General features: G+C 53.2%; 59 protein-coding genes and 5 tRNA genes (2 of these 64 only partly in view). 35 read left to right on the forward strand and 29 right to left on the reverse strand.

The genetic code is table 11. The features are described from left to right. The 3 genes from AC0IXH_RS09100 to AC0IXH_RS09110 all read left to right on the forward strand — a co-directional run. Positions 1–97 carry the 3' portion of a DUF2116 family Zn-ribbon domain-containing protein gene (locus AC0IXH_RS09100; RefSeq protein WP_013201604.1) on the forward strand. It extends 116 nt beyond the left edge of the window, so only the last 97 of its 213 coding nucleotides appear in the window; its start codon lies off the left edge, out of view; its stop codon occupies positions 95–97. A 628-nt stretch (positions 98–725) separates the two neighbouring features. Then, on the forward strand, positions 726–1,175 hold the full coding sequence (locus AC0IXH_RS09105; RefSeq protein WP_013201603.1) for an STM2901 family protein: 450 nt from the start codon (positions 726–728) through the stop codon (positions 1,173–1,175). Then, positions 1,169–1,495, forward strand: coding sequence for a DUF1493 family protein (locus AC0IXH_RS09110; protein ID WP_105759289.1), 327 nt, complete (start codon positions 1,169–1,171; stop codon positions 1,493–1,495). Before AC0IXH_RS09105 ends, AC0IXH_RS09110 begins: the two co-directional genes overlap by 7 nt. Before the next feature lie 19 nt (positions 1,496–1,514). Here the strand turns inward: AC0IXH_RS09110 and AC0IXH_RS09115 are convergent, their stop codons facing one another. The 7 genes from AC0IXH_RS09115 to uvrY all read right to left on the reverse strand — a co-directional run bounded on the left by AC0IXH_RS09115 (position 1,515) and on the right by uvrY (position 5,828). Beyond that, positions 1,515–2,000: an Hcp family type VI secretion system effector gene (locus tag AC0IXH_RS09115; RefSeq protein WP_346594915.1), complete on the reverse strand. Its 486-nt coding sequence runs from the start codon at positions 1,998–2,000 to the stop codon at positions 1,515–1,517. Positions 2,001–2,278: 278 nt separating this feature from the next. Further along, a tRNA-Leu gene (locus tag AC0IXH_RS09120) sits at positions 2,279–2,364 on the reverse strand. A 12-nt stretch (positions 2,365–2,376) separates the two neighbouring features. Beyond that, positions 2,377–2,450: transfer RNA gene (locus AC0IXH_RS09125), tRNA-Cys, on the reverse strand. Between the two features lie 41 nt (positions 2,451–2,491). Continuing rightward, positions 2,492–2,567, reverse strand: a tRNA-Gly gene (locus AC0IXH_RS09130). 156 nt (positions 2,568–2,723) lie between these two features. Next, entirely contained in the window at positions 2,724–3,272 is a 549-nt protein-coding gene (gene pgsA / locus AC0IXH_RS09135) for a CDP-diacylglycerol--glycerol-3-phosphate 3-phosphatidyltransferase (RefSeq protein WP_013201601.1), read from the reverse strand. 71 nt (positions 3,273–3,343) lie between these two features. Further along, positions 3,344–5,176, reverse strand: a complete 1,833-nt coding sequence (gene uvrC, locus AC0IXH_RS09140) for an excinuclease ABC subunit UvrC (protein WP_013201600.1) — start codon at positions 5,174–5,176, stop codon at positions 3,344–3,346. Further along, positions 5,169–5,828, reverse strand: coding sequence for a UvrY/SirA/GacA family response regulator transcription factor (gene uvrY, locus AC0IXH_RS09145; RefSeq protein WP_013201599.1), 660 nt, complete (start codon positions 5,826–5,828; stop codon positions 5,169–5,171). The genes uvrC and uvrY overlap by 8 nt, the downstream gene beginning before the upstream one ends. A 240-nt stretch (positions 5,829–6,068) precedes the next feature. On the opposite strand from uvrY, the gene AC0IXH_RS09150 reads away from it, so the two are divergent. Both AC0IXH_RS09150 and AC0IXH_RS09155 read left to right on the forward strand, forming a co-directional pair. Beyond that, entirely contained in the window at positions 6,069–6,293 is a 225-nt protein-coding gene (locus tag AC0IXH_RS09150) for a DUF2594 family protein (protein WP_013201598.1), read from the forward strand. A gap of 81 nt (positions 6,294–6,374) precedes the next feature. Next, complete coding sequence (locus AC0IXH_RS09155) at positions 6,375–6,713, forward strand: GlpM family protein (protein ID WP_013201597.1); 339 nt, start codon at positions 6,375–6,377, stop codon at positions 6,711–6,713. Here the strand turns inward: AC0IXH_RS09155 and AC0IXH_RS09160 are convergent. Then, positions 6,710–7,336: an acyl-homoserine-lactone synthase gene (locus AC0IXH_RS09160; protein ID WP_013201596.1), complete on the reverse strand. Its 627-nt coding sequence runs from the start codon at positions 7,334–7,336 to the stop codon at positions 6,710–6,712. The genes AC0IXH_RS09155 and AC0IXH_RS09160 overlap by 4 nt on opposite strands. Before the next feature lie 128 nt (positions 7,337–7,464). After that, positions 7,465–8,187 carry a transcriptional regulator SdiA gene (sdiA, locus tag AC0IXH_RS09165; RefSeq protein ID WP_013201595.1) on the reverse strand — a complete coding sequence of 241 codons (723 nt, stop codon included), beginning with the start codon at positions 8,185–8,187 and terminating at the stop codon, positions 7,465–7,467. 696 nt (positions 8,188–8,883) lie between these two features. Between sdiA and AC0IXH_RS09170 the strand changes: the two genes are divergently transcribed. Continuing rightward, a complete protein-coding gene (locus tag AC0IXH_RS09170) occupies positions 8,884–9,549 on the forward strand; it encodes a DUF4396 domain-containing protein (protein WP_013201594.1) in 666 nt (221 codons plus the stop codon). Here AC0IXH_RS09170 and AC0IXH_RS09175 read toward each other — a convergent pair. Next, positions 9,546–10,244 (reverse strand): extensin-like domain-containing protein, encoded by a 699-nt coding sequence (locus tag AC0IXH_RS09175; protein WP_013201593.1) that lies wholly within the window; start codon positions 10,242–10,244, stop codon positions 9,546–9,548. The genes AC0IXH_RS09170 and AC0IXH_RS09175 overlap by 4 nt on opposite strands. A 206-nt stretch (positions 10,245–10,450) precedes the next feature. Between AC0IXH_RS09175 and cycA the strand changes: the two genes are divergently transcribed. Continuing rightward, positions 10,451–11,845, forward strand: a complete 1,395-nt coding sequence (gene cycA / locus AC0IXH_RS09180) for a D-serine/D-alanine/glycine transporter (protein WP_013201592.1) — start codon at positions 10,451–10,453, stop codon at positions 11,843–11,845. Between the two features lie 35 nt (positions 11,846–11,880). Here cycA and rutR read toward each other — a convergent pair whose 3' ends face one another. Next, the gene (rutR, locus tag AC0IXH_RS09185; protein WP_013201591.1) at positions 11,881–12,546 is read right to left on the reverse strand and encodes an HTH-type transcriptional regulator RutR; all 666 of its coding nucleotides are present in this window, start codon (positions 12,544–12,546) and stop codon (positions 11,881–11,883) included. 279 nt (positions 12,547–12,825) lie between these two features. Here rutR and rutA point away from each other — a divergent pair, with 279 nt between their 5' ends. The 7 genes from rutA to rutG are packed head-to-tail and all read left to right on the forward strand — an operon-like array spanning position 12,826 to position 18,395. Beyond that, entirely contained in the window at positions 12,826–13,917 is a 1,092-nt protein-coding gene (rutA, locus tag AC0IXH_RS09190; protein WP_013201590.1) for a pyrimidine utilization protein A, read from the forward strand. Further along, a complete protein-coding gene (gene rutB / locus AC0IXH_RS09195; protein ID WP_013201589.1) occupies positions 13,917–14,663 on the forward strand; it encodes a pyrimidine utilization protein B in 747 nt (248 codons plus the stop codon). The genes rutA and rutB overlap by 1 nt, the downstream gene beginning before the upstream one ends. A gap of 26 nt (positions 14,664–14,689) precedes the next feature. Beyond that, positions 14,690–15,076, forward strand: coding sequence for a pyrimidine utilization protein C (gene rutC, locus AC0IXH_RS09200; protein ID WP_013201588.1), 387 nt, complete (start codon positions 14,690–14,692; stop codon positions 15,074–15,076). A gap of 11 nt (positions 15,077–15,087) precedes the next feature. Further along, the gene (gene rutD, locus AC0IXH_RS09205) at positions 15,088–15,909 is read left to right on the forward strand and encodes a pyrimidine utilization protein D (RefSeq protein WP_346566075.1); all 822 of its coding nucleotides are present in this window, start codon (positions 15,088–15,090) and stop codon (positions 15,907–15,909) included. Continuing rightward, positions 15,894–16,484: a malonic semialdehyde reductase gene (locus tag AC0IXH_RS09210; RefSeq protein WP_346566074.1), complete on the forward strand. Its 591-nt coding sequence runs from the start codon at positions 15,894–15,896 to the stop codon at positions 16,482–16,484. Before rutD ends, AC0IXH_RS09210 begins: the two co-directional genes overlap by 16 nt. Before the next feature lie 10 nt (positions 16,485–16,494). Further along, on the forward strand, positions 16,495–17,019 hold the full coding sequence (gene rutF / locus AC0IXH_RS09215; protein WP_013201585.1) for an NADH-dependent FMN reductase RutF: 525 nt from the start codon (positions 16,495–16,497) through the stop codon (positions 17,017–17,019). 47 nt (positions 17,020–17,066) lie between these two features. Then, complete coding sequence (gene rutG / locus AC0IXH_RS09220) at positions 17,067–18,395, forward strand: pyrimidine utilization transport protein G (RefSeq protein WP_013201584.1); 1,329 nt, start codon at positions 17,067–17,069, stop codon at positions 18,393–18,395. Here the strand turns inward: rutG and AC0IXH_RS09225 are convergent. Both AC0IXH_RS09225 and AC0IXH_RS09230 read right to left on the reverse strand, forming a co-directional pair. Next, positions 18,392–19,318, reverse strand: a complete 927-nt coding sequence (locus AC0IXH_RS09225) for a DMT family transporter (RefSeq protein WP_013201583.1) — start codon at positions 19,316–19,318, stop codon at positions 18,392–18,394. The two genes, rutG and AC0IXH_RS09225, sit on opposite strands and share 4 nt — an antisense overlap. A 103-nt stretch (positions 19,319–19,421) precedes the next feature. Further along, positions 19,422–19,610: a con-10 family general stress protein gene (locus AC0IXH_RS09230; RefSeq protein WP_071822109.1), complete on the reverse strand. Its 189-nt coding sequence runs from the start codon at positions 19,608–19,610 to the stop codon at positions 19,422–19,424. Between the two features lie 363 nt (positions 19,611–19,973). Between AC0IXH_RS09230 and wrbA the strand changes: the two genes are divergently transcribed. The 3 genes from wrbA (at position 19,974) to AC0IXH_RS09245 (ending at position 22,369) form a co-directional block, all read left to right on the forward strand. Further along, a complete protein-coding gene (gene wrbA, locus AC0IXH_RS09235) occupies positions 19,974–20,573 on the forward strand; it encodes an NAD(P)H:quinone oxidoreductase (protein WP_013201582.1) in 600 nt (199 codons plus the stop codon). A 19-nt stretch (positions 20,574–20,592) separates the two neighbouring features. After that, positions 20,593–20,823, forward strand: coding sequence for a YccJ family protein (locus AC0IXH_RS09240; RefSeq protein ID WP_013201581.1), 231 nt, complete (start codon positions 20,593–20,595; stop codon positions 20,821–20,823). A 172-nt stretch (positions 20,824–20,995) separates the two neighbouring features. Continuing rightward, positions 20,996–22,369: an NAD-dependent succinate-semialdehyde dehydrogenase gene (locus tag AC0IXH_RS09245; protein WP_471720350.1), complete on the forward strand. Its 1,374-nt coding sequence runs from the start codon at positions 20,996–20,998 to the stop codon at positions 22,367–22,369. Positions 22,370–22,442: 73 nt separating this feature from the next. Here AC0IXH_RS09245 and agp read toward each other — a convergent pair whose 3' ends face one another. The 3 genes from agp to AC0IXH_RS09260 form a co-directional block, all read right to left on the reverse strand. Beyond that, the gene (gene agp / locus AC0IXH_RS09250) at positions 22,443–24,065 is read right to left on the reverse strand and encodes a bifunctional glucose-1-phosphatase/inositol phosphatase (protein ID WP_346594918.1); all 1,623 of its coding nucleotides are present in this window, start codon (positions 24,063–24,065) and stop codon (positions 22,443–22,445) included. 304 nt (positions 24,066–24,369) lie between these two features. Further along, positions 24,370–24,457: transfer RNA gene (locus AC0IXH_RS09255), tRNA-Ser, on the reverse strand. A 225-nt stretch (positions 24,458–24,682) separates the two neighbouring features. After that, positions 24,683–24,770 (reverse strand) — tRNA-Ser (locus AC0IXH_RS09260). A gap of 217 nt (positions 24,771–24,987) precedes the next feature. On the opposite strand from AC0IXH_RS09260, the gene yccA reads away from it, so the two are divergent. Further along, the gene (gene yccA / locus AC0IXH_RS09265; protein WP_013201578.1) at positions 24,988–25,647 is read left to right on the forward strand and encodes an FtsH protease modulator YccA; all 660 of its coding nucleotides are present in this window, start codon (positions 24,988–24,990) and stop codon (positions 25,645–25,647) included. 149 nt (positions 25,648–25,796) lie between these two features. Continuing rightward, positions 25,797–26,123, forward strand: a complete 327-nt coding sequence (gene tusE / locus AC0IXH_RS09270; protein WP_053145730.1) for a sulfurtransferase TusE — start codon at positions 25,797–25,799, stop codon at positions 26,121–26,123. A 3-nt stretch (positions 26,124–26,126) separates the two neighbouring features. Here the strand turns inward: tusE and yccX are convergent, their stop codons facing one another. Continuing rightward, a complete protein-coding gene (gene yccX, locus AC0IXH_RS09275) occupies positions 26,127–26,405 on the reverse strand; it encodes an acylphosphatase (RefSeq protein WP_013201576.1) in 279 nt (92 codons plus the stop codon). 89 nt (positions 26,406–26,494) lie between these two features. On the opposite strand from yccX, the gene rlmI reads away from it, so the two are divergent. Together rlmI and hspQ are read left to right on the forward strand one after the other, a co-directional pair. Further along, the gene (rlmI, locus tag AC0IXH_RS09280; protein WP_346566067.1) at positions 26,495–27,685 is read left to right on the forward strand and encodes a 23S rRNA (cytosine(1962)-C(5))-methyltransferase RlmI; all 1,191 of its coding nucleotides are present in this window, start codon (positions 26,495–26,497) and stop codon (positions 27,683–27,685) included. 61 nt (positions 27,686–27,746) lie between these two features. After that, positions 27,747–28,067, forward strand: a complete 321-nt coding sequence (hspQ, locus tag AC0IXH_RS09285) for a heat shock protein HspQ (RefSeq protein ID WP_013201574.1) — start codon at positions 27,747–27,749, stop codon at positions 28,065–28,067. Positions 28,068–28,096: 29 nt separating this feature from the next. Here the strand turns inward: hspQ and AC0IXH_RS09290 are convergent, their stop codons facing one another. Then, positions 28,097–28,513: a CoA-binding protein gene (locus tag AC0IXH_RS09290; protein WP_013201573.1), complete on the reverse strand. Its 417-nt coding sequence runs from the start codon at positions 28,511–28,513 to the stop codon at positions 28,097–28,099. Positions 28,514–28,700: 187 nt separating this feature from the next. Between AC0IXH_RS09290 and AC0IXH_RS09295 the strand changes: the two genes are divergently transcribed. Together AC0IXH_RS09295 and mgsA are read left to right on the forward strand one after the other, a co-directional pair. Next, complete coding sequence (locus AC0IXH_RS09295; RefSeq protein WP_471720351.1) at positions 28,701–29,342, forward strand: YccT family protein; 642 nt, start codon at positions 28,701–28,703, stop codon at positions 29,340–29,342. An 83-nt stretch (positions 29,343–29,425) separates the two neighbouring features. Further along, on the forward strand, positions 29,426–29,884 hold the full coding sequence (gene mgsA, locus AC0IXH_RS09300; protein WP_013201571.1) for a methylglyoxal synthase: 459 nt from the start codon (positions 29,426–29,428) through the stop codon (positions 29,882–29,884). Positions 29,885–29,921: 37 nt separating this feature from the next. Here mgsA and helD read toward each other — a convergent pair whose 3' ends face one another. Beyond that, the gene (gene helD / locus AC0IXH_RS09305) at positions 29,922–31,976 is read right to left on the reverse strand and encodes a DNA helicase IV (RefSeq protein ID WP_471720352.1); all 2,055 of its coding nucleotides are present in this window, start codon (positions 31,974–31,976) and stop codon (positions 29,922–29,924) included. Positions 31,977–32,109: 133 nt separating this feature from the next. Between helD and AC0IXH_RS09310 the strand changes: the two genes are divergently transcribed. Both AC0IXH_RS09310 and yccS read left to right on the forward strand, forming a co-directional pair. After that, positions 32,110–32,556, forward strand: a complete 447-nt coding sequence (locus tag AC0IXH_RS09310; RefSeq protein WP_013201569.1) for a YccF domain-containing protein — start codon at positions 32,110–32,112, stop codon at positions 32,554–32,556. Positions 32,557–32,562: 6 nt separating this feature from the next. Then, complete coding sequence (gene yccS, locus AC0IXH_RS09315; protein WP_134823839.1) at positions 32,563–34,701, forward strand: YccS family putative transporter; 2,139 nt, start codon at positions 32,563–32,565, stop codon at positions 34,699–34,701. On the opposite strand, the gene AC0IXH_RS09320 is transcribed toward yccS, so the two are convergent. Next, entirely contained in the window at positions 34,698–35,327 is a 630-nt protein-coding gene (locus AC0IXH_RS09320; RefSeq protein WP_013201567.1) for a TfoX/Sxy family DNA transformation protein, read from the reverse strand. The two genes, yccS and AC0IXH_RS09320, sit on opposite strands and share 4 nt — an antisense overlap. Positions 35,328–35,538: 211 nt before the next feature. On the opposite strand from AC0IXH_RS09320, the gene sulA reads away from it, so the two are divergent. Both sulA and ompA read left to right on the forward strand, forming a co-directional pair. Then, positions 35,539–36,048, forward strand: coding sequence for an SOS-induced cell division inhibitor SulA (gene sulA, locus AC0IXH_RS09325; protein WP_265911965.1), 510 nt, complete (start codon positions 35,539–35,541; stop codon positions 36,046–36,048). A 347-nt stretch (positions 36,049–36,395) separates the two neighbouring features. Continuing rightward, the gene (gene ompA / locus AC0IXH_RS09330; RefSeq protein ID WP_013201565.1) at positions 36,396–37,469 is read left to right on the forward strand and encodes a porin OmpA; all 1,074 of its coding nucleotides are present in this window, start codon (positions 36,396–36,398) and stop codon (positions 37,467–37,469) included. A 93-nt stretch (positions 37,470–37,562) separates the two neighbouring features. Here the strand turns inward: ompA and matP are convergent, their stop codons facing one another. Continuing rightward, positions 37,563–38,018: a macrodomain Ter protein MatP gene (gene matP, locus AC0IXH_RS09335; RefSeq protein ID WP_013201564.1), complete on the reverse strand. Its 456-nt coding sequence runs from the start codon at positions 38,016–38,018 to the stop codon at positions 37,563–37,565. A gap of 185 nt (positions 38,019–38,203) precedes the next feature. On the opposite strand from matP, the gene AC0IXH_RS09340 reads away from it, so the two are divergent. Together AC0IXH_RS09340 and fabA are read left to right on the forward strand one after the other, a co-directional pair. Continuing rightward, on the forward strand, positions 38,204–39,958 hold the full coding sequence (locus tag AC0IXH_RS09340; protein WP_013201563.1) for an AAA family ATPase: 1,755 nt from the start codon (positions 38,204–38,206) through the stop codon (positions 39,956–39,958). Between the two features lie 68 nt (positions 39,959–40,026). Continuing rightward, on the forward strand, positions 40,027–40,545 hold the full coding sequence (gene fabA / locus AC0IXH_RS09345; RefSeq protein ID WP_013201562.1) for a bifunctional 3-hydroxydecanoyl-ACP dehydratase/trans-2-decenoyl-ACP isomerase: 519 nt from the start codon (positions 40,027–40,029) through the stop codon (positions 40,543–40,545). A gap of 69 nt (positions 40,546–40,614) precedes the next feature. Here the strand turns inward: fabA and rmf are convergent, their stop codons facing one another. The 6 genes from rmf to rlmKL form a co-directional block, all read right to left on the reverse strand. Next, a complete protein-coding gene (rmf, locus tag AC0IXH_RS09350) occupies positions 40,615–40,782 on the reverse strand; it encodes a ribosome modulation factor (protein ID WP_071822140.1) in 168 nt (55 codons plus the stop codon). A gap of 281 nt (positions 40,783–41,063) precedes the next feature. Next, positions 41,064–41,630, reverse strand: a complete 567-nt coding sequence (gene pqiC, locus AC0IXH_RS09355) for a membrane integrity-associated transporter subunit PqiC (RefSeq protein ID WP_013201561.1) — start codon at positions 41,628–41,630, stop codon at positions 41,064–41,066. After that, positions 41,630–43,270, reverse strand: a complete 1,641-nt coding sequence (gene pqiB / locus AC0IXH_RS09360; protein WP_041691957.1) for an intermembrane transport protein PqiB — start codon at positions 43,268–43,270, stop codon at positions 41,630–41,632. The genes pqiC and pqiB overlap by 1 nt, the downstream gene beginning before the upstream one ends. Further along, entirely contained in the window at positions 43,257–44,531 is a 1,275-nt protein-coding gene (pqiA, locus tag AC0IXH_RS09365) for a membrane integrity-associated transporter subunit PqiA (RefSeq protein WP_471720353.1), read from the reverse strand. Before pqiA ends, pqiB begins: the two co-directional genes overlap by 14 nt. Positions 44,532–44,552: 21 nt before the next feature. Further along, entirely contained in the window at positions 44,553–46,460 is a 1,908-nt protein-coding gene (locus AC0IXH_RS09370; RefSeq protein ID WP_013201558.1) for an ABC transporter ATP-binding protein, read from the reverse strand. A 6-nt stretch (positions 46,461–46,466) separates the two neighbouring features. Then, positions 46,467–48,584: a bifunctional 23S rRNA (guanine(2069)-N(7))-methyltransferase RlmK/23S rRNA (guanine(2445)-N(2))-methyltransferase RlmL gene (gene rlmKL, locus AC0IXH_RS09375; RefSeq protein WP_471720354.1), complete on the reverse strand. Its 2,118-nt coding sequence runs from the start codon at positions 48,582–48,584 to the stop codon at positions 46,467–46,469. Between the two features lie 146 nt (positions 48,585–48,730). On the opposite strand from rlmKL, the gene AC0IXH_RS09380 reads away from it, so the two are divergent. Next, a complete protein-coding gene (locus AC0IXH_RS09380; protein WP_346594924.1) occupies positions 48,731–49,843 on the forward strand; it encodes a YcbX family protein in 1,113 nt (370 codons plus the stop codon). Positions 49,844–49,845: 2 nt separating this feature from the next. On the opposite strand, the gene AC0IXH_RS09385 is transcribed toward AC0IXH_RS09380, so the two are convergent. Further along, complete coding sequence (locus AC0IXH_RS09385) at positions 49,846–50,388, reverse strand: cell division protein ZapC (protein WP_013201555.1); 543 nt, start codon at positions 50,386–50,388, stop codon at positions 49,846–49,848. A gap of 174 nt (positions 50,389–50,562) precedes the next feature. Further along, positions 50,563–51,573 (reverse strand): quinone-dependent dihydroorotate dehydrogenase, encoded by a 1,011-nt coding sequence (gene pyrD / locus AC0IXH_RS09390; RefSeq protein ID WP_013201554.1) that lies wholly within the window; start codon positions 51,571–51,573, stop codon positions 50,563–50,565. A gap of 375 nt (positions 51,574–51,948) precedes the next feature. Between pyrD and ssuE the strand changes: the two genes are divergently transcribed. The 5 genes in view from ssuE to ssuB are tightly spaced (at most 14 nt apart) and all read left to right on the forward strand, a layout consistent with a single transcriptional unit that may run on beyond the window. Continuing rightward, positions 51,949–52,500: an NADPH-dependent FMN reductase gene (ssuE, locus tag AC0IXH_RS09395; RefSeq protein ID WP_013201553.1), complete on the forward strand. Its 552-nt coding sequence runs from the start codon at positions 51,949–51,951 to the stop codon at positions 52,498–52,500. Between the two features lie 10 nt (positions 52,501–52,510). Beyond that, entirely contained in the window at positions 52,511–53,467 is a 957-nt protein-coding gene (locus AC0IXH_RS09400) for a sulfonate ABC transporter substrate-binding protein (protein ID WP_013201552.1), read from the forward strand. A gap of 14 nt (positions 53,468–53,481) precedes the next feature. Beyond that, positions 53,482–54,627 (forward strand): FMNH2-dependent alkanesulfonate monooxygenase, encoded by a 1,146-nt coding sequence (gene ssuD, locus AC0IXH_RS09405; RefSeq protein WP_013201551.1) that lies wholly within the window; start codon positions 53,482–53,484, stop codon positions 54,625–54,627. Positions 54,628–54,635: 8 nt separating this feature from the next. Beyond that, positions 54,636–55,427: an aliphatic sulfonate ABC transporter permease SsuC gene (gene ssuC / locus AC0IXH_RS09410; protein WP_013201550.1), complete on the forward strand. Its 792-nt coding sequence runs from the start codon at positions 54,636–54,638 to the stop codon at positions 55,425–55,427. Then, positions 55,424–55,945, forward strand: the 5' portion of a protein-coding gene (gene ssuB / locus AC0IXH_RS09415; protein ID WP_013201549.1) for an aliphatic sulfonates ABC transporter ATP-binding protein. Its footprint extends 267 nt past the window's final position; only the first 522 of its 789 coding nucleotides appear in the window; its start codon is at positions 55,424–55,426; the stop codon falls past the right edge of the window. The genes ssuC and ssuB overlap by 4 nt, the downstream gene beginning before the upstream one ends.

The raw sequence follows: 55,945 nt of genomic DNA on the forward strand, positions 1-55,945 counted from the left end.
ATCGGTAGTGCCCAACAGCGCGTTCTGCTCCGCTGACTGTGGCGAAGACTACTCCAAGCACCAGCGTGAGATGAAACAACGTATCCACGGCGAATGACGCTGACATTCATGATTTGCGGGCAGCTGCCGATAATACCTCACCGGATGCTGCAAGCTGACGGATAAAAACAAAGATAACACACAGCTTAAACCGGTCTCTATGGCCGGTTTTTTTTATGGCTGCTCACTTTTAATTGATTTCAACTGGCTTCGTGGCGGGACGTCAATCCTCGTCAGGGCTGTTTTTCTGCGTGCTTTCCTGCTCGTCATCGTGGCGTTCACGAAGTGAAGTAAAGAAACGGTAATAGCAGTTATCACAGAGTTCGTCATCAAGCCCCGCCAGTCGTTCGATCCATCCCCGCCGTTTCCCGCACCCCTTGCAATGCTTTTTAGCCCACATTCCCTGTCCCGTTTTAGGTCCATTGATTACCTGACATTACTTTATGCCTTGGAGAATTTGAGTCCAATTGCTTTAGCTGATCAATACAGCCGCATTGATCGTTGTAATCGATCGTCAGGCTTTGTCGGTGCAACCTTTGCCCGGCAAAATTTGGCCTTTTACTCTTTACACCCTTTCCTCAAAACGACAAAGTATCCCCGGGTCACTGACGCCATCTGCCAGTTTACATCCCTGATCCCTGCGCAGGCCAGTTAGCCCATCACTCATAAAGCTTAAGGAACAAGCTATGGATTCAGTCGAAGAGTTAAACGGGACATATTTTTATAAAGGTATTGCTAACATTTCAGCCAGTGAACTTTTTTTCTGGATACTCCTGGATGAGATTGCAGAACAAATGGGAGGTTTCGATGATCTGGGCGCTGTCGCACTAATTTTGTTAGGGCAACCGACTCAGACCACCCGGCAAAAAATGCGCACTGCTACCGTTGGCACTTCCATTGCCTCAATATATGCGCGGCGGTATTTGGACGTTGAGCTTCCCTTCCGTCTGCCAACCTTCACAAATAAAAGCATCACTTACATGAAGCCCATGATGGTTAATAACCTGGGTAAATTTGTCGGCCGTACGGTTCCCGTCGCGGGCTGGGTGCTACTGACCAATGATTTCGTTACGATAACCTTTAAGGCAACTTCTCATTACAACAGGATAGCGAGGGGGAGTGATAAAATATGGTGACTGACGAGGAGGTGCTGGCTTTTTTCAGAAAGAAACTGCCAGAACAGGCTACTTTGCTGTTCAGACCTGTACCTTTGCAAATGGACGACGTATTACAAGCCTATTGCGATGCCGATGATGTCATTTATGCTATCAATGACGCACTTGAGAGATTCAATATTGACGCCGCTGATTTGAATCTTGATGATTATTATCCCTGGCGTGCAGAGTGGTTTTTTAGAAAATGGTTCACCAAAAAACCTATTAGCCAGCTAAGTAAGCCACTGAGTGTAAGGATGTTCGCCGAATCAGCAAAAGCTGGTCGATGGCTTTACGGTTAAGGGGCAAAGCCCCTTTCATTCAAGCGCCACTTCGCTCATTCCATGCATCAGTGAACTGAATGTTGCCGTCGCAGTACTTCCAGGTAATTTTCTCATAACGTAACTGGACAGACTCAAGGTGCCCAGTACCAATGAAACTGGTTATATCCTGCATTACCGGTGTTACTGATACAATTTTCACACCTTCAATAAGCATATTAAAATACTCCGCTTCCTGCCCAGCATCATTGATTTTGTACCATTTCAACTCAGCCGTTTTCAACGTCTGTCCTGATGCCACAGCCTTATACAGATAGGGACTGGAAGAATCAAATTCCTTCTCAATCAGCATTGCTGCATGTTTACGAGTGCCGGTTAACTTTCCTGTATTATCATCAGTTGGAATGCTGAGGTTATGGGTAAAACCACGTACCTCGATACTTCCCTCACGATCCCTGACATCAACAGATCCTTTTATGGATGCACCGCCATCATCTTTGAGCCACAAATATGCGGGGATAGCCATTTAAAACTCCTTTTAGTCTGTTTCATCATTGCATGCATAATCCTTTTAGCAGCATTCTTTCGACACAATCCTGACCACAGTCAAAGACACTAACGTTCAATAGACTTAAGAGAAATGGGCGTAGCTTGGAGATGTTCCAGTTTGAGGATAATGAATGGCGAAAGCATATGGCGAAAGTAAGATGAAAGGAAATTCAGGCACAAAAAAACCGCCCTTGGGCGGTTACGACATCACTGCTTATTGCTTTGATTTTATTCGATTTTAATCGGTACTAAATATGGTGCCCGGGGCGGGACTTGAACCCGCACAGCCATAAGCCGAGGGATTTTAAATCCCTTGTGTCTACCGATTTCACCACCCGGGCATGGGTGTAAAGTGGAGGCGCGTCCCGGAGTCGAACCGAGGTTAACGGATTTGCAATCCGCTGCATGGCCACTCTGCCAACGCGCCTTAATCTTGCTGTATCACCAGACTTTCTGATGATTAAAATTTGGAGCGGGAAACGAGACTCGAACTCGCGACCCCGACCTTGGCAAGGTCGTGCTCTACCAACTGAGCTATTCCCGCATTCAACAGCTGCGATAATCGCAGAACTTGCTGATTTACTTTATCTTCTGACAGACCAGCTGCCTTTCGATGCGTTGCATTCTACTGACCTGGAGAAATGAGTCAACACAATTATCCTCACTTTCCGTCCGTTTGCTGCTTTTTGAATCGCATCGATCACTGTTCAAACAAATCCCCGCGTGACGCGTTGAGATACTGGAACATTGACCAGAAAGTCAGTACGGCAGCAATGTACAACGCCACCACGCCAATTCCCACTACGGTACTGTCCGGACGCCATAACAAGGCAAACAGCGACAGCATCTGCGCGGTGGTTTTGACTTTACCGATCCACGAAACGGCCACGCTGCTGCGTTTGCCAATTTCCGCCATCCATTCGCGCAGCGCCGAGATAATAATCTCACGGGCAATCATCGTGGCCGCCGGCAAGGTGATCCACCAGGAGTGGAAGTACTCAGCCACCAGCACCAGCGCCATGGCGACCATCACTTTGTCCGCCACCGGGTCGAGAAACGCACCAAATCGGGTGGTTTGCTTCCAGCGACGGGCAAGATAGCCGTCGAACCAGTCGGTGATCGCCGCAAAAATGAAGATCAACGCACATACAAGAGGAGCCCATTCAAATGGCAGGTAAAAAGCCAGTACAAAGAATGGGATCAAAACGACACGAAACAGGGTGAGTAAGGTCGGAATGTTAAAATGCATAGGTACGCTAACTGTTTGGGCAGAGTAGAATTTGTCCCTATGTTCCTACATTGCTCCAGGGGTTGCAATGCTTAGTGTTTCAGCGAATAAAAGATTTTCTCCGCCAGTAGCTGTGAAATCCCAGGCACTTTCGCTATTTCATCCACCGAAGCATTCATCAACGGTTGCAGGCCGCCCATGTATTTCAGCAGCATCTGACGCCGTTTAGGCCCAATTCCGTCAATTGTTTCCAGCGCACTGGTGTTCTTCACCTTCGCCCGCTTATTACGGTGGCCCGTAATTGCATGATTGTGAGAGTCATCACGAATATGCTGTAGAACATGCAACGCCGGAGAGTCCGGTGGCAGGTTAAAGCCCTCACCTTCCGGTTCAAAGAACAGCGTCTCCAGTCCGGCTTTACGATCGGTGCCTTTGGCAATACCCAACAAAATAGGCCGATCTTTATCCCAGGCGACATCCAGTTCAGCGAAGACATTCTTTGCCTGCCCTAACTGGCCTTTACCACCGTCAATCAGGATCACATCCGGGATCTTGCTCTCTTCCAGATCTTTACCATAACGACGGCGTAAAACCTGGTTCATCGCAGCGTAATCATCCCCCGGCGTGATGCCGGTAATGTTATAGCGGCGATACTCCGCCCGCAGCGGGCCATTGCGGTCAAACACCACGCAGGACGCCACGGTCTGCTCACCCATGGTGTGACTGATATCAAAACACTCCATGCGCGTGATCTCAGGCAGATCGAGGATCTCAGCCAGCGCCTTCAGGCGTTGATGAATGGTCGACTGCTGGGAAAGCTTACTGACCAGCGCGGTACTGGCATTGGTTCGCGCCAGCTTAAGATAGCGTGCACGGTCACCGCGTGGCTTGCTTTGAATCGAAACCTTGCGGCCAGCCAGCCCCGTCAGCGAGTCGGACAGCAGATCTTTTTCCGGCAAGGTAAAGTCCAGCAGGATATCGGTTGGCAAGGTGCGCGCCTGACTGCCCTGCAGGTAGAACTGCCCGACAAAGGTCTGCACCACTTCCGCCAGCTCGGTGCCGTTCGGCACTTTCGGGAAGTAGCTGCGGCTTCCCAGCACTTTTCCCTGACGGATAAACAGCACGTGCAGACAGGCCATGCCGTTATCAAACGCCACGCCAATCACATCCAGATCGTCACCATTATTGGAAACAAACTGGCGTTCAGTCACCCGACGTACCGCCTGAATTTGATCGCGCAAACGGGCCGCTTCCTCAAATTTCAGACTGATGCTGGCGCTTTCCATGCGGGCAACCAGCTGATTGAGCACCTGATCGTCCTTGCCGGAGAGAAACAGCCGCACATACTCAATCTGCTGCGCGTATTCCTCTTCACTGACCAGCCCGGTAACGCAGGGTCCCAGGCAACGACCAATCTGGTATTGCAGGCACGGACGTGAGCGATTGCGGTAGACGCTGTTTTCACACTGGCGAACCGGGAAAATCTTCTGCAGCAACGACAAGGTTTCCCGCACGGCATAGCCGTTAGGGAACGGACCGAAGTACTCGCCCTTGGCGTGTTTCGCCCCGCGATGGCTTGCCAGGCGCGGATGCGCATCGGCACTGAGAAAAATGTACGGATAGGATTTATCATCACGCAACAGCACGTTATAGCGTGGCTGATAGAGTTTGATGTAGTTGTGTTCCAGCAACAGCGCTTCAGTTTCGGTATGGGTGACCGTTACATCTATCTGGCGAATGGCCTCAACCAGCGCTTCCGTCTTACGGCTGGCTAAATTGCCGCGGAAGTAACTGGTGAGCCGTTTTTTCAGATCTTTGGCTTTGCCGACATAGATAACCGTGCCACCCGCATCATACATGCGATAAACGCCTGGCTGGCTGGTAACCGATTTCAGGAAGGATTTAGCATCAAACTGTTCATTCACTACTGATTAACGACTCCGCATTGAACAGGCCATGTCGAATGGCCAGGTGCGTTAACTCAACGTCACCGCTTATGTTGAGCTTGCTGAACATGCGGTAACGATAGCTGTTAACGGTTTTAGGGCTCAGATTCAGCTGCTCGGAAATATCGGCAACTTTCTGGCCCTTGGTGATCATCAGCATAATCTGCAATTCGCGTTCCGACAAACTGTCGAACGGTGAATCGGATGTTTGCGGTTCAATCTGGCTGAGCGCCATCTGCTGAGCAATATCCGACGCGATATAACGCTGTCCGGCGTTGACCTGACGGATGGCATTAACCACTTCCTGCGGCGCTGCCCCTTTGCTGAGGTAGCCCGACGCACCGGCCTGCATCACTTTGGCGGGCAGCGGATTCTCCGTGTGGATGGTCAGCATAATGACTTTGATGTCCGGGCTGTAGCGCACGATTTTGCGCGTCGCCTCCAGCCCACCAATGCCCGGCATGTTCATGTCCATCAGCACAACGTTGACGCTATTGGCACGGCACCACTTCACTGCATCTTCGCCGCAGCTTGCCTCTCCGGTAACCTGGAAACCTTTTATATCTTCAAGTATCCGACGGATACCCGCGCGGACCAGTTCATGGTCATCAACAAGAAAAACGCTAATCAAAAAGGTCTCTCCAAGTGGGCACTACCAGCGTGGTTCAGGATGCGTTAAGAGGCCGGATCTTACCTCTTTTTAGCGGGTGTTAGAACTGAAATAATGGACTTTGTCAGGTGAAAGCATTTCAGGTAAGCCACTGTCGCTGTGGCTTCTCTCACAGGGTTATGTGATATACTTGTTATTGATTTACATTTTCAACGCCGTGCGTATACCGCGTTGAATTGATGATGACAACAAGGAGAAATCATGAGTAATACTGACTTTTCAACCAGTGAAGAAACCAAAACCCTGTCAGAGGAAATGGCCTGCATGAAAGCCCTCGTTACCTTTATGTTAAAGGGAATGGGTCAGGCCGATGCCGGCAAAGTCATCATTAATATGGAAAAGTACATTGATCAACTGACCGATCAGCAGCAGGCTGACGTCTTCAGCAGCACCATCAAGCAGATCAAACAGGCTTATCGCCAATAATTCTCTCTGCCACGCCTTAGCCCATTGCTTTTCCTTCAGCGTTGTAACATGGTTACATTTTCCCTCAAGCTGAATGGAACAATGGGCTTACTTATCAAAGCGGTACTCGGTGCACTGGTCGTTGTGCTGATCGGCATGTTATCGAAGACCCGCAACTATTACATCGCCGGCCTTCTGCCTCTGTTTCCCACCTTTGCGCTGATAGCCCACTATATTGTGGCCAGCGACCGTGGCATTGAAGCGCTGCGTACCACAATCATTTTTGGTATGTGGGCGATCATTCCCTATTTTATCTATCTACTGTCACTCTGGTATTTCGTCAGCATGATGCGGTTGCCCTATGCCCTCGGCAGCGCAGTCGCCTGTTGGTGCCTGGCCGCCTGGCTGCTGATAACGCTGTGGAGCAAGTGGCACGCTTAGCGGCCTCTGGCACTCCAGCTGACGGAAACACCCAGCGTGGGTAACACTTCTTCCGGACTGAAACGACGCGCACCGTGGAACTTTTCCGCCAGCTCGGGTTGATTCACCGGGATCCTGACCGCGAACAGGTTATCCTCCGACTGGATCACGCCAGCATTCAGCGGCTCATAAACCACCCGGTGCTGCTCGAACATCTGCTCAAGCATCGGCGTAGCGGCGCTGTAGAGATACTCAATTCCCGACTGCTCGGCTAGTTGCACGCTGTGCCATAAGATGCTTAACGGCAGCTCGGCATCAATATCCAGCTTGGCCGAGAAACGCGACATTTCCCAGACCGGCACCGGCGCCTGGCTTTTTTTCTCGTTAATATCGGCAGCCGAGCCGGCTTCCGGATCCTGCCACTGCATCAACCTGGCACAGCCGCAGATGCCATGTTGAGCCTTCCAGGCAATCAGCCAGACCACGTCAGAGCGATCGAAACGATCGTACTCCTGGCCCGGGGTACTCAGGCGGGAAGGAATTGACCACCCTTCCCCGCGGGCAAAGACGTTGTAACGGTAACTTCCCAGTTCTGCCAGCAAAGAGGACGGCATATCCCTGAGCTTCGTTTGGATAATTTTCATCATTGATCCCCTATCGCATTCCCTCGTGAACGCCGCTCCTCACGGCTAGATCAGGGTTGTTACCCTGCGCGCAGGGTAGACAACCGATTAATATTGCGAAACTACCAAATCTGGTAGTTGCATCTCCCTCAAAGTAGACCGATTGCGGCTGCGTAAGAGGCCACCTGTGTTTTGTTGGGTGCATTGAACCTCTTTTGCATTTTTTTCTGATGGAAATTGACCGTATTCTCCGAAATGGACAGGATCAGAGATATTTCTGCTGAAGTTTTACCCTCGGCCGTCCATTTAAGGATTTCCAGCTCACGCTGGCTTAATTCCATGTTCATCACAGACATGGAAATATCTTTTACCTGTTGTAACGCCTCCATTATCAGTACCGATAAATACTGAAGCTTAAGTTGCTTTTCAGGCGTTAACATAATCTTTTCAAAAGTCTTACCCGATGCCATTGATAATATACCAATGGATCTATTTTTAGCCATTGCGCAGGCGGAAAATCCACTGTGAATGCCATACTCTTTCGCCGCATCAAACACTTTCTGCCCACGACGACTGAGAGGTTCATCCCATAACACTATTTTTCCCGGGACCTGGCAATTTTCGATCACCGGGTCTATGGCGGCAAAATTCCCTTTCTGGTAGGCGCTGACCCACTTTTTAGGATAGCTGGAGTAAATAAAGATTTTAGGCCGGGTAAAGGGCACTGGATGGCGAATATACAGCGCATAAAAGTCAAATCCCAACGCCAGCGTCTGCTGCTCAATGAGCGCAGTGATCTCTGAAATGTCGGAGACATTCAGGAATGCAAGCTGTATTTTTTCACGCCAACTGAAATAATTCTCAGATGTCATTTATTCCTCATCAAGGGTGAGAAAATCGCCCCAAATTTTGCTTATAATTTTTAGTGATGTGGGAAAAAAATGAATTAAATCGAGAAAAAAAATTAATGTATAAAATTAATTTTCCCTTTAGGTGATAATAACCGCAATTACGGATTGTTGCATCCGACGAATGATGCGTTAAACCCGCATTCATTAAAAGTCCAGTCAATTAAATTTATAAAGAACGGGAAAAGAGCCTTTACTTTCCCTATGCAGCGCGAAAAACAGGCCTCATCCCGCGAACTCATTAACCTAATTAGAATAGGATTTTTCCTGGAAATATTCAATAATTTTGACCCTGCTAAGATTAATAATTCCTGCTAACATTTTACTGATTAGACGATTTAAATCACCTAAACCGCCCTTTACCACCCATAGTAAAAACAAATAACACAATGAAATAAAACAAATTTATATTTTTTAGGGTGAATATTTGCCTTTCCGCTTAATGTTAAAGATTGCTGTAGTAAACGAATGATAACCTTAATGCGCCAAAGGGTTTATCAGCGTAATCTGTTTTACCCGTCTGTCGGCGGGATTGACTGCGTTAAAATGAGTCTTTACCTCTCGTTGGCTTTTGCCAGGTGCAGAGCCATAATCTAACTGGCTGAATGGATGTAATAGAACCAACCTCCCTCGACGCATTATACCGGTAAGGAAATAGTGATGTTAGACAGACTGGCGATGGTGTTTATCCTGTTAGGCATTTGTACTTCCCTGATGATTATCAAAGACATCCTACGCCGTCCGCACCCGGTGCGGATTATGAATCTGGTGTGGCCGATCACCGGACTTTATATGCCGTTTTTTGGCTGGCTGGCCTGGTGGTTTTTTGCGCGGAAAAGTCGTTCGGTCTCCTTACTCCGCATCTCCCGAGGCAAGCAGCAACCCGAGTTAAAGCAAATTTTTTCCACTACCAGCCACTGTGCCGCCGGCTGTGTATTAGGTGATATCGTTGCGATTCCGATAATTTCAATGCTGAACTACATCCCTTTTCACTCTTTGTTGATCGCCCACGCTATTCTGTCGCTGATCCTGTCGCTGATTTTTGGGGTCGCGCTGCAATTTTTCGCCCTGAGACAAATAGAAGGCTTCTCTCTATTTCGCGCGCTATGGCGGGCAATTAAAACTGATGTGTTTTCGCTGATGGTTTATCAGGCGGGGATGTTTCTCTGCCTTGAACTGGCGTTTCGCTTTATTTTGCATGGCCAGATTGAACCGCGCCTGCTGAGCTTCTGGTTTATGCTGCAAATTGCCTTAATGATCGGTTTTGTCTTTGCATGGCCGGCGAATAAGTTCCTGCTACAACGTGGGATTAAGCCCGTTATCTAGCGACAAAAACCCCTTCCGCGCATCCCAAGGTGGAAATGATTTGCGTGCGCCGCGTTGTAGTCAGGACCAATCGAATTGCCATAATATCGGCAGCTCTGTTGAAAAATCTGGTGCAACCACTGCGCGTCATTTCCCTGGCGGGGCCATGTTTTTAAGACGCCAATCTGCTGACCGTTCGCCAGCCTGAAGCCAGACATATCAAGGGCATCGGCCGTGGCATGCTCGCTTAACCTTCCCTCTGCCCGATGATAGATATTCCGACAGGCATAGCTGCCAAGATGGTCGATACGCACCAGTGGCGACCCCAACTCTGCCGCAGCGAGCGGTTTGACGGTCTGCGTGACAAACATCGTGCTGCTGACCGCCAAAGAACAACTGGCCAGAAAACTGGCGCTCAGGCGTACGTCGCCAAAACGTTGCACTCTGATCGGCGCAGGTAACGGACAGCTGCCCGAAGTGGGCGCGGGTTGACTGAAGCTGAGATAGCCCTGTTGTTGGGCCTGTTCTAACACGGCGAGGCACGCCTGCGGATCGCCCGCGAGGCGTTGCAGCTTATAGCGGGTGATAAATGTGGGTGAGTCCGTCACTTGCAGCGGCGTGAAGGGATTCCAGGCTGAAGGCAGATTTTTGGCAAACCAGGGCGTAATCGCCACCAGGAGCAGTAAAATGCCGCCAACAATCAACAATCCTTTCATTTTATCGGTTTTCCCCCTGCCCTAAGCTCCAGATCCGTCAGGCTTTGATCAGCCGGAAATCAGAATTAAACAGTGTAGCGGCGTTTTTGTGCAATCGGTCGGGTTATACCGAACTTTACCTGCCATTCCGGGGCTTTTACGTTAAGCTTTGCGCCGTAAAAGCCTTCAGAGCTTACATAACATCACGTAAAGGACAGGAAAACGTTATGGTTGACCAACCAAAAGAGACGCTTCTCGATGAAGAAGCCCCGGGCGAGCTCCGGCGCACCCTGCACAATCGTCATATCCAACTCATCGCTATCGGTGGTGCCATCGGCACCGGCCTGTTTATGGGCTCCGGTAAAACCATCAGTCTGGCCGGTCCGTCGATCATTTTTGTGTATATGATCATCGGCTTTATGCTGTTTTTCGTCATGCGCGCCATGGGCGAGCTGCTGCTGTCAAACCTTGAGTATAAGTCGTTCAGTGATTTCGCCGCCGATCTGCTCGGTCCCTGGGCCGGCTATTTCACCGGCTGGACCTACTGGTTCTGTTGGGTGGTGACCGGCATCGCCGACGTGGTGGCCATCAGCTCCTACTTCCAGCTCTGGTTCCCCGATTTCTCTATATGGATGAGCGCCCTGCTTTGTATCGCGGTGTTCCTGTCGCTGAATATCGCGACGGTGAAACTGTTCGGCGAGATGGAGTTTTGGTTTGCCATCATCAAGATTGTTGCCATCGTTGCGCTGATTGCCACCGGGATTGTGCTGGTGGCAATGCATTACCCTTCACCGGGCGGCGGCAAAGCAGCCATCAGCAATATCTGGGATCATGGCGGCATGTTCCCGAAAGGCTTAAGCGGCTTCTTTGCGGGCTTCCAGATCGCCGTCTTCGCCTTTGTGGGTATCGAGCTGGTCGGAACGGCGGCGGCTGAAACCCACGATCCGAAGAAGGTTCTGCCGCGGGCAATAAACGCCATTCCGCTGCGCATCATTATGTTTTACGTGCTGGCGCTACTGGTGATCATGGCGGTGACGCCATGGAACAGCGTGGTTGCTGACCGCAGCCCGTTCGTTGAGATGTTTATGCTGATTGGCTTACCCGCTGCGGCCAGCATCGTTAACTTTGTGGTGCTGACCTCGGCGGCGTCGTCCGCTAACAGCGGCATCTTCTCCACCAGCCGTATGCTGTATGGCCTGGCGCAACAGGGTGTGGCACACCGTCGCTTTGGCATGCTTTCCCGCCGGGCGGTGCCGACCACCGGCCTGTTCTTCTCGTGCCTGTGTCTGCTGGGCGGCGTTGCCTTGATTTACCTGATCCCGAACGTGATGCAGGTGTTCACGCTGGTCACCACCGTGTCAGCGATCCTGTTTATGTTTGTCTGGACGATTATTCTCTGTTCATACCTGGCCTACCGCAAAAAGCGCCCTGAACTGCATGCGGAGTCCAGCTATAAAATGCCGATGGGTAAGTTTATGTGCTGGGTGTGCATCGCGTTCTTCGCGTTTGTGCTGGTGCTGCTGACGCTGCAGGAGGATACCCGTCAGGCGCTGATGGTGACGCCAATCTGGTTTATTCTACTGGGAATTGGCTGGTGGTTACGTCAGAGAAAACAGGCGTAATGTGATGCTGGTGGGCCGCTCAGGCCCACCATTTTTTAGCGAACCCGAATCCCTTCGATCACCATCCGCTGCACGTTTTCTACCGTCTGATTGAAAAAGCCTTCATCATTTAACGTCTGCCCGGTCACCGCTTCGATCTGAGTTGAAAAATCGGCGTAGTGTTGGGTCGTGGCCCACAGCATAAAGATCAGATGATGCGGTTCAACAGCCGCCAGTTTTCCCTGATTTATCCAGCCTTCAATCACCGCCGATTTCTCATCCACCAGCCCTTTCAGATCGCCTTCCAGCTCCCCTTTCAGCAACGGTGCGCCCTGAAGCATTTCCATGCAGAACAGGCGTGATGCCTGCGGATGATCGCGCGACACCTCAAGCTTAAGCCGGATGTAGTCCTTGATCGCCACTAAGGGTTGCTGGTCTTCCCGCAACGCACGCAGTGGCGCCAGCCAGACATCAAGAATGTCCTTCAGCACCGCAATATAGAGGGCTTCTTTTGACGGGAAGTAGTACAGCAGGTTGGTTTTAGAAACGTCAGCCCCTTCGGCCACTTTATCCAGGCTGGTGCCATGCACGCCAAATTGTGAAAACAGCGCCAGTGCCGCAGTGAGGATCGCCGTGCGTTTCGCTGCTACCGCACGTGAGCGACGCGTGGGCGCCTTCACCGATGTCTTATCTGTAGAATTCACTGAGACCTCATACTCCATGTGGGGTGCCGGGATGATAGCAAAACCCCTCGCCCGGACCTAATGCACTTAAATTGACCACGATGCCTGCTTTCTGTGCACCTGATTTTGACCAAATGGTCTGTTTTAGACCATTTACTCCAGAAAAATTTAACACAAATATTTCAACACACTGATTACTAGCACCTTTTATAAACTGGCACAGCGTTTGCAATTATCTCAACAAGCGCCGCTTCAGGGAGAGTGCAGGATGCATTGCAGCGCACAACTTTACCCTAACGCACACCCAGAGGTATCCCAATGAAAATCGGTGTCTTTATCCCAATTGGCAACAACGGCTGGCTGATCTCCACCAACGCGCCGCAATACATGCCGACCTTTGAACTGAATAAAGCGATTGTGCAGAAAGCCGAGCATTATCACTTCGACTTTGCGCTGTCGATGATCAAACTGCGTGGCTTTGGCGGCAAGACCGAGTTCTGGGATCATAACCTTGAATCCTTCACCCTGATGGCTGGCCTCGCTGCCGTCACTTCGCGCATCGAAATCTATGCCACGGCGGCCACGCTGACGCTGCCGCCGGCCATTGTGGCGCGCATGGCTTCCACGGTTGATTCCATTTCTAACGGCCGCTTCGGGGTGAACCTGGTGACTGGCTGGCAGAAACCGGAATACGATCAGATGGGTATCTGGCCTGGGGATGAATACTTCGCCCGTCGCTATGACTATCTGACCGAATACGTCTCGGTGTTGAAAGATCTGTGGGGCACCGGCAAATCCGATCTGAAAGGTGAGTTCTTCACCATGAACGATTGTCGCCTCAGCCCGCAACCGCAGAAGCCGGTCAAGGTGATCTGTGCCGGCCAAAGCGATGCCGGTATGGCGTTCTCAGCGAAACATGCTGACTACAACTTCTGCTTTGGCAAGGGCGTGAATACCCCAACCGCCTTCGCCCCAACCGCCACCCGTATGAAAAAAGCCGCCGATGAAGTGGGCCGTGATGTCGGATCTTTCGTTTTGTTTATGATCATTGCCGATGAAACCGACGAAGCCGCCCGGGCGAAGTGGGAACACTATAAAGCCGGCGCAGACGAAGACGCGCTTTCGTGGCTGACCACACAAAGCCAACAGGATAAAACGTCGGGCAGCGACACCAACGTACGCCAGATGGCCGACCCGACATCCGCCGTCAATATCAATATGGGTACGCTGGTCGGCTCTTATGCCAACGTGGCACGCATGCTTGATGAAGTCGCGACCGTTGAAGGAACCCAAGGCGTGTTGCTGACGTTTGATGATTTTTTACAAGGCATTGAGAAATTTGGCCAACGCATCCAACCGCTGATGCAGTGCCGTACCGATATCATTGAAGCCGCGAAGGAGGTTGCGTAATGAGCAGTAAAGAGCCGGTAGTGTGCACAACAGCGTCGACTAAAAACTGCATTACCCTGCCCGCGCGGCCGGAGCCGATTGCCTTTCCGCCGGAGCAGACCGCTTTGATCGTGGTGGATATGCAGAATGCTTACGCCACCACCGGCGGCTATCTGGATCTGGCGGGATTTGATGTGTCCGCTACCCGCCCGGTGATCGATAACATCAACGTGGCGGTGAAAGCCGCCCGTGAAGCCGGCATTCTAATTATCTGGTTCCAGAACGGTTGGGACGATCGGTATGTTGAAGCCGGTGGCCCAGGCTCGCCTAACTGGCACAAATCCAACGCGCTGAAAACCATGCGCCAGAATCCTGAACTGGAAGGCAAGCTGCTGGCGAAAGGCGGCTGGGATTATGATCTGGTCGATCAGCTTGTCCCGCAACCCGGCGATATCGTGCTGCCGAAGCCACGCTACAGCGGCTTCTTCAATACCGCGTTAGACAGCATGTTGCGCAGCCGTGGCATTCGCCATCTGGTATTTACCGGCATCGCCACTAACGTCTGCGTTGAATCAACGTTGCGCGACGGTTTCTTCCTGGAGTATTTCGGCATTGTACTGGAAGACGCCACCTATCAGGCCGGTCCGCTCTTCGCCCAGCAGGCCGCCATCTTCAATATTGAGACGTTTTTCGGCTGGGTGTCTGATGTTTCGACCTTTTGCTCCGCCCTGCAAACCGAAGCCGTGCCGCAACAACAAACGGCCTGAAACCTGACCTGACTGGAGAGTGCGCAATGCCGAAAACCATTATTACCCCACCGGGAACCAGCGTGCCGATAGCGCCGTTCGTCCCCGGCACGCTGGCCGATGGCGTGGTGTATGTCTCGGGCACATTGCCCTTTGATAAAGATAATAACGTGGTGCACGTCGGCGATGCCGCCGCGCAAACCCGCCATGTGCTGGAAACCATTAAAAGCGTGATTGAAACCGCGGGCGGCACCCTGGACGACGTGACCTTTAACTCGATTTTCATCACCGACTGGAGCAACTACGCGGCGGTGAACAGCGTGTATGCCGAGTATTTCCCTGGCGAAAAACCGGCGCGTTTCTGCATTCAGTGTGGTCTGGTGAAACCCGATGCACTGATCGAGATCGCCAGCGTTGCCCATATCGGTAAGTAGCGGAGGAAGACATGCATATTGAGCTCTCAGGATCGACCGATCCTCAGGCCAGAACGCTGGTGCTTTCTGCCGGGTTAGGCGGCCTGGCTAACTTCTGGTTGCCGCAGCTAAACGCACTGCGTGAACACTATCGGGTGGTGGTGTATGACCAGCGTGGCACCGGGCGCAGTCCCGACACGCTGCCGGCAGGCTACAGCATGGGCGATATGGCGGCTGAACTGGCTCACGAGCTGGCGGCTTTGGGGATCGAAAGCTATGACGTCATTGGCCATGCGCTGGGCGGTATGGTGGCGATGCAGCTGGCGGTGGACTTTCCACAACGCGTCGGAAGGCTGGTGATTGTTAATGGCTGGCTCAGGCTGAATGCGCATACCCGCCGCTGCTTCACCGTTCGACAGGAGTTGCTGCTCAATGTCGGCGTTGAATCCTATGTTCGCGCACAGCCCCTGTTTCTCTATCCTGCCGACTGGCTGGCAGATAATCAGGCACGTATCGAAGCTGAAGATGCGCTGCACGCCGCACATTTTCAGGGGACAGAAAACTTGCTGCGCCGTCTGACCGCATTGATGGCCTGCGATTTCACCGAACTTGCCGGCCAGATCGCCCAGCCGGTGCTGTTGATCTGTTCACAGGACGATCTGTTGGTGCCCTGGACCTGCTCGCAAACCCTGCTGGAGGCGTTGCCAAACGCCACGCTGGAAAAAATGGCCTGGGGCGGTCATGCGATGAGCGTCACCGACAGCAGCACCTTTAATCCACTGTTACTGAACTGGCTGAGCGATACCCCGGCCTCATCCCCTGCTGAACTGGAGCTGATATGGCAGAAGCCCTGAATTCCCTCGCGTTAGAGACGTTGTTTACCGCGGCACGGACGCACAATGGCTGGCAGGATCGTCCGGTTACCGACGCGCAAATCCACCAGCTGTATGACTTGTTAAAGATGGGCCCAACCTCGGCGAACTGCAGCCCTGCGCGCTTCTGTTTTATCCGCAGTGAGGAAGGCAAAGCCAGGCTGAAGCCAACGCTCTCCAGCGGTAATCTGGAAAAAACCCTGAGCGCGCCGGTGACGGCGATCGTGGCCTGGGATCCGGCGTTCTTTGACCAGCTGCCACAGCTCTTCCCACATGCCGATGCAAAATCCTGGTTCACCAGCAGCCCGGCGCTGGCGGAAGAGACCGCATTTCGCAACAGCTCGCTGCAGGCGGCCTACCTGATCACCGCCTGTCGCGCGATGGGCTTAGACACCGGTCCGATGTCTGGCTTCGATCGTGCGGCGGTTGATGCGGCGTTCTTTGCGGAAAGCGGCTGGAAAAGCAATCTGCTTATCAACATCGGCTATGGCGATGCCAGCAAAGTGTATGCGCGCCTGCCACGTCTCTCATTTGCAGAAGCCTGCACCCTCGAGTAAGGAAATGATCATGTCTCTGGCGACCCTGTCGCCCGCGGTAACGTCGGGCGTAGAAAAACAAGATTTTCGCAATGCGATGGCGCGCCTGGGTGCGGCCGTCAATATTATCACCACCGACGGCCCCGCCGGTCGCGCAGGTTTTACCGCCTCTGCCGTGTGCAGTGTGACCGATACGCCGCCAACCCTGCTGGTGTGTCTGAATCGCTCGGCGTCCGTGTATGAGGTGTTCAAAACCAATCAGCAGCTCTGCGTTAATACGCTGGCTGCGGGACATGAATCGTTATCCAACCTGTTTGGCGGTAAAACGCCGATGGCCGAACGCTTTATCGCGGCTGAATGGTCGACGCTGGTGACCGGCTCGCCGATTCTGGCCGGCGCGGTGGCGTCGTTTGATTGCAAAATCACCCAGGTGATGAGTGTCGGTACCCATGATGTGCTGGTCTGCGAAGCCCAGGCATTAGTCTGTAACGATGAAACACACGGCCTGATCTATTTCGATCGCGGCTATCACCATTTACTGCGGCAGGAAGCCTGATCCCGCCGACGGCGGGCAATGCTTTATTCACTTCTCTGGAGAAGACGATGGCGAGTTCCTGGTTTCCTGTATGGCGTAAGCAGTCCGCATCAGCGCAAGGGTTAGTGGCACCGGATGAAACCCTGCCGCTGGGACAAACGGTAATTATGGGGCTTCAGCACGCGGTCGCGATGTTTGGTGCCACGGTTCTGATGCCATTGCTGATGGGATTAGATCCCAATCTGTCGATCCTGATGTCCGGCGTCGGCACGCTGCTGTTCTTCCTGATCACGGGCGGACGCGTGCCCAGTTATCTTGGGTCGAGCGCCGCGTTCGTGGGCGTGGTGATTGCGGTGACGGGGTTCAATGGTCAGGGCATCAACCCTAACCTTGGCGTGGCGCTGGGCGGCATTATTGCCTGCGGCCTGGTCTATACGCTGATTGGTTTTGTGGTGATGAAAGTGGGCACCCGCTGGATTGAGAAGCTGATGCCGCCGGTGGTGACCGGCGCCGTAGTGATGGCAATTGGGCTGAACCTCGCGCCGATTGCGGTACGCAGCGTCTCCTCATCGATGTTCGATAGCTGGATGGCAGTGATGACCGTGCTCTGTATCGGTATTGTGGCGGTATTTACCCGCGGCATGGTGCAACGGCTGCTGATCCTCGTCGGCCTGATTGTCGCCTGTGCCATCTATGCCGTGCTGACCAACGGGCTCGGGCTGGGTAAACCGATCGATTTTAGCCTGATGGCTGCCGTGCCGTGGCTGGGCTTCCCGACCACCACCTCACCCATTTTCGACAGTCATGCGATGTTCCTGATTGCGCCGGTGGCGGTGATCCTGGTGGCAGAAAACCTCGGGCATATCAAAGCGGTGGCGGGGATGACGGGCAAAAACCTCGATCCGTATATGGGCAGAGCCTTTGTCGGTGATGGCCTGGCCACCATGCTTTCCGGTGGCGTGGGCGGCAGCGGTGTCACCACCTATGCTGAGAATATTGGCGTGATGGCGGTAACCAAGGTGTATTCCACCCTGGTGTTTGTTGCGGCAGCGGTGATTGCCATCCTGTTAGGATTCTCGCCGAAGTTCGGCGCGTTAATTCACACCATCCCAGGCCCGGTGATCGGCGGTGCATCCATCGTGGTATTTGGTTTGATTGCCGTGGCGGGTGCGAGGATTTGGGTGCAGAACAACGTCGATCTTGGGCAGAACAACAACCTGATTATGGTGGCGGTCACGCTGGTACTGGGTGCCGGAGACTTTGCCCTGAAGATCGGTAACTTCACCATGGGCGGGATCGGGACGGCGACCTTTGGCGCGATTATCCTCAACGCTATCCTGACGCGTCGTAAAGCTGCCGTGCTTAACAGCAACGACGTCGTGCATCAGGACAATTAATTCACTTCCGCTTTATCAGGCGAAGGGTCAACCTTCGCCTTTTTTTTGCGCTTCAGCTTCAACTCACTGACCAGCACGCCGACGACGATCAGTGCGCCGCCAATCAGTGCCGCGCCAGGCAAACGCTCACCGGCAACCCGACCAACGATCCCCGCCCACACCGGCTCACCGGCATAAATCACCGTGGCACGCGTTGGCGACACGCTGCGCTGCGCCCAGTTCATCGTCACCTGTATTAACGCACTGGCCAGCCCCAGACCAATGGCGCTGAACAGCAGATAGGGCGAAAACGGCGGTGCCGATTCACCATTGGGGACCATCAGCGCGAACGCCAGCAGTGAAGCGCCCGCCAGCTGGATGATCGTGACGCGTTTGACATCCACTTTGCCGGCACTGGCGCTGATCAAAATGATTTCAGCGGCAATTGCCAGCGTGCTCATTAAGGTGGCAATTTCACCGGCGCCAAATGCCAGCGAATCTCCGTCCGGCCCCGCCAACAACATCAGACCGGTGAAAGCCAGCGCCACGCCGATCCACGACATCAGGCCGGGCAAGCGTCCCAGGAAAAGCCATTGCAGTAGCGGCACCAGCGGCACATACATTGCGGTAATAAAGGCGGATTTACTGCTACTGATGGTTTGCATGCCATAGGTCTGTAAGCCATACCCACAGCCAATGGCGATGCCGATTAATGTCCCGGCTTTGATTTCAGCCCAGGTGATGCCGCGCAACGAACGCCATGAAATCGCGCCCAGCACCAGCGCGGCAGTGGCAAATCGGGTGCCGACAAAGAAAAATGGCCCGCTTACGGTCATCGCATGATGGACTGCCAGAAAAGTTCCGCCCCAGATCATGGTAATCAGGACCAGCACAATCTCTTGTGGCGTAAACGACAGTTTATAGCGGGAAAGTAAGGCAGACATAGCAGGCTCGGTTGAGAATTTGGCGCTAGTGTGCCGGGAGGGAACGCAGTGGTCAACTCTGTGACGTAACCGCCGGGGAAAGACCCGACGGTTTCAGGCGAGGCTAAGCTTCGGAATCGGTTTTAGTCCGACTGCCACGGCTATTGCGTCCCCCCTTTTCGCCAGCCTGTGAAGCACGTTGAGGGTCATTTTTAAAATTCCCTCCGCTGACTTTGCCGCCTTTGCGACCTGCTTCTGATGCTCTTTTACGGTCTTCAGCGAAATTTCCAGATCCACCACGATGTTCTGCCATTTCTTACCTCCGAATAGTTAAGCCATCATACTGCTTTATCACGATTAGCCTTCAGGCCTTCCGTGACGGCAATCGGGGAGAGAACACTCCCGGCCGCGTTACTAAGCATAGATTATCAAGCCTGAAGTGGTGAAAAAAACGCCTGAGCACGGCTCACAAAACGGCAAATTCCTTTAAACAGCCTGAATTATTGCATTATTGACGCTAATCTTTATGTCCATCCCGCCACCCGCATTGCGCGCGTTTTAAGCAAAAGGACCGCTTCCTTCTGCATGACCCGTCAGGCTCTTCTATACTTTCCTGATTGCCTTCAGGGCCTGATTTTGACCCCAATCATCCAACAACCAGTCGACGAGGGAACAAATGGCAAAGATTCTGGTGCTCTATTACTCCATGTACGGACATATCGAAACCATGGCCAATGCGGTTGCAGAAGGCGCAGGTCGGGTTAGCGGAGCGGAAGTGACAATCAAGCGCGTACCTGAAACCATGGACGCAGAACGCTTCGCCCAGGTGGGCGGTAAAACGCAGCAGTCGGCAGCGGAAGCGACCCCGGAAGAACTGCCGCAATATGATGCCATATTGCTCGGCACCCCAACCCGCTTCGGTAATATGGCCGGTCAGATGCGTACCTTCCTTGACCGCACGGGTGGCCTTTGGGCATCAGGTGCGCTGTACGGCAAGCTGGCCAGCGTGTTTGCCTCAACGGGTACCGGTGGCGGACAGGAACAGACCATCACTTCGACCTGGACCACCCTCGCCCACCACGGCATGGTGATCGTGCCGATTGGTTATGGCACCAAAGAACTCTTTGATATATCGCAGGTGCGTGGCGGTACGCCTTATGGCGCCACAACCATTGCCGGCGGTGACGGTTCGCGACAACCCAGCGAAGAAGAGCTGAATATTGCCCGTTATCAGGGTGAATATGTCGCCGGCCTGGCAGTAAAACTGAACGGATAACCTCAATCAGGAGACTATTATGGCAACGCAACAATCGAAAGCTCATCATGTAGGCGAGTGGGCAAGCCTGCGCAGTACCTCTCCGGAAATTGCGGAGGCCATTTTTGAAGTGGCTAACTACGATGAGAAACTTGCCGAAGGCATCTGGGAGCAGCAAGGCAGTGACGAAGTGCTGCTCAGGGCCTTTGAGAAAACCGATCAGGACGTGCTGACCTGGGATAACAAAGTCGTCGAGCGAAAAAACGTTTAGCACCAAAATCGGTATTCGGGGCGGATTTATCCGCCCTTTTTATTGTTTTACGCCCTCAGAAACGTCCGAAACCACTAACTACTCACGTTGTGAAACCATCGTTTTTCTACCAGGCTTAATGCCATATTCATTAGCCTGTCCGCCAGGCCGATTACTCGAAAAGGAGTGCAGTATGTCTTACCAGACAATTAATCCCGCCAGTAATAAGCTTGTCAAAACCTGGAGCGATCACAACGACCAGCAGGTTGAACAGGCGTTAAAGACCGCGGATGATCTTTATCATTCAAGCTGGTCCAAAGGCGATATCCAACCGCGTCTGCAGGTGCTGAAAAAAATGGCTGACCTGATTGACGCTCGCGTTGAAGAACTGGCAAAAACGGCCAGTGTTGAGATGGGTAAACTGATCAATCAGAGTCGCGGCGAAGTGCAGCTTTGCGCGCAGATTGCCCGTTATTACGCAGAAAATGCTGAACGCTTCCTTGCCCCTACCCGTTATCCAAGCGAGCTGGGCGAAGCCTGGGTGGAAAATCACCCTATTGGGGTGCTGGTTGCCGTTGAGCCCTGGAACTTCCCGTTCTATCAGCTAATGCGCGTACTGGCGCCGAATCTGGCCGCCGGTAACCCGGTGCTGGCAAAACATGCCGCCAATGTCCCTCATTGCGCCACGCTGTTCGAAGAGCTGGTGACCGAGGCCGGTGCGCCAAAAGGTGCCTGGACTAACCTGTTTATCAGCAACGATCAGGTTGCCTCACTGATTGCTGACGATCGTGTGCAGGGTGCTGCGCTGACCGGCTCTGAACGTGCCGGGAGTGCCGTGGCACAACAAGCCGGTAAATACCTGAAAAAAACCACGCTGGAACTCGGCGGTAATGACGTCTTTGTGGTGCTGGATGACTGTGACCTTGATAAGGCCGTGAAGGCCGGCGTCGGTGCCCGTCTCAGCAACTGTGGTCAGGTGTGTACCGCAGCTAAACGCTTTATCGTGCATGAAAAAGTGGCAGATGCCTTCTTCGAAAAATTCACCCAGGCTTTCCGTGACGTGAAGATTGGCGATCCGCTGGATGAAAGCACCACGCTGGGCCCGCTATCTTCCTCCACGGCACGCGATACGCTGGTGAAACAAGTTGAGCAGGCGGTGTTTAAAGGCGCCAAACTGCATATCGGCGGTAAAGTGGTTGCCGGTGAAGGCTGCTTCTACGAGCCCACTATCCTCTCCGGTATCACCCGTGATAATCCGGCCTATTTTGAAGAGTTCTTTGGCCCGGTCGCGCAGGTTTACGTGGTGAAGGATGACGAGGAGGTGGTTAAACTCGCCAACGATTCTCACTATGGTCTGGGTGGTGCGGTATTTAGTAAAGATATTGCCCGTGCCAGGAAACTGGCTTCACGAATCGAAACCGGCATGGTGTATATCAATTCCGCCAGCGATACGTCGGCCGAGTTGCCATTTGGCGGCGTGAAACGTTCAGGCTATGGTCGTGAACTGTCTGATTTGGGTATCAAAGAGTTCGTTAACCAGAAACTGGTCGTGGTCAGCAGTGACTGATTGCTAACGGCATCTGCCCAAAAAGAAAAGGCCGACAGTGAATGTCGGCCTTTTTATTGCGTGCGAATCAGACTCAGGAAGACTTTTCAGTCTCTGGCTGCGCAGGAGTGGCAGGCTCATCGGCGTTAGCTTTTTCCGCCTTGGCTTTATCGGCTTTATCAGCCTTATCCTTCGCCGCTTTATCTTTCGCAGCCTGCTCAGCCGCGGCTTTGTCAGCAGCCGCCTTGTCTTTGGCTGCCTGCTCGGCTGCGGCTTTATCAGCTGCCGCCTTTTCTGCAGACGCTTTAGCCTGAGCGGCTTTATCTGCCGCAGCCTGATCGGCCGCTGCTTTAGCCGCAGCCACTTTATCAGCAGCCGGATCTTTCGCGGCCGTTGGTGCGGCTGGTGCTTCAGCTGCCGGAGCTGCTGGAGCTGCTGGTGCAGGTTGCGGCGCGCTTGCCGCCATCGGCGTTCCCTCAATGGCTTTATTCAGCACCTGAGTAAACTGATCCCATGGGCAGAAGCCATTGGCATCGGTCTGGCAACCGTTCATTTGCAGCGTGACACGCTTAGGAGGCGTATCCAGCGACAGCGGCGTTGCATTACGCAGCTGATCGGTAGACTGGTAAACGTACTCAACCTTCACCAACTCACGATTGTTTTTCTTGTCGTGCCAGCGCTGGAACTGAATCATCCCACCAATAGGCGTGCGCTCGTTTTGCTCTGGCAGCGTGTAAGCTTTGAAATCCAACGCCGTCAGCAGGGAGGCGATATTCGAATCATGGCCGACCATCAGCGTCACTTTCGGCGCGGAGGCTTTATCTTCATCCACTAACATACTGCGGATATAATCGACCAGTGGTGCTGCGACGTCACGCGCCACTTCTGGCGTAGTAAACAATGTGTCCTGATAGCCATTTTTGATGGCGGACAGCTCTTTCCACTGCTCAGGTGTCTTGATCTGGCCCCAGGCGACCTGATCCAGCGGCATCCCTTCGTAATATTGCAGGGTGAAGGCATCCACCAGCGAATTCCCGACTTTTAATGGACCCGAAACGTTCGGCTCTTTACCATTTTCAGCGGTGAATTTGTTCTGATTATCACTGGAGAGATCGCACTGCTTTTTGCCATCACAGGCAGCAGAGGATTTGTAATCGATGATTTTTTCCAGACGCTGGAAGGCCGGTTTGAGTGCCAGTTTTTCACCCGCGCTGTTCATGCCGGTCAACGCCTGCTTGTTGAAGCCTTCGCTGCTGTCGGTAATCACCGGGTTGAACACCGGATCCATCGCGCCCATTTCATCCTGATGAGACACCTGAATGTCACATCCCGGGAACGCACCGGTGATAAAGAACTGCGCGGTGGCGACGGTACGCTGCAGGCTGTTGGCGTAGGCGTAAACATCGTCAGAGGCTGGACATTCGCCGTCGGCGATCAGCCCTTGCTGCGCAAGCCACTCACGGGTGTAACGGCCCATGTAAACTTCAAGCACGCCGCCCTTGGTCGTCAACTGTCCACCTGGCACATCCCACTTAGGCCAGGCCTTTTTAGTGGACTGAGCCAGCACGCTGCCATTATCAGCCAGCGGCGCACGGAGGTTATGGCGGCTCATCATTAACACTTGCTCAAGCTGGTAATCGTCGTCAGCAGCATAAGCTGAAATGCCGGTGAGTGCCGAGCAGACTGCTAATGCGCAAAGACTAAACTTTTTAATCATGTGTTTTTCCATTGATTCAAGGTAAATCACCCGGCCGTAATATGGCGATGCGGTTGGTTAAAAATTCGCAACAACGCAAATGAGGCTCGCTCGGCGTTCCTGGAAATTCAGGCCAGGGGTGGGCATTCTTCATTGGTGTTGAGAATATAGCAGAGTATCGCCTTTGCCGTTGAGTCGCATCAGGAGATTGAAAAGAAACGGGATGTTTTTCGGAATGCTCTAATAAACGAACGTGTTAGCGAAGAAAAAAGCGGGGAAGGCAGAAAGCAAAACGGGCCAGCCTAAGCTAACCCGTTGAATTTGATGGTGGAGAGGCAGAGATTCGAACTCTGGAACGGTTTCCCGTCGCCGGTTTTCAAGACCGGTGCCTTCAGCCACTCGGCCACCCCTCCACACTAGTACCAGTCACCGTTTCAAAGAGTGGCTAAACTCCCTGAGCAACTGATGGGGCGCAGTATAGGGGATGCCGATCGCTTTGCCAAGCATAATTTTGGCTAGTTTGTTGAATTATTGCGCTTTTATGCAATTTTTTTTCATCTGTTCAACAAACGGTCAATTGGCGGTTTTATTGCGCCCATAGCAAAACGGGCCAGCTTTCGCTGACCCGTTAAATTAGATGGTGGAGAGGCAGAGATTCGAACTCTGGAACGGTTTCCCGTCGCCGGTTTTCAAGACCGGTGCCTTCAGCCACTCGGCCACCCCTCCACAATGAGGCGAACTATAAACACCCTCCCGGTCGATGTAAAGTGTGTTGCGGTTCAATCGCCTGAAAAACAGTCGATCGGCGTTTATTTGCTGGCAATATCGCCACTCTGCTTACTTAAACAGCCGACTATCGCGTAAAGAAGGGTAAAACGCCTTTCCCCGCTTCGCCCTGCTCCCTATTCTCACAGGTAAATTGGTGACCCAAAGAGGCTCTTTTATGGATCGCATTGTTTCGAGTACCCGTGGCAGCTCCTTAATTACCACCCACAAGGTGCTGCGCAATACCTATTTCCTGCTGGGGCTGACGCTGGCCTTTTCTGCCGTTACCGCTACCTTGAGCACCGTTTTCGCCCTGCCCGCGCCAGGCTTCATTCTGATGCTGGTCGGCTTTTACGGGCTGATGTTCCTGACTTACCGCCTGGCGGACAGCCCTACCGGCATTCTGGCGGCGTTCGCCTTTACCGGTTTCCTCGGCTACTGCCTGGGCCCAATCCTCAACTCATTGCTGTCTGCAGGGATGGGTGATGTGATTGGTCTGGCATTAGGCGGCACCGCACTGGTGTTCTTCAGCTGTTCTGCCTACGTGCTAACCACCCGTAAGGATATGTCCTTCCTGGGTGGCATGATGATGGCCGGGTTTGTGGTATTGCTGGTTGCCGTCGTGGCAAACATCTTCCTCAACATTCCGGCATTGCATATGGCAATCAGCGTGTTGTTTATCCTGTTCTCTTCAGGTGCCATCCTGTGGGAAACCAGTAACATCATTCACGGCGGCGAAACCAACTATATTCGCGCGACCGTTAGCCTGTACGTGTCGATCTATAACATCTTCGTCAGCCTGTTGAGCATTCTGGGCATGTCATCGCGCAGTAATTAATAGCCCGCAGTTGACGCAACAGTAAGAGCCCCGCCCTGCGGGGCTTTTTTTATGTGCCGGATTAAAGCTGCCAGTAAGAGGCAGACTACCCACAGCTGGCCGCAGTTTGCTAAACTGGGCGGCTTAGCAAATCAGACAGAGGCAAGACGGTGTTATTCCAGGGCAAAGAAATTGAACGTGACGCGCAGGGTTATCTGAAGTCCACGATGGACTGGAGTGAAGCGCTGGCTCCGTTACTGGCAGAAGAAGAGGCCATTGAGCTGACTGACGCACACTGGGAAGTGGTGCATTTCGTCCGTGCCTTCTATCTGGAGTTCAATACCTCCCCGGCGGTGAGAATGTTAGTTAAAGCCATGGCGCAAAAATACGGTGAAGAAAAAGGCAATAGCCGCTACTTATTCCGCCTGTTCCCAAAAGGCCCGGCAAAACAAGCAACTAAAATTGCCGGCTTGCCTAAACCGGCCAAATGCCTTTAAGTACTAACCGGTAGTGAAGCCGTTTGGCAAGTCGCGCGGTTGATGAGGTTCCTCGAGCACCCTTTCTACGCGGGCACTTCTGGGGCCGCCGTCTTTAAGCCAGGTAAGTAACGTCTGCACGTCACCCTCTTCACCACAGGCCAGCACTTCAACGCTGCCGTCATTCAGGTTCTTCGCATACCCCTTGAGCCCCAGCGCTTTGGCCTGATGTTGCGTGCTGTAGCGGAATCCCACGCCCTGAACCACACCGTGAACCCAGGCTTTTACGCAGACAGTAGTCATATTTCTTCTCCTTTCACGACGCAGATTGCATTTTAACGGTTGGCACCGGACAATAACCGCTGATTCTTTACTGTATAAGCATAGCAAATATGACTGTTCGTTTGATTCTTGCCAAAGGACGTGAAAAATCCTTACTTCGCCGCCATCCGTGGATCTTTTCTGGTGCTGTTGCTCGTCTTGAGGGAAAAGCCGAGTCGGGTGAAACTATTGACGTCTGTGACAGCCAGGGCAACTGGCTGGCTCATGCTGCCTGGTCACCCGTGTCGCAGATCTCTGCCCGTGTCTGGAGCTGGGAACAGGACGAAACGATTGATACCGACTTCTTTATCCGCCGTCTCAAGGCTGCGCAATCTCTGCGCGACTGGCTGGCAGCGCGCGATAACCTCGACAGCTATCGCCTGATTGCCGGTGAATCTGACGGTCTGCCTGGCGTGACCATTGACCGCTACGGCAAGTTCCTGGTCCTGCAATTGCTGTCGGCTGGCGCAGAATATCAACGTGCTGCGCTGATCTCCGCGCTGCAGAGCTGCTACCCGGACTGTGCGATTTACGATCGCTCGGACGTTGCAGTGCGTAAAAAAGAAGGTCTTGAACTGACTCAGGGCAACGTCCTGGGCGACACGCCGCCAGAGCAGTTACCGATTGTTGAGCATGGCATGAAGTTACTGGTCGATATCCAGGGCGGCCACAAGACCGGTTACTACCTCGATCAGCGTGACAGCCGTATGGCGACTCGCCGCTATGCGAAAGATCGCCGGGTATTGAACTGCTTCTCTTACACCGGTGGTTTTGCAGTTTCCGCGCTGATGGGCGACTGCAAACAGGTTATCAGCGTCGATACGTCACAAGGCGCGCTGGACATTGCCCGCCAGAATGTTGAGCTGAACGGGCTGGATCTGTCGAAAGCCGAGTTCCTGCGCGATGACGTGTTTAAGCTGCTGCGCCGCTACCGTGATAGCGGTGAGAAATTCGATCTGATCGTGATGGACCCGCCGAAATTTGTCGAAAACAAAAATCAGCTGGCCGGTGCTTGCCGTGGCTATAAAGATATCAATATGCTGGCGATGCAGCTGTTGAACCCGGACGGCATGCTGCTGACCTTCTCCTGCTCAGGGCTGATGCCAACCGATCTCTTCCAGAAAATCATTGCCGATGCCGCGCTCGATGCTCAACGTGATGTACAATTTATAGAGCAGTTCCGGCAGGCGGCCGATCATCCGGTGATCGCCAGCTATCCGGAAGGCATGTACCTGAAAGGATTTGCCTGCCGCGTCCTGTGACTTGAAAAAGCTGTCCCTGTCCCCATCTTGGTAGCAGGGCACTGTTTCTCAGGAGGTCACGATGATTGCCAGCAAATTTGGACTCGGACAACAGGTGCGGCATAAGCTGCACGGTTTCCTCGGTGTAGTGGTAGATGTGGATGCGGAATATTCACTGGACGATGATCCCGAAGAGGATGAGGTTGCCACCAGCGAATCGCTGCGTGAAGCGCCATGGTATCATGTCGTGATGGAGAATGAAGACGGCGAGACCGTTCATACTTATCTGGCAGAAGCCCAGCTTTCGTGGGAGCTGCCGGGCGACCATCCGGAACAACCTTCCATGGATGAACTGGCCGCGTCAATTCGCGAACAGTTGCAGGCGCCACGCCTCAGGAACTAATGCAAAATCCCCGCCTGGCGGGGTTTTTTTTAGCCTTTTTCCAGCCCTAAGCGCGGGATCTCGATTTTAGGGCAGCGATCCATCACCACCTTTAATCCCGCTTCTCCCGCCAGCACCGCAGCCTGCTCGTTAATCACCCCAAGCTGAAGCCACAAAGATTTCGCCCCCACCGCGATCGCTTCCTGGGCGACACCCCAGGCCGCTTCGGCATTACGGAACACATCCACCATGTCGATCGGTTCAGGAATGTCTTCCAGCTTTTCGTAAACTTTTTGTCCCTGCAGCGTCTGGCCTGCCAGCTTTGGGCTGACCGGCGTCACTTTGTATCCCTGCGACAGCAGATAAGCCATCACGCCATAACTGGCCCTGGCGGGTTTATCACTCGCTCCAACCAGCGCGATATGTTTAGTGGAGGTCAAAATGTCGGCAATTATTTTATCTTGCATGCAGCTCTCCTTATCAGACTGATTAACAGTTTATGCGCAGTGTGGCTGTTGGGAAAACAGCTCAGGCAGAAGATGCCAATTCCTGAATATATAGCACGAATAAATATGTTAAAATGTTAATATGCTGCCATACTGAAAGACTTTGATACACTCGACGTGTTTGCCTGCCCTCGCCTCTGGAGAATAAATGAAGCTGCGTTTGGTCATTACAGGCGTTTTAGCTTTGCTGGTTGCGACTACGGTCCATGCCACCACGCTCAAACTCGCCCCTGATATTGACCTGTTGGTGCTGGACGGCCGAAAAATTTCTGGTTCGTTATTAAAAGGTGCTGAAGGGCTCGAACTCGAGCAGGGACAGCATCAGGTATTGTTTCGCGTCGAGAAAAGCCTGAAAAAAGATGCTCAAATGGCCACGCCATGGGTTTCTACTCCATTGATCGTCACGTTCACCTCTCAGGCAAAATCAGTCACCATCACGTTGCCGCCGCTAACCACCACCGTGCAGGGCAAAATGTTTGATAAACATCCCACTTTCCAGCTGCTTAACGAGCATGGTGCGGTGGTTGAGAGTCAGCAAGACCATTTGCTGGTCAAAGCTGACAATAACTATGAGCAGGCCATGGTGGTGTATAACCTGAAAGGCAACGTCGCCTCAGTACCTCGCTTTGCCCAGGGACAAACCTCCACTACCCCAATCAGTAATGATTCCCAGGACTTTGCCAACGGCAATCATGCCGGCAGCCGGGTATTGCAGCTGTGGTATCAACAGGTTGATTCCGCCACCCGCCAACGCTTTGTGATGCTGATGCGCGCCCTGCGTACCAGTTGATGTCTGCACGCCTTCCGCCTACACTCGATACGCTTTATCAGGCAGTTCCCCTCATCTGATTGACGTGAAACCAGGAAGCCGGAATGGATCAGACCACCCGTAAAATTCAGGAAAAGAAACACATTGCGCTGGTTGCGCATGACCATTGCAAAACATCGTTGATGGAGTGGGTCGATATACACAAAGACGTGTTACAGGCTCATACCCTTTATGCGACAGGCACCACGGGCAACCTTGTCCAGCGTGCAACTGGCCTGCCGGTGACGGCAATGTTGAGTGGCCCGATGGGCGGCGACCAGCAGGTGGGTGCCTTGATTTCCGAAGGGAAAATTGATGTGCTGTTTTTTTTCTGGGATCCGCTAAACGCCGTGCCACACGATCCAGACGTTAAGGCGTTATTGCGCCTTGCAACAGTATGGAATATTCCAGTGGCGACCAACCGCGCAACCGCCGACTTTATTATCCGCTCACCGTTATTCGCGCAGGCCGTAGATATCATCATTCCAGATTATCAGCGCTATTTGCAGGAACGTCTGAAGTAAACTGATGAGCGTGCAACGGCACGCTCATCCTGCCAATTTAAGGTTTACGCAGCACCGGAACACCCAGCCGCTTAATCTCGTCGACAAATCCCGATGGGTTCTCTTTATTAAACAGCAGCCACACCTGCTGCTTCGCACGCGTTATGGCGACATACGCTAACCTGCGCTCTTCTGCATCGGGGAAGTCTTCCGGCTGGGGTAACAACGCCTGCTCCATGACGGACTCTCTGGCCGCTGCGGGGAAGCCATCCTTGCCGTTTTGCAAACCCAGCAATATCACATAATCCGCCTGCTGCCCTTTACTGGCATGGATGGTGGTGAAATCAATCCGCAATTTTGGCCAGCGGGTTTTGGCTTTTTCCAATACTGCCGGGCGGATATGGTGATAACGGGCAAGGATCAAAATCCGCTCATCCGCGGTGGCATAGCCGCTAATTTTATTCAGCAATGCCTCCAGCTGATCTTCCGGCAGGAGGGAAATCGACTTTTTATTGCCTTTGGTCAGGCTGTTCAGCGGTTTTTTCAATTGATGCGGGTTGCTCTGCACAAACTTATTGGCAATTTCACCAATTCGATCGTTAAAGCGGTAGGTGGTATCCAGCACGCAGCGGTCGCCCTCACCAAAGTGATGATGAAACGCGGTGGTCAGGGTCATCTCAGCCCCGCTGAAGCGATAGATCGCCTGCCAGTCATCGCCAACGGCAAACAGCGCCGTCTGCTTGTTCTGTCTTCTGAGGGCGGCGAGCAGCGCCGCACGCTGAGGCGAGATATCCTGGAATTCATCGACCAGGATATGCTTCCACGGGCTGATAAACCGGCCTTTATCAAGGATGTTGACCGCCTGATGGATCAAGCCGGAGAAATCTACCGCCCCTTCTTCTTTCAGGGCGCTTTTCCAGGCCTTCATCAAAGGCGCCATCAGCTTTACGCGTTTGGAAAAGAGATCGCGCACCTCTTCAGGAGCTGATTCAATCATTGCCGCCTGCGCGCCGCCATGCATTCGCATCAATCCAAGCCATCGCTCAAGCCTGCTGGCCAGACGTTTGGCAAGCCGCTCTTCTTTCCAGTAATCACCTTCGCCGATTTCCCACTCCAGCTCGTCCTGCAACCATTGCCGCCAGCCATTGGCATGGGCTTTCTTTTCCCCACACTGCTGGCGCCAGACGTCAATTAACAGCTTATGGCGCAGCGTCGTATCGGTTTCGAGCTTGCTGATGGAAGGGGATTTATTGCTGCCCTGCTGGATGATGTTCAAAGCCAGTGAGTGAAACGTGCGGGCCTGAATACCGTCGGTATTCAGCCGGGCTTTGATGCGCTCGTTCATCTCTTCAGCGGCCTGACGACCAAAGGCCAGCAGCAGGATCTGTTCTGCGCTGGCTTGTTTGCGCATCAGTAACCATCCTGCGCGGGCGACCAGCACGGATGTTTTGCCACTCCCCGCACCCGCCAGCACCAGCAGCGCATCCTCACCATTCACCACCGCTTTTGCCTGGGAACTGTTGAGAGGGGACGTCTCGACGGTATTGAAGAAATCGGCGTACTGCGCCAGCATTTTTTCTGACCACTGACCGTTGCGCTTCTGCCGTTGTGCATCGCTGTTATTCAGCCAGGCGAGGCAGAACTGATAGTTTTCGCGGCAGTTATCAAACTCATCCAGACGCTCTACCGGCAGTGGCAATGAGGAGAACGCCTCCTGAATGGCGGTACGCCAGCCGGCCATATCGCTGCGCTTCAACCATTTATCCTGCTGTTCACCCTCCTGTAAGCGGGTGACCAGTTGCTGTAGGACTTCAGAGGAGACCAGGCTCATCTCCTCACTCCATTGCTGCCAGGCCTGGTTGAGGTAATGATAGAAACGTTGGGTTTCCTGCCATTCGGTGCCATGCAGGCGCACGACTTTATCTTCAGGCAGGGCAAATTCGAGTTCGCCCCAAACCATCCCGCGTTTACATTTGATGGCTAACAGCTGGTTAAACGGAATAAGGTATTCATGTTTTTCACCACTCACCTCAACGCCTGCGGCCAACATTCGTACCCGATTGTAGGGATGCTGCGCCAGATGTTTGCCCAGCGACGTTGCTTTCAGTTCCATGACCTGCCTCTGGCTGTGGTTGCTTTTAATGGGCTGTAGTTTAGCTGGCAGGAGTGTACCGCTCCAGAGTTAAAACGCGCTACAATCAACGCATTGTATTTTTGAGCTCCGCGCTCTGTTAGGGAAACGACCAATGCGTACTGTTTTAAACATTCTGAATTTTATTCTGGGCGGTTTTCTGACCACGCTTTCGTGGCTGTTTGCGACCGTTGTCAGCATCATTTTTATTTTTACCTTACCGCTCACCCGTTCCTGCTGGGAAATCACCAAGCTTTCGTTACTGCCTTACGGTAACGAAGCCGTGCATGTAGATGAGCTGGAACCCGGCCGCAAAAATGCGCTGATGAATTCGGGCGGCACGCTGCTGAATATCATCTGGCTGGTCTTCTTTGGCTGGTGGTTGTGCGTGATGCATATCATGACCGGTATCGCCCAGTGCATCACTATCATCGGCATTCCGGTTGGGATTGCGAATTTCAAAATCGCCGCCATCGCATTGTGGCCGGTAGGCCGCCGCGTCGTCAGCGTCGAAGTGGCACAAGCCGCGCGTGAAGCTAACGCCCGCAGCCGGTTCAACTAGTTTCTGATGCGCTTATCGTTAAGCTCCAGGCTGCGGCGCTACGCCTATAACACTGCGCTGCTGTACAACCTGCGTATTTTTATCGCCCTTGTGGGTACCGCAGGTGTGCCCTGGTGGTTGAATCAAATCACCTGGACCATTCCGCTAACGTTAGGCGTGGTGGCTGCGGCGCTGGCAGACCTTGACGATCGCCTCAGCGGCCGGCTGCGCAATCTGGTCATCACCCTGGTTTGCTTTTGCATTGCGTCCGTCTCTGTTGAACTTCTTTCTCCGTATCCCTGGCTATTTATCCTCGGTCTTGCCGTGTCGACCTGGGGTTTCATTTTGCTTGGCGCGTTGGGGCAGCGCTATGCCACGATTGCCTTTGGCGCGCTGCTGATCGCTATCTATACCCTGCTCGGCCTAGGGCTGTTCCCTCAGTGGTATCTGCAACCTTCCCTGCTGCTGGTCGGCGCTATCTGGTACAACCTGCTGACGCTCACCGGACACGTTATTTTTCCCGTCCGTCCGTTACAGGAAAACATCGCCCGCAGCTTTGAAGGGCTGGCAGTGTATCTGGAGGCAAAAGCGGGGTTATTCGACCCGGATATCGAAGAGAATGAAAATGCGTCGTTGATCGACGTGGCCATGGCCAACAGTCAGTTGGTGGCGACACTCAACCAGGCAAAAATTTCGATTCAGTCCCGCTTACGTGGGGACCGGGGACAACGCAGCACGCGCAGAACGCTGCATTATTACTTTGTCGCTCAGGACATTCATGAGCGTGCCAGCTCTTCCCATGCGCAATACCACGCGCTGCGGCAGGAATACCGTTACAGCGATATTCTGTTTCGCTTTCAACGCCTGCTGACGCTGCAGGCAAAGGCCTGCCAGCAGTTGGCAAACTGCATTCTGCTGCGCGAAACCTATCAGCATAACAGCCGCTTTGAGCGAACCTTCATTCACCTCAACGCCGCGCTGGATCGTCTTGCTGCTGCCCGTCCAGGGAGCAGTGACGTCAAAGCCATGCACTATTTGTTAAATAACCTCAAAGCCATAGACGCCCAACTGGCGACAATTGAATCAGAGCAAATTCTGGAAAGCCATCATGAGAATCATGATCAAACGCTTTCCAGCGAAGGATTAACCGGATGGGCCGATATTCGTTTACGTATCAGCCGCCATTTATCGCCTGAATCCCCGCTTTTCCGCCATGCGGTGCGGATGTCGCTGCTGTTGTGTGCCGGCTATGGGTTTGTTCAGCTGACTGGCCTTGAGCACGGCTATTGGATCCTGCTGACCAGTCTGTTTGTCTGCCAGCCGAACTACAATGCCACCAAACGCAGATTAGCATTGCGTATTGTGGGAACCGTGGCGGGTATCGTACTTGGTTTGCCTTTACTGTGGCTGGTGCCTTCTGTCGAGGGGCAGCTGATATTGATCGTGGTCACCGGCGTGCTGTTCTTCGCCTTCCGTCAATCGCAATATGCTCATGCCACAATGTTTATCACCTTGCTGGTGCTGTTCTGTTTCAATCTGCTGGGTGAAGGGTTTGAGATTGCCCTGCCCCGCATCTTTGATACGTTGTTAGGCTGCGGCATTGCCTGGCTGGCGGTGGCTTTCCTCTGGCCAGACTGGCGTTTTCGTCGGCTGTCTTCGGTTGCAGAACGCACGCTGACCGCTAACTGTCGCTATCTGGATGCCATTCTGGTTCAGTATCATCAGGGAAAAGACAACCGGCTGGACTACCGTATTGCCCGCCGTGACGCCCACAACGGTGATGCTGAGCTGGCTTCAGTGGTGTCTAACATCTCTGCAGAAAAGAATGCTTCCGCCTCGTTGCGGGAAGCGGCGTTTCGTCTGCTGTGCCTCAACCACTCCTTCCTCAGCTATATCTCGGCGCTGGGCGCGCACCGGGAAAAGATCACCCGGCCAGCCATGCTGCAATTGATGGATGATGCCGTCTGCTACGTCGATGATGTGCTGCATATTGATCTTATCGATGAACAAAAAACCCAAAGATTGTTGTCGAGCCTCTCTGAGCGACTGGCAGCAACGGAAGCCGACCCGGAAACCAAAGAGCCGCTGGTGCTTCAGCAGGTGGGTCTGTTGATCGCATTACTGCCAGAAATCGCTCAGTTAAAAAAACAGGTCCTGGAAACTTAACGTCTTCTCAGTTCGCTCAGCGTCTGGTACAGCAAGGTTTCGCGGTGCCAGCCCCTGAGCTCCTCTTTGATCGCCACCGGCAGTGCTTCACAATGCAGCCCCTCGATCGCGCCTTGCAACGCAAAAAGAATATTCACCCCAAGACTTTTATTTTTCTCGTGCAATTTTAACCAACTGCGCTTTGCGCCCAGCTGCTTTAACATCTCTGCGTTAGCGATACCCACCCGCCTGAGCTGCACTTCCAGTTTCATACTGAGATTAGGCAAATCCTTCAGCCGCCCCGAGTTTTGATGCAGTTTTTTATCTTGCATCGCCCCTTTCAGACACAATTGACAGAGCGCAATCAACTGTTCAGGCTCGGCCCACAGCGGGTTGTCAACGCGGTAGTATTCCAGCGCGACAGGGATCCCCCTTTTGTTAAACATCAACGGTTTCATCTTACGTTCAATGATATACGGCCTCACTTCTTCACAGGCCCGAAGATAGAGATCGCCCTCACTGACAAGCGCAAAGACCACGCTTTCCACTGATAAACTGTAGCCACCAAACTGGCTACGGCTATTTATCTCGCCCAGCGAAGAAAGCTGACGTTTTGCCCTGATAATATTGCTTTTTGAGTCCTTCATATTCCGCATCCTTAACGTTGTAAGACATCCTGGTGTTTCTCCTTTCCTGCAGAAAAAAAATAGGCAATCGCCGTTACAAGTTCAATCAATGATTTGCTTTGCACCCTATCGATTTGTTTTTTTGCGAGGCGTTTTCAAAAAAATAAGGTTGATCTTTGGACACCCTCGCTATACTGTACATCCATACAGTAACCCTGCGAGCGAAGCCAATATGCAAACTCATTCCCTGAAATCTTCTTCTGTTAAAACTGGTGTGCGGACTGCTCCAGACTGTGCGAAAGCCCAGCCTGCAGCTGCGGCGGGCTTAATCAGTGAGCTGACTTACAGCGAGAATCAGCCTGCTATGACGCAAATGTTGCTGCTGCCCTTACTGCAACAGTTAGGGACTCAGTCACGCTGGCAGTTGTGGTTGACGCCTCATCAAAAATTGAGCCGTAGCTGGTTGATTGAGTCAGGGTTACCGCTGGATAAAGTGATGCAGATTCATCATTCCGGTGCTATTACTACCGTAGAAGCGATGATTAAAGCATTACAGACGGGAAATTACAGTGTGGTTTTAGGTTGGTTGACGGGCGAGATCACCTTAGAAGATCGTCAGCGGCTTCAAAAAGCGGCATTTGCTGGCAAGGCTTTGGGGCTGATTATGCGACCCGATCGGATCAATTCTGCCTCCTCCAGACCGTTTAATGGCTTAAAAATTCACTCTACTTTGTATCATTAAGTAAAAATAAGAAATTTCTCACGAGAAAATTCTGCAGCTGGCTCGTTAAGCCCCTGATTATGCTATGAGCCTGCGGGACAATGGTTTAGCGCCATTTTCCCCTCAGGTTTTACCTGTATAACCTGTCTGCAGATGTGTAAATTTGTGTACGAAAGCCTATTTTTTTGCTGACCGTCGTCACATCATACTTGTAAGTTTGCTGGTACGTTGTAGACTTTACGTCGCCAGGGTGCTCAATAATCTCCAGTTTTTGGATGAGTCACAATCGAGCTTTATAACCCGGCGAAGGATTAATCAAAGAGCTAATTAAAGCTCATTGCCTATTTGGATGATAACGAGGCGCAATAATGAAAAAGACAGCTATCGCAATTGCAGTGGCACTGGCTGGCTTCGCTACCGTAGCGCAGGCCGCTCCTAAAGATAACACCTGGTATACTGGTGCAAAACTGGGTTGGTCTCAGTACCATGACACTGGTTACTACGGTAACGGTTATGCAAACAATGACGGCCCAACTCACGAAAGCCAGCTTGGTGCAGGTGCTTTCGGTGGCTACCAGGCTAACCAATACCTGGGCTTCGAACTGGGTTATGACTGGCTGGGACGTATGCCTAACAAAGGCAACGTAACTAACGGCGCATTCAAAGCACAGGGCGTTCAGCTGGCTGCTAAACTGAGCTACCCAATCACTGACGATCTGGACGTGTACACGCGTCTGGGCGGCATGGTATGGCGTGCAGACTCTACTCAGCAGAACACCATTACTGGCAACCGCCAGAGCGACCACGACACCGGTGTTTCTCCACTGGCTGCCGTTGGTGTTGAATACGCACTGACTCAGAACTGGGCTACCCGTCTGGATTACCAGTGGGTTAACAACATCGGTGATGCACAGACCGTTGGTGCTCGTCCAGACAACGGCATGTTAGCACTGGGTGTTTCTTACCGTTTCGGTCAGGACGAAGCTGCTGCTCCAGCACCAGCTCCAGCGCCTGCTCCAGCGCCAGTTGTTGAAACCAAGCGTTTCACTCTGAAATCAGACGTTCTGTTCACCTTCAACAAAGCTTCCCTGAAGCCAGAAGGTCAGCAGGCTCTGGATCAGCTGTACACCCAGCTGAGCTCACTGGATCCTAAAGATGGTTCTGTTGTTGTTCTGGGCTATACCGACCGTATCGGTTCTGACCAGTACAACCAGAAACTGTCCGAGAAACGTGCTCAGTCAGTAGTTGACTACCTCGTTTCTAAAGGCATCCCTTCTAACAAGATCTCTGCACGCGGTATGGGTGAATCTAACCCAGTTACCGGCAACACCTGTGACAGCGTGAAAGGCCGTAATGCCCTGATCGATTGCCTGGCACCGGATCGTCGTGTAGAAATCGAAGTTAAAGGCATCAAAGATGTTGTAACTCAGCCACAGGGCTAAGTTCTCTTTGATGAAAAAACCCCGCTTCGGCGGGGTTTTTTTTGGTCTTTATTTTGTCTGCCGGAACCGGCGGAAGGCGCTTTACGGAAGAAATTAATCCGGCTTGCCGAGAATGGCCTGCAGATCTTGTTTCAAAGAAGACATCTGCGTGGCGTATTTTTCTTTACGTTCAGCATCTTCTATCAGCTGCACAATCGTTTCGGAAAGCGTGCTGTTACGACGTTGAGCCAGACCGGCCAGACGCTGCCAGACCAGATATTCCAGGTCGATAGATTTTTTGCGTGTGTGCTGATGTTCAGCATTAAAGTGACGCTTGCGACGGGCGCGAATAGTTTGTTTCATCCGGTTTTCGAGCGCCGGATTAATATGTTGAGCAATCCAGGTTAAGACATCAACCGGGCGATTCTCCATCGCCAGCAGTTCGTCCACTACCGCCTGAGCCGCACTGTATTCCAGATATCGGGTGATCGCTTCACCCTCCCGGTGTTTTTTCACCAGGTATTTCCATTTCCAACCGCTTTCAAGATTTTCCAGTTGCTGATATTTCATCGGAATCTCATGCTGATTTCGTGACGAGTTTAGAATAACAGCTTTTTTTAAGCATGCCGTAAAGAAAACGGGCTTGTTATCGCAATCTGCTGCTGAACATCGTTTGAAGTGTCACTCTACGGTGCTTAACAGGCTGAAATCTTGTATAATGCCGCTTTTACTCATTTCAGAAAAATACGATAACTTTGACCAACAACAGACTTGAATGGCGTGCCCTACAGCCCGATACAGAAAGCGTTCAGCCCCTCTTCCTGCAGGCGCCTGAAGACGACGCCAGCTGCTTTGATGCCGTGCAATCACGCCTGTTTAATGGCCTGAGTCTGCTGCTGCAAACGCCGGCAAAATTGCCGCTGATGCTGATTAAAACAGCTGAAAACGTCGAATATCAGGCTTTACTGCAAGATGTCCTTTCTGGCCTCAGCGAAGATGATGAGGCGACGTTACAGGGAGGCCATTACCAGATTGACGGTATGTCGGTCACCTGGCGTGCTGCGGAAACGGAGCAGGATAACTTTGCCAGCACCGGTGGCATTCATCGTGCTGACTGGATTGAGGCAGAACAGCTTCTGGGCTGTGTACGCTGGTATAACAACCAGCTGACGCTTGAACCGGGACTGGTTCACCGGGCCAACGGTGGCACACTTATTTTGTCTCTGCGGACGTTAATTGCACAGCCTCTGCTGTGGCTTCGCATTCGACAAATTCTCACCACACAGCGCTTTGACTGGCACTCTCCTGACGAGACGCGCCCCTTACCGGTCGCTATCCCCTCCATGCCTTTGCAGTTTCGCCTGGTCCTGACCGGCGACCGTGACGTGCTGGCAGATTTCCAGGAGATGGAACCGGAGATGGCGGCCCTCTGCCTCTATGCGGAATTCGAAGAGAATATCCAGATTGTAGATGGCGAAGAGTTCAGCCTGTGGGTGAAATGGGTGTTGAACGTTGCCACGACTGAAGGCTATGGCCCGATTGCGGAAGACTTCTGGCCGGTGCTGATTCGCGAAGCCGTCCGCTACACGGGCGATCAGGATACGTTGCCGTTGGATCCCTCGTGGATCGCCCGACAACTGCTGGAAGCGGCGATGTACAGCCCGGATCAATCGGTCAATGGCGAGCAGTTGCAAACCGCACTGGAAACGCGTTCGTGGCGTGAGGGCTTCCTTGCCGAACGCGTGCGCGATGAGATCCTGCTCGATCAAATCCTGATTGAAACCGAAGGCACGATGGTCGGTCAGATCAACGCCCTGTCAGTGATCGAGTTCCCTGGGCATCCCCGTGCTTTTGGCGAACCTTCACGCATCAGCTGTGTCGTGCATGTCGGTGACGGTGAATTCACCGACGTTGAACGTAAGGCTGAATTAGGCGGCAATATTCATGCGAAAGGCATGATGATTATGCAGGCCTGGCTGATCTCTGAGCTGGAGCTTGAGCAGCAGCTGCCTTTCTCTGCCTCGATCGTATTTGAACAATCCTATTCAGAAGTGGACGGCGATAGCGCCTCTCTGGCGGAGCTTTGCGCGCTGATCAGCGCCCTCTCCGGTCAGCCACTGACCCAACAAATTGCCGTGACCGGTTCGGTCGATCAATTCGGTCGGGTGCAGCCTGTCGGCGGACTGAACGAAAAAATCGAAGGGTTTTTCCACATCTGTAATCAACGTACGCTGAACGGCACTCAGGGGATTATTATGCCTCTGGCAAACGTTCGCCACCTGTCATTACAGCAGGAAGTTGTTGATGCGGTTCGGGAAGGCAAATTCCATATCTGGGCGGTCAGCAGTGTGGAAGAAGCGTTGCCGATTTTGACCGGCGCAGAGTGGGATAAAGAAGAAGGTCCCTGCCTGCTCAGGTTGATTCAGGAGCGTATTGCTCAGATCAATCATCAGGATGGACGTCATCGTCCGTGGCCGTTGCGCTGGTTAAACTGGTTCAACCACAGCTGATCGGACTTGTTCAGCTTACAGCTGTAAGCTAGACTTCGTGACTCATTAAAATAAGGCATATTGAGAACATGGTAGATAAACGCGACTCCTATACAAAAGAAGACCTGATTGCCTCTGGTCGTGGTGAGCTGTTCGGCGCTGAAGGCCCACCGTTACCGTCTGGCAATATGTTGATGATGGACCGCGTGGTCAAAATGACTGAGGATGGCGGTAACTACGGGAAAGGTTTCGTTGAAGCCGAGCTGGATATCAATCCGGACCTGTGGTTCTTTGGCTGTCACTTTATTGGCGACCCGGTAATGCCTGGTTGTCTCGGTCTGGATGCCATGTGGCAGCTGGTTGGTTTCTACCTCGGCTGGTTAGGCGCCGAAGGTAAAGGTCGTGCTCTGGGTGTGGGTGAAGTTAAATTCACTGGCCAGGTACTGCCAACCGCGAAAAAAGTTTCTTACCGCATTCACTTCAAGCGTGTGATCAATCGCAAGCTGGTGATGGGTGTGGCAGACGGTGAAGTGCTTGTCGACGGTAACGTGATTTACACCGCGACAGATTTGAAAGTTGGTCTGTTTAAAGACACGACTGCTTTTTAATCCAGAGTACTAAAACGGAAACCTCCGCTTCGGCGGAGGTTCTTTTCCTTACTACATTGAACAGTCAGATTACGCAGTAACCGTCCTGTCCTCCATGGCTTGTCGCCAACCTCCCAACCAGTGAGATTTCGCATCTATCAATTGATAGGGACACATCTCTTTCGAGCGTCCGGTAATACCGGCCTGATAACCTCGTGAATGTGCCCGTTCTAGCCGATCTCGTTTCTGTCTCTTCATCATGCCTGTAATCCCCTCTTCAGGTCAGGTGGAATCTGGTGGAAAGAAAACAGTGGTCGCTTTCTGCGTAACCACTCATAAGTTCTACCGCCAACTGGTCCAAAGATCAATGCGCAAATTTCACGCCAATGTCATCATTTTGAGACAAACCAGGGCCATTCCTGGCCCCGAATCAGCGCACGAATTGCTAATAAGCCGCTGTAATCCAAAAAAAAAGCCCCTGACTGCGGAAAATCTTAATTTTCGACAATCAAGGGCTTAGCTTTAAAGATTAAATTTTGTTAATTAATGCCACGGATCGCATTTGCGATTTCGCCCGCTTCCTGCTGCCATCCTTTAGCCAGCGTTCTTACTAACGCATCGTAACCATCTTCCGTTTGCGGCAGCGTCAGGGCAAATGAACGCTTAATGATCTGGCCCTGATGCTCAAGAACCCAGTCACCGCTAATCACCGCATGGCCATCGTAGCGGCCCTGGAAGCCCGTGACGTTGACGTTAAGCGTATCCTGCTGTTGCCCTAACTGGCTGGAAGAAACCAGCCAGCCTGGCAGTGCTTCGCCCAGATTAACCACCAGCGTCTGTTGCAGCTGTTGGTCCAGCGGACTGGCCCACAGATTGTTCGCGGCAATGACATATTTCACATCGCTGCTCTGATAGACCAGGCCGTTTCCGGCCAGATAATCTGGCACAGAAACATGCTGAACAAATACCGCCGGACGTGTGGCATCCGCTGGACGGGTTGTCGAGGTCGCTTTACCGCCCGCAGGCAGCTGATAGTAGGTGGTTTCTGGCGTGCTGCTACAGGCAGACAGCATCAGAGCCAGGGCTACGGGGATCCATTTCATCATTATTTCGCCCTCTTAGGCTGCGGGTCCTGGCCAGGTTTAGCTTCAAACACCAGGGCGTTACTCTTACTGTTCAAGGTCTTCAATACCGGTTGCAGCTCACGCATCACCTGATCCAGTCGCTGCATATCTCCCACCATGCGGGTATAAGCCGGCGATCCTGGCTGGAAGCCTTTCATGCTGGTGTTCAGTTCACGCAGCGTTTTCTGCATATCGGCCGGCAGATCCTTCATCGACTGGCTTGAGGTAATCTGGTTAATGTTATCCAGCGTCTTCTGCAGTTCCTGAATGGTTTTCTGACTCTGTTTCAGGGTACTGGTGGCCTGATTCAGCAGCGGATTCAGCGGCAGATTGTTAACCTTATCCAGCGCATCCATCAGTTTCTGCTGGATTTGCGCCAGTCCACCACTCACGGTTGGGATCAGCTCATAGCCAGACAGGGTGCGTGGACCGGTGAATGGCTTGGCATTCTTGTAGAAATCGAGGTCGATATACAGTGAACCCGTTAACAGGTTCGCCGATTTCAGCGAGGCGCGCAGTCCATTGTTGATACCGTCTTTCAGATGCTGTTCGATATTGAAGTCTTTACCCAACATACTCTGGAAACGGTCCGGCTCAATGCGGATCAGGACCGGGATGCGGTAATCGGTATCCAGCTGTTGTGCAAGCACCGTGGATTTAAATGGCACTTCTGCCACCGTACCCAGACGAATGCCACGGAACTCAATTGGCGCGCCAGGTTGCAGGCCACGGATCGAATCGGTGAAGAACATCAGGAAATCTTTGTGGGCGGTATACAGGGAATCCTGAATACTGCGCTGATCGTCGAACAGTTTATATTCCGACTGATTCTGTGCGACCTGTCCCAGTTCCCAGCCGTCCGGCACGTCGAAGCTGACACCCCCGCTAAACAGGGTAGTCAGTGACCCCATTTCCACACGCATACCCGATGCCGACATATCCACCGCTATGCCACTGTCTTTCCAGAAGCGCACGTTGGTGGTGATCAGACGGTCGTACGGCGCGGCGATAAACAGCTGATAGGTCATCATGCGTTTATCGGCATCAAAGTGGCTGGTTTCAACTGAGCCAACCCGGTAGCCACGGAATAGCACCGGATCGCCCGGATTAAGCTGCCCGGCTTTGGCACTGTCGAGGGTAATGCGAATGCCTTTGGCATCTGGCGGAGCAAGCGGCGGAGAATCCAGCAGGTCATAGCGCTCTTTTTTATCGCCCTTCACGCCCGGCTGTAATTCGATATAGGCCCCGGAAAGCAAGGTGCCCAGCCCGGTAACGCCCTCACGACCAATTGCCGGCTTAACCACCCAGAAAGCACTGTCGTTTTTTAACAGTTTTTCCATGCCGGAATTCAGACGGGCAGTAATTTCCACATGGTGAAGGTCGTCAGTTAAGACGGCACTCTCCACCACGCCGACATCCACGCTGCGACTTTTGATCGCCGTTTTGCCGCCTTCAATGCCCTCGGCATTGGTGGTGATCAGGGTGACCAGAGGGCCCTGGTGGCTGAAGTGATAGAACAGGATCCATGCACCAATTAATACGGTGACAATGGGAATGATCCATACCGGTGACCAGCGTTTGATTTGATCAACCGTCGCCACGCCGTGATTATTTTCCTTCAATGCTTGGCTCCTCAAGATTTTTTTCACGTACACGATCCCAGGTCAGGCGAGGGTCAAAGGTCATGGCTGCAAACATGGTCAGAATAACAACCATGGCAAACAGTAAGGCCCCCGTCGCGGGATAAATACTCATCAACTGCCCCATTCGCACCAGCGCTGAGAGAACAGCAATCACAAACACGTCAATCATCGACCAGCGTCCGACAAACTCAACCACTTCATAAATCTTGTGCATCCGCTCACTGTCATGGTGGGTTGCACCTTTACTGTTGGCATCCCAGCACAGCCAACCGATGGCGATCATTTTCAGCGAAGGCACCATGATGCTGGCAATAAAAATAACCAGCGCTACCGGGAACGACCCTTCGCTCCACAGCAACACCACACCGGCCATAATGGTCGAGGTGATTTTGGTGCCCAGCGCCTGGGTGATCATAATTGGCATCAAATTAGCCGGGATATAGAGCAACATTGAGGTCACCAGCAACGCCATTGTCCATTGCAGACTGTTCTTACGACGGGCGTGCCCGCCTGTCCCACAACGGGTGCAGGTATACTGATCGACCGGGAGAATAGCGGTGCAGCAACGGCAGGAACGTAGCCCCTGATGAATGCCGCTGATTGCAGGGATCGGTTTGGCGGGAATTTCTGGCATCGGCTCAATGCGGTTCCATAACCCGCGGCGATCGACACATTGAAACGCCCTGAGCTGTAACACACAAAACAGGCACCAGGGAATAAAACTGGCTCCGACGCCGATATTGCCATAGGCCATCAACTTAACGAAGCTGACCAATACGCCTGCCAGAAAAATCTCTGACATGCCCCAGGTCTTGATCTGAAACAGCATGCGAGACATGCCTTTCTTCAGCGGCAGCGACAAACGGACTGGGTTGACCAGCAGCAGAATAATCACCATACAAACGGCAGGGACCGCCTGTACAAATACCATAAACAGCGTGGCCAGGCTGTTGTAATCCTCAGATACCATCACCTGAGGAATACGCAACAGGGTTATTTCGCTGCTCAGTCCCGCTACGTGCATATTGACGAACGGGAACAGGTTAGCCAGAACCAGCATAAACAGTGCCGCCAGCGCATAACCGGTAGGCCGCTTTTGCGGCTCTACCCAGTTGGCCGTCAGCGTGGTTTCGCAACGCGGGCAGCTGGCTTTGCTACCCGGTTTCAGTTCCGGCAGTTGTGTCATCAGGTCACACTGCGGGCAGAGCATCCATTGATCAGCGTGGTGCGATGAACACATAAACGACCTCTTGCTTAAGCATCAGCCGTTTTTCAACGACTCCAGATATTCCCAACGTTCGAACGCCACTTCCAGTTCCTGTTCGGCTACGGCAAGCGCATCCAGCACGGGCTGAGTCACATCATGAGGCTGACTGAAGAAATCACCGTCGGCCACTTTGGCCTGCAATGTTTCCAGTTGGCTTTCAAGCGTTTCCATCTTTTGTGGCAGCTGTTCAAGTTCACGCTGCAAGTTATAGCTTAGCTTATTCGCAGCACGTTTTTCTGGCTCTGCTTTCGCATTTTCCTGGCGCGCAGCAGGCGCGGGTTTGCTCAACGAACGCGTCTGCTTATAGGCCGCACGCTGGCGCTGAGCATCATGATAGCCACCGACAAAGGCGCCAATCTCACCGTTACCTTCAAAGATCCAGCACTCGGTGACGGTATTATCGACAAACTGACGATCGTGGCTGACCAGCAATACGGTGCCCTGATACCCATCCACCAGCTCTTCCAACAGCTCCAGCGTTTCCACATCGAGGTCGTTGGTCGGTTCATCGAGGATCAGCAGGTTGCTTGGCTTGAGGAACAGACGGGCCAGCAACAGACGGTTACGCTCACCGCCTGACAAGGCACGCACCGGCGTCATCGCACGCTTAGGGTGGAACAGGAACTCCTGCAGGTAACCGAGTACATGACGCGGCTTACCGTTCACCATCACTTCCTGCTTACCTTCCGCCAGGTTGTCCATTACCGTGCGGTCAGGATCGAGATCGGCACGGTGCTGGTCAAAATAGGCCACTTCTAATTTCGTCCCGATATGCACGCGACCACTGCTGGCTTTCAACTCATCCAGCATCAGTCGCAGCAGCGTGGTTTTACCACAACCGTTGGAGCCAATCAGGGCAATTTTATCGCCACGCTGAACCTGGGCGCTGAAGTCACGCACCAGCTGTTTGCCGTCAACGCTGTAGTGAAGATTTTCCATCTCGAAGACAATTTTGCCTGAGCGCGACGCTTCTTCCACCTGCATATTGGCTTTGCCCATCACTTCACGGCGTTCTGAACGCTCGTTACGCAACGCTTTTAATGCACGAACACGGCCTTCATTACGCGTACGGCGCGCTTTAATGCCCTGACGGATCCACACTTCTTCCTGAGCCAGTTTGCGGTCGAATTCAGCGTTCTGCATCTCTTCCACGCGCAGCGCTTCTTCTTTGCTGGTCAGATACAGGTCGTAATCGCCAGGCCAGGAAACTAACTTGCCGCGATCCAGATCGACAATGCGGGTGGCCATATTGCGGATAAAGGAACGGTCGTGGGAAATAAAGATAATGCTGCCCTGGAAGGTTTTCAGGAACCCTTCCAGCCAGTCAATGGTTTCGATATCCAGGTGGTTGGTGGGCTCATCGAGCATCAACACCCGTGGATTGCTGACCAGTGCACGTCCCAGCGCGGCTTTACGCAGCCAGCCGCCCGACAACGAGGACAGCGGCACATCAGCATCCAGGCCAATCTGCTTCAACACATCGTGAATACGGGTTTCCAGCTGCCACAGATTCTGGTGATCCAGAATAGTTTGCAGACGTCCCATTTCATTAAGGTTTTTATCGCTCGGATCGGTCATCACCAGATGAGAAATCGCGTGATACGCCTTCAGGTATTCCGCCTGCTCGTTGACGCCTTCAGCCACGAAGTCATAAACCGATCCTTCCACGTTACGCGGCGGATCCTGTTGCAGACGTGACACGACCAGGTCCTGTTCATAGATGATGCGACCATCATCCAGCGCCTGCTCGCGGTTAATAATCTTCATCAGTGTGGATTTACCCGCACCGTTACGACCTACCAGACAGACCCGCTCATTCTCTTCAATGTGCAGTTCGGTGTTATCCAACAACGGGGCATCACTGAAAGAGAGATACGCACCATGAATACTGATTAATGACATAAAAGCTTATTCCTTACCGGCGTGAGTGATCAGCCAGCAGTTATGTATTTGACGATTGCGGGCAAAATCCTGCGACTGGGTTTTGGCGGTGATATCCTGTGCAACCAGATTCAGCTCTGCCAGACCGTCGTGGTCCATTTTGAAACCGCGTTTATTGTTAGAGAACATAATGGTGCCGCCTTTGCGCAGCAGCCTTTTCAAATCTTTCATCAGCGTCAGATGATCGCGCTGGATCTCAAAGCTCTCTTCCATCCGCTTTGAGTTAGAGAACGTTGGCGGATCGATAAAGATCAGGTCGAACTGCTCGCTCGACTCGCTCAGCCAGCCCAGGCAGTCAGCCTGCATCAGACGGTGCTGGCGGCCGGTTAAGCCATTCAGTCGCAGGTTACGCTCTGCCCACTCTAGATAGGTACGCGACATATCTACGGTGGTGGTGCTGCGCGCGCCGCCCAGACCGGCATGCACACTGGCCGTACCGGTGTAGGCAAACAGGTTCAGGAAGTCTTTATCCTTACTCATTTTGCCGAGCATTTTGCGGGCAATACGGTGATCGAGGAACAGTCCGGTATCCAGATAGTCGGTCAGATTGACCCACATTTTGGCATTGAATTCGCTGACTTCGAAGAAATCGCCCTTCTCGTCCATCTTCTGGTACTGACTTTTGCCTTTCTGCCGCTCGCGGGTTTTCAGCACCAGCTTATCAGAAGGCAGTTCCAGTACGTGCAGCGTGGCCGAAATAACATCGAACAGACGCTGTCGGGCTTTGGCAGGCTCCACGGTTTTTGGTGCCGCATATTCCTGTACCACCACCCAGTCGCCGTAACGATCGACGGCCACGTTGTAATCCGGCAGATCGGCATCATAAATGCGGTAGCATTCAATCCCTTCCTGGCGTGCCCACTTCTCCAGCTTCTTAATGTTCTTGCGCAGACGGTTGGCATAATCCTCAGCAACCTGACCACCGGCCGCAGCGGAAGGGTTGACCGCCAGCTGATAGTTTTTCTGTACGCAGTCCAGTGGACCGTTTTTCGCTTTGAACTGACGGTCGGCACGCAGTTGCAGACAGCTCAGCAGTTCCGGAGAAGCGCTGAACAACGACAGATTCCAGCCGCCGAAGTGGCTTTTCATCAGGCGCCCCAACTGGCTGTGCAGGGCGATCAGCGCGGGTTCGCTATCCATACGCTCACCGTAAGGCGGGTTGCTCACCACGGTTCCGGTTGGCCCTTCAGGCAGCGGATTGGTCAGTTTCAACACTTCCTGCACGGTAAAGCTGATGATGTCAGCTATCCCTGCGCGACGGGCATTGGCAATCGCCCGTTCAACTACGCGAGAATCATTGTCATAGCCATAAAAACGCGAGGTGGTTTCCTGAACGCCACGTTTAGCACGAACCTGTGCCTCGGTGGTCACTTCCTGCCACAACGCATCATTGAATTTAGACCAGCCGCTGAAGCCCCAATGTGGACGATGCAGTCCCGGTGCGCGATCGCTGGCGATCATTGCCGCTTCAATCAACAGGGTTCCCGATCCACACATCGGATCGATCAGCGGTGTTCCCACCTCCCAGCCGGAGCGCAGCACAATCGCCGCGGCCAGGTTCTCTTTTAACGGAGCCTGACCGGTCTGCTGGCGATAGCCGCGCTGATGCAGGCCTTCACCACTCAGATCCAGCGCAATGCTGGCAGTATCTTTATTCAGCCAGACGTTAACGCGGATATCGGGCTGCTCGCGATCGACGTCCGGACGGGCAAACCCTTTACGGGTAAAGCTGTCGACAATCGCATCTTTAACTTTCAGCGCGCCATACTGGCTGTTACGGATAACCTCGTTCAGACCGCTGAAATGCACCGCAAAGGTTTTATCACTGCCGAACATCGCCGGCCAGTCGATAGCCTGCACACCCAGATAAAGGTCGAGGTCACTGTAAACGCCGCATTCGGTCAGCGGCAGCAGGATGCGCGACGCCAGACGGCTCCACATCAAACTTTGGTACATCAGACGATCGTCACCCTGATAATGTACGCCGCCCTGGACGATCTGGCAGGCCTCAGCCCCCATCGCTTCCAGTTCACTTTTTAATAGCTCTTCGAGCCCACGCGCCGTACTGGCAAACAGAGAATTCATAGTGTCACTTATCGTCGTCAGAAAATTGCTGCGCATTATAGCTAATCGCAGGCACATGTCATAAAGTTAGCTTCTTTTCCTCAGGTACCCCGCCGCTTTTCTTGCCTGAAGACGCTTTTTTCCGCTTTATTTGCCTGGAGGGCACCATGATTAGCCTGTCTCGTCTGTTCATTCATCCGGTGAAGTCGTTGCGAGGGACCCAGGTTTCTCATGCACAGGCACTGGAGAGTGGGCTGGCCTTTGACCGTGTATTTATGATCACGGACGAGGATGGCACCTTTATTACTGCCCGCCAGTATCCGGAGATGGTGCTTTTCACGCCCGCGTTGATCCCTGAAGGTCTCTTTCTTTCTGCGCCTGATGGTACCAGCGCGACGGTTCGGCTCGCTGACTTCTCCAGTGAACTTGCACCGACCGAAGTCTGGGGCAATGTTTTCACCTCCCTCACCGCGCCAGCCGACATTAACCAGTGGCTCAGCAGCTTCTTCCCCCGCCCGGTGCAATTACGCTGGGTGGGTCCGCAGATGTCCCGCCGGGTTAACCGCTTTGAGCAGGTGCCATTAGGCTTTGCCGACGGTTTTCCGTTCCTGCTAATAAATGAAGCGTCTTTGCAGGATTTGCGTCAGCGCTGTCCGGCAGGGATCAAACTGGAGCAGTTTCGACCAAACCTGGTGATCACCGGTGCCAGTGCCTGGGCAGAAGACAGCTGGTCAACGGTGCGGATTGGTGAGGTACTGTTCGATGTGCCGAAACCTTGCAGCCGCTGCGTACTGACCACGGTTAGCCCTGAGAAAGGCCGTAAACACCCCAGCGGTGAACCTTTAGCCACGCTGCAAAAATTCCGCACCGCCACCGACGGCAGTGGAGACATCGATTTTGGCCTTAACCTGATTGCCAGAAACAGCGGCATTATGCGGGTCGGTGACGAGCTTCAGGTCGTCGCCAGCAAGCCACCGCGACCTTACGGCGCAGGCCAGGTCGTGGAATCGCTGGAGGTGGTCAGTGGCAACGCCCAAAGCGTGACCATCAGCTGGCAGGGGGAAACCTTTCAGGGAAACAATCAGCAGGTGCTGCTGGAACAGTTGGAAATGCAGGGATTCCGCATTCCCTACTCGTGCCGGGCCGGGATTTGTGGCAGTTGCCATTTGAATCTGGTATCAGGAGAAGTCAGCCAGATGAAAAAAGGGGCCGTGCGTGATAACGGCAGGATCCTCAGCTGCAGCTGCATTCCCGCCAGCGACCTGGTCCTGACGCAATAATCTTAAACAGCCCTGGCGAAAGTAAGAGACTCAGACTGCCGGGGCTGAAGACGATCGTTCATCACCTTAATCGCATCACCCAATACCATTCCGCGCCCGGCCAGTGTCAGTTGCGGTTGAGCCAGCAGACAGAGTGCCGCATTTTCTCCGCTTTCTACCACCAGCAAATGTGCCTGTTCACCGTTTTCACACAGTTGAACGCTCACCAACTCACCTTCTTCTGGAACCCAGCCACTGTGGCGATGGGTCTCAAAGTGCCAGCTTTTCGGCATTAACGGCTTAAGGAAACGGCTGGCGACCAGCGCATTCAGCACCAGCTCTGCACGCTGGTCCACATTCAATTCGCAGCGGCGACAGTTCTCTTCAAAGCTGAAGAACAGCGCAGCATCATCGACACAAAACCCAGAAGTATCAAAAGCATCCGGCGTCAGCATCTTACGAGGGAAGCGCGAACGGAACAGCATTCCGTCAGCCAGATCCAGCATCATGCGATCGTGTTCTGCATCGAAAAACCAGCGCCAGCTGTCGTCAGGTTTAATTCTCATGATGGGTCCTGTAGTCATAAAATTGGCCGCTATTTACTGGACGAACGGTGGATTTGAAAAGATATGTCAATCCAGCCGCGAGCCAAAATAGTCTGAATAATGTTTAAACAGGATAAAATATAAACGAGCCAGCGGCGAAAATAAAGCCCCTGGCCGGTTTAGCTAAGAATTAGCTTAGATGTGGGTCACAATTTCTTTTATCAGCGGTGGGCCTTTGTAAATAAAGCCGGAATATATTTGGATCAGCGAAGCACCCGCCGCCATTTTTTCGCGCGCTGAAACCAGCGAATCAATCCCGCCCACGCCAATAATAGGCAGTTTGCCCTGCAGTTCCTGCGACAGCCGGCGAATAATTTCTGTACTGCGTAATTGCACCGGACGTCCGCTTAATCCACCCGCTTCCCCCGCGTGCTTCAGGCCAGCGACCAGTGAACGATCGAGGGTGGTATTCGTGGCAATCACGCCATCAATATTATGACGGATCAGACTGTCGGCAATTTGGATCAACTCTTCTTCAGAAAGATCCGGCGCGATCTTCACCGCCACAGGAACATATTTGTGATGAATCATTTCTAGATCTTTCTGTTTCTGTTTCACCGCGATCAAAAGATCGTCCAGCGCTTCACCGTATTGCAGCGTGCGTAATCCTGGGGTGTTTGGCGAGGAGATATTTACCGTGATGTAACCCGCATAAGGATAGATCTTATCCATGCAGATTAAATAATCGTCTTTGCCGTTCTCGACCGACGTATCTTTATTCTTACCAATATTGATCCCGAGCACGCCATCGAAATGCGACTTTTTGACGTTCTCCACCAGGTTATCCACGCCGTGATTATTGAAGCCCATGCGGTTGATAATCCCTTCGGCTTCCAATACGCGGAACATTCTTGGCTTGTCGTTGCCGTCCTGCGCTCTTGGCGTCACGGTGCCGATTTCGATCGATCCAAAGCCCAATGCACCAAAGGCATCGATACACTCACCGTTTTTATCCAGTCCTGCGGCAAGGCCCAAAGGATTCTTAAAGGTCAGCCCCATGCAGTTAACCGGCTTGAAAGGCAGCGACTGGCGAACCAGGTGCAGTAAAGGTGTTCCGGTGACCCGCTGCAGCTGTCGGAGTGTCAGTTCATGGGCACGCTCGGCATCAAGCTGGAAAAGGGCCTTGCGGACAAAGGGATAATACATGGTCGCTCCTGAATGCCCGAGACTCTCGAGCTGGATAGGACAAACAGTTGATATCGTCTGGCGATACTAACCCGAAATACTGCGTTTAACCGTCACGGTTGCGGCTTCTCTCCTTTTTATACTGTGGATCCGATGAGAGAGGTGATAACAGCCAGTGGGCGCAGTGACGCTGCAGGTGCGGGGCAAAATGGTAAGGTTCTTTGTCAGGAAAGTAAAACGATAGTGCCAGCTAAACCGCTCATTCCGCTTTTATATCCGCTAATCAACTTATCTATGCCAGATAAATCATTTAAGCCTCTCCTGCCCGTCTGTCAGGATAGTTCCATCGGTTCCAGAATAAGTCAGTTCAATAACTTTTAGTTATAAGGAGAGGTTATGCGCGTTATTACTCTGGCGGGAAGTCCTCGCTATCCATCTCGTTCCACCGCCCTGTTAACCGTTTGCCAGCGCCTGCTTGAACAGCGCGGCGTAGAGGTTATTCCGTGGAATTTGCATAACTTCGTGCCTGAAGACCTGCTTTATGCCCGCTTTGATTCACCCGCGCTGTTGGCCTTAAAGGAAGACCTGGAGCAGGCCGATGGGGTGATTGTTGCCACACCTGTTTATAAAGCGTCGTTTTCGGGTGCCCTGAAAACGCTGCTCGACCTGCTGCCTGAGCGCGCGCTTGAGCACAAAGTCGTGCTGCCGCTGGCCACTGGCGGCACCGTTGCGCATATGCTGGCGGTGGATTACGCCCTCAAGCCCGTGCTGAATGCGCTGAAAGCGCAGGAAGTGCTGCATGGCGTGTTCGCGGATGATTCGCAAATTACCCATTACGATCGTCAGCCGGAACTCTCGCCGGTGCTGCGCGACCGCATCAACGAATCCATCGACACCTTCTGGTCTGCGCTGGCTCGTCGCCACCGACCGCTGGCCGTCGCCGTTTAAGGAGCCGCTGATGACATTATTTGCAAGGATCCTCTCCGCACTGACCTTAACCAGCGTGCTGGCCAGTACTGCTTTCGCGGCAGAAACAGAGGCGCCGAAAACCTTTCGCATAGGCTATCAGAAAGGATCGGTGAGCATGGTGTTAGCCAAATCTCATCACCTGCTTGAAGAGCGTTTTCCCAACACCAAAATCAAATGGGTCGAGTTCCCGGCCGGTCCGCAAATGCTTGAAGCGTTAAACGTTAACAGCATTGATTTGGGCAGCACCGGCGATATCCCACCGATTTTTGCTCAGGCAGCCGGCGCAGACTTGCTGTATGTCGGCGCAGAACCGCCGAAACCGAAAGCAGAAGTGATTCTGGTGGCGAAAAACAGCCCCTATAAAACCGTTGCCGATCTGAAGAGCCATAAGGTCGCTTTCCAGAAAGGATCCAGCTCGCACAACCTGTTGCTGCGCGCACTGGAAAAAGCCGGATTGAAGTTCAGCGATATCCAGCCCGCTTATCTGACCCCAGCCGATGCCCGCGCGGCGTTCCAGCAGGGTGATGTGGATGCGTGGGCGATTTGGGACCCGTACTATTCTGCGGCCTTGCTGCAGGGCGGCGTCAGAGTGCTGACCGATGGCAGCCAACTGAATCAAACCGGGTCGTTCTATCTGGCAACGCGTCCCTTCACCCAGGCAAACGGGGCCTTTATTACCCAAGTGCTGGCGACCTTCAGCCAGGCCGATGCGCTGACCCTCAGCGATCGTGAGCAAAGCATCGATCTGCTGGCGCAGGCGATGGGTCTGCCTAAGCCGGTGATTGCCAGCTATCTGGATCACCGTCCGCCAACCTCTATCGGCCCGGTCAGTGACAAAACGGCCAACGCCCAGCAACAAACTGCCGACCTGTTCTATGCCAGCCATTTAATGCCGGTAAAAGTCGAGATTGCCGACCGTATCTGGCACGCGAGCAGCGCTAATTAATAAGGAATCCCAACATGAGCCTTTCCGTTTTCTGGTTTTTACCGACCCACGGTGATGGTCACTATTTAGGTACTTCAGAAGGTGCGCGCCCGGTTGATCATGGTTACCTGCAGCAGATCGCTCAGGCAGCGGATCGTCTGGGTTTCGGTGGTGTGCTGATCCCGACCGGTCGTTCCTGTGAGGATGCCTGGCTGGTTGCCGCATCCCTGATCCCGGTGACCCAGCGTTTACGCTTCCTGGTGGCGCTGCGTCCTGGGGTGATCTCCCCGACTCAGGCGGCCCGTCAGGCTGCGACCTTAGATCGGCTGTCAAATGGCCGCGCCCTGTTCAACCTGGTCACCGGTGGTGATGCTGAAGAGTTAGCCGGTGACGGTGTATTCCTCGACCATAAAGAACGCTACGAAGAATCCGCCGAATTCACCCGCGTCTGGCGCCGGGTGCTGGAGGGCGAAACCGTCGATTACGAAGGCAAGCACGTTCACGTCCGTGGCGCGCGTTTGATGTTTAAACCGGTACAGCAGCCGCGTCCGCCTTTATGGTTTGGCGGCTCCTCAGAGCCTGCACAGGATTTGGCGGCAGAACAGGTGGATGTCTATCTGACGTGGGGCGAACCGCCGGCGCAGGTCAAAGAGAAAATCGCTCAGGTGCAGGCGAAAGCCGCCGCACAGGGTCGCAAAGTGAAGTTTGGTATTCGTCTGCATGTGATTGTGCGTGAAACCAATGAAGAAGCCTGGCAGGCGGCCGATCGTCTGATCTCCCACCTCGATGACGCCACCATTGCAAAAGCGCAGGCGGCGCTGGCCAAAACCGATTCGGTCGGCCAGCAGCGGATGCGCGCGTTACACAGCGGCAGCCGCGATAAGCTGGAAATTAGCCCTAATCTCTGGGCTGGCGTCGGCCTGGTTCGTGGCGGTGCGGGGACAGCACTGGTTGGCGACGGCGAAACCGTGGCGGCCAGAATGCAGGAATATGCCGACCTGGGCATTGAAACCTTTATTCTTTCCGGCTATCCGCATCTTGAGGAAGCCTACCGCGTCGGCGAGTTGCTGTTCCCTCATCTGGATCTGGCGGTACCGGAAATCCCGAAACCGGCTGCAGTCGCGGCACACGGTGAAGCCGTTGCCCACGATTTTGCCCCACAGAAAGTGTCACAGAGCTAGAGGTGAAGATGAAAAAGCCGCTTTCGCGCATTGGAAATAGCCTGGTTCCCTGGGCCCTTCCCGCTCTGTTAATCGTTGTCTGGCAGATTGCTTCCCAGACCGGCTGGCTTTCAACCCGCATTCTGCCGTCGCCCGAAGCGATTGTCGTCACCTTCTGGAAGCTTTCGGTTAGCGGCGAACTGCTGCAAAACCTGGCGATCAGCAGCTGGCGTGCCGCTATCGGTTTTGGCATCGGCGGCTCGATTGGCCTGGTGCTGGGTCTGATCACCGGTATGTCTCGCCTTGGCGAAAGACTGCTGGATACTTCCGTACAGATGTTGCGTAACGTTCCGCATCTGGCGCTGATCCCGCTGGTGATCCTGTGGTTCGGTATTGATGAGTCGGCCAAAATCTTCCTGGTGGCGCTGGGCACCATGTTCCCGATTTACCTGAACACTTATCACGGCATCCGCAATATCGACCGTGGACTGGTCGAGATGGCCCGCAGTTATGGCCTGTCCGGCTGGAGTCTGTTTATTCAGGTGGTGTTGCCTGGCGCCCTGCCCTCAATCATGGTTGGGGTGCGTTTTGCGCTGGGCCTGATGTGGCTGACGCTGATTGTGGCCGAAACCATTTCCGCCAGTTCGGGCATCGGTTACCTGGCGATGAATGCCCGAGAGTTTTTACAAACCGATGTGGTCGTGGTAGCGATCATTCTTTATGCCCTGCTCGGTAAACTGGCCGATGTCAGCGCGCAGTTACTGGAACGCGTCTGGTTGCGCTGGCATCCGGCTTATCAACTGAAAGAGGATAACGCATGAGCGAATTAACCGCGTCTCCGGCTCGCCTGAATGCCGGTACACCGCTGGTCATCAACGGTGTCAGCAAGCAGTACAAAGGCCGGACGGTATTAAACAATATCGATCTGCATATCCCTTCCGGTCAGTTTGTCGCGGTGGTCGGACGCAGCGGTTGCGGTAAAAGTACGCTGCTGCGTCTGCTTGCCGGTCTGGAGAAAACCTCGTCAGGCGCGCTGCTGGCCGGTAATGCGCCGCTCAGTGAAGCCAGCGACGACACCCGTTTGATGTTTCAGGATGCTCGCCTGCTGCCGTGGAAAAGCGTGATTGATAATGTCGGATTGGGGCTGAAAGGGAAAAGCTGGAAAGCGGCCGCGCTGGAAGCGTTGGAAGCCGTAGGTCTGGCCGATCGGGCAAAAGAGTGGCCTGCTGCCCTCTCCGGAGGCCAGAAGCAGCGTGTCGCCCTGGCTCGCGCGCTGATCCATCGTCCGGGTTTACTGCTGCTGGATGAACCGTTGGGTGCGCTGGATGCGTTGACCCGC

The sequence above is a fragment of the Erwinia sp. AC075 genome (genome assembly GCF_979253995.1).

Coding starts and splice junctions, on each gene's coding strand:
- sulA (WP_265911965.1), top strand. CDS start 35,539: ATGCAAACTCATTCCCTGAAATCTTCTTCTGTTAAAACTGGTGTGCGG.
- AC0IXH_RS09225 (WP_013201583.1), bottom strand. CDS start 19,318: ATGTCTGCCTTACTTTCCCGCTATAAACTGTCGTTTACGCCACAAGAG.
- AC0IXH_RS09155 (WP_013201597.1), top strand. CDS start 6,375: ATGGGCTTACTTATCAAAGCGGTACTCGGTGCACTGGTCGTTGTGCTG.
- AC0IXH_RS09170 (WP_013201594.1), top strand. CDS start 8,884: ATGTTAGACAGACTGGCGATGGTGTTTATCCTGTTAGGCATTTGTACT.
- AC0IXH_RS09160 (WP_013201596.1), bottom strand. CDS start 7,336: ATGAAAATTATCCAAACGAAGCTCAGGGATATGCCGTCCTCTTTGCTG.
- rutC (WP_013201588.1), top strand. CDS start 14,690: ATGCCGAAAACCATTATTACCCCACCGGGAACCAGCGTGCCGATAGCG.
- AC0IXH_RS09105 (WP_013201603.1), top strand. CDS start 726: ATGGATTCAGTCGAAGAGTTAAACGGGACATATTTTTATAAAGGTATT.
- fabA (WP_013201562.1), top strand. CDS start 40,027: ATGGTAGATAAACGCGACTCCTATACAAAAGAAGACCTGATTGCCTCT.
- ssuC (WP_013201550.1), top strand. CDS start 54,636: ATGAAAAAGCCGCTTTCGCGCATTGGAAATAGCCTGGTTCCCTGGGCC.
- hspQ (WP_013201574.1), top strand. CDS start 27,747: ATGATTGCCAGCAAATTTGGACTCGGACAACAGGTGCGGCATAAGCTG.
- pqiA (WP_471720353.1), bottom strand. CDS start 44,531: ATGTGTTCATCGCACCACGCTGATCAATGGATGCTCTGCCCGCAGTGT.
- AC0IXH_RS09290 (WP_013201573.1), bottom strand. CDS start 28,513: ATGCAAGATAAAATAATTGCCGACATTTTGACCTCCACTAAACATATC.
- agp (WP_346594918.1), bottom strand. CDS start 24,065: ATGATTAAAAAGTTTAGTCTTTGCGCATTAGCAGTCTGCTCGGCACTC.
- AC0IXH_RS09175 (WP_013201593.1), bottom strand. CDS start 10,244: ATGAAAGGATTGTTGATTGTTGGCGGCATTTTACTGCTCCTGGTGGCG.
- AC0IXH_RS09110 (WP_105759289.1), top strand. CDS start 1,169: ATGGTGACTGACGAGGAGGTGCTGGCTTTTTTCAGAAAGAAACTGCCA.
- AC0IXH_RS09295 (WP_471720351.1), top strand. CDS start 28,701: ATGAAGCTGCGTTTGGTCATTACAGGCGTTTTAGCTTTGCTGGTTGCG.
- rutD (WP_346566075.1), top strand. CDS start 15,088: ATGCATATTGAGCTCTCAGGATCGACCGATCCTCAGGCCAGAACGCTG.
- rlmKL (WP_471720354.1), bottom strand. CDS start 48,584: ATGAATTCTCTGTTTGCCAGTACGGCGCGTGGGCTCGAAGAGCTATTA.
- yccX (WP_013201576.1), bottom strand. CDS start 26,405: ATGACTACTGTCTGCGTAAAAGCCTGGGTTCACGGTGTGGTTCAGGGC.
- helD (WP_471720352.1), bottom strand. CDS start 31,976: ATGGAACTGAAAGCAACGTCGCTGGGCAAACATCTGGCGCAGCATCCC.
- sdiA (WP_013201595.1), bottom strand. CDS start 8,187: ATGACATCTGAGAATTATTTCAGTTGGCGTGAAAAAATACAGCTTGCA.
- AC0IXH_RS09245 (WP_471720350.1), top strand. CDS start 20,996: ATGTCTTACCAGACAATTAATCCCGCCAGTAATAAGCTTGTCAAAACC.
- mgsA (WP_013201571.1), top strand. CDS start 29,426: ATGGATCAGACCACCCGTAAAATTCAGGAAAAGAAACACATTGCGCTG.
- yccS (WP_134823839.1), top strand. CDS start 32,563: ATGCGCTTATCGTTAAGCTCCAGGCTGCGGCGCTACGCCTATAACACT.
- rutR (WP_013201591.1), bottom strand. CDS start 12,546: ATGGAGTATGAGGTCTCAGTGAATTCTACAGATAAGACATCGGTGAAG.
- AC0IXH_RS09370 (WP_013201558.1), bottom strand. CDS start 46,460: ATGTCATTAATCAGTATTCATGGTGCGTATCTCTCTTTCAGTGATGCC.
- matP (WP_013201564.1), bottom strand. CDS start 38,018: ATGAAATATCAGCAACTGGAAAATCTTGAAAGCGGTTGGAAATGGAAA.
- rlmI (WP_346566067.1), top strand. CDS start 26,495: ATGACTGTTCGTTTGATTCTTGCCAAAGGACGTGAAAAATCCTTACTT.
- rutG (WP_013201584.1), top strand. CDS start 17,067: ATGGCGAGTTCCTGGTTTCCTGTATGGCGTAAGCAGTCCGCATCAGCG.
- ompA (WP_013201565.1), top strand. CDS start 36,396: ATGAAAAAGACAGCTATCGCAATTGCAGTGGCACTGGCTGGCTTCGCT.
- pqiC (WP_013201561.1), bottom strand. CDS start 41,630: ATGATGAAATGGATCCCCGTAGCCCTGGCTCTGATGCTGTCTGCCTGT.
- pyrD (WP_013201554.1), bottom strand. CDS start 51,573: ATGTATTATCCCTTTGTCCGCAAGGCCCTTTTCCAGCTTGATGCCGAG.
- AC0IXH_RS09240 (WP_013201581.1), top strand. CDS start 20,593: ATGGCAACGCAACAATCGAAAGCTCATCATGTAGGCGAGTGGGCAAGC.
- AC0IXH_RS09210 (WP_346566074.1), top strand. CDS start 15,894: ATGGCAGAAGCCCTGAATTCCCTCGCGTTAGAGACGTTGTTTACCGCG.
- rutB (WP_013201589.1), top strand. CDS start 13,917: ATGAGCAGTAAAGAGCCGGTAGTGTGCACAACAGCGTCGACTAAAAAC.
- cycA (WP_013201592.1), top strand. CDS start 10,451: ATGGTTGACCAACCAAAAGAGACGCTTCTCGATGAAGAAGCCCCGGGC.
- ssuE (WP_013201553.1), top strand. CDS start 51,949: ATGCGCGTTATTACTCTGGCGGGAAGTCCTCGCTATCCATCTCGTTCC.
- ssuD (WP_013201551.1), top strand. CDS start 53,482: ATGAGCCTTTCCGTTTTCTGGTTTTTACCGACCCACGGTGATGGTCAC.
- AC0IXH_RS09150 (WP_013201598.1), top strand. CDS start 6,069: ATGAGTAATACTGACTTTTCAACCAGTGAAGAAACCAAAACCCTGTCA.
- rmf (WP_071822140.1), bottom strand. CDS start 40,782: ATGAAGAGACAGAAACGAGATCGGCTAGAACGGGCACATTCACGAGGT.
- pgsA (WP_013201601.1), bottom strand. CDS start 3,272: ATGCATTTTAACATTCCGACCTTACTCACCCTGTTTCGTGTCGTTTTG.
- AC0IXH_RS09380 (WP_346594924.1), top strand. CDS start 48,731: ATGATTAGCCTGTCTCGTCTGTTCATTCATCCGGTGAAGTCGTTGCGA.
- wrbA (WP_013201582.1), top strand. CDS start 19,974: ATGGCAAAGATTCTGGTGCTCTATTACTCCATGTACGGACATATCGAA.
- AC0IXH_RS09320 (WP_013201567.1), bottom strand. CDS start 35,327: ATGAAGGACTCAAAAAGCAATATTATCAGGGCAAAACGTCAGCTTTCT.
- AC0IXH_RS09115 (WP_346594915.1), bottom strand. CDS start 2,000: ATGGCTATCCCCGCATATTTGTGGCTCAAAGATGATGGCGGTGCATCC.
- AC0IXH_RS09230 (WP_071822109.1), bottom strand. CDS start 19,610: ATGGCAGAACATCGTGGTGGATCTGGAAATTTCGCTGAAGACCGTAAA.
- AC0IXH_RS09385 (WP_013201555.1), bottom strand. CDS start 50,388: ATGAGAATTAAACCTGACGACAGCTGGCGCTGGTTTTTCGATGCAGAA.
- rutA (WP_013201590.1), top strand. CDS start 12,826: ATGAAAATCGGTGTCTTTATCCCAATTGGCAACAACGGCTGGCTGATC.
- rutF (WP_013201585.1), top strand. CDS start 16,495: ATGTCTCTGGCGACCCTGTCGCCCGCGGTAACGTCGGGCGTAGAAAAA.
- AC0IXH_RS09310 (WP_013201569.1), top strand. CDS start 32,110: ATGCGTACTGTTTTAAACATTCTGAATTTTATTCTGGGCGGTTTTCTG.
- yccA (WP_013201578.1), top strand. CDS start 24,988: ATGGATCGCATTGTTTCGAGTACCCGTGGCAGCTCCTTAATTACCACC.
- AC0IXH_RS09400 (WP_013201552.1), top strand. CDS start 52,511: ATGACATTATTTGCAAGGATCCTCTCCGCACTGACCTTAACCAGCGTG.